The 57,671-nt window shown below is 32.6% G+C and carries 54 protein-coding genes and 2 tRNA genes (2 of these 56 cut by a window edge); 30 read left to right on the forward strand and 26 right to left on the reverse strand.

The window, feature by feature from the left end; all coding sequences use genetic code 11:
- Nucleotides 1–167, forward strand: partial view of a hypothetical protein gene (locus tag F1Z66_RS04460; protein WP_149862410.1) — the 3' portion only. 103 nt of this gene lie to the left of the window's left edge; only the last 167 of its 270 coding nucleotides appear in the window; its start codon lies off the left edge, out of view; its stop codon occupies nt 165–167.
- Between the two features lie 160 nt (nt 168–327).
- On the opposite strand, the gene F1Z66_RS16220 is transcribed toward F1Z66_RS04460, so the two are convergent.
- The 3 genes from F1Z66_RS16220 to F1Z66_RS04470 all read right to left on the reverse strand — a co-directional run bounded on the left by F1Z66_RS16220 (nt 328) and on the right by F1Z66_RS04470 (nt 5,201).
- Nucleotides 328–456, reverse strand: a complete 129-nt coding sequence (locus F1Z66_RS16220) for a hypothetical protein (RefSeq protein WP_255437890.1) — start codon at nt 454–456, stop codon at nt 328–330.
- A gap of 103 nt (nt 457–559) precedes the next feature.
- The gene (locus F1Z66_RS04465; protein WP_149862411.1) at nt 560–1,066 is read right to left on the reverse strand and encodes a CHRD domain-containing protein; all 507 of its coding nucleotides are present in this window, start codon (nt 1,064–1,066) and stop codon (nt 560–562) included.
- A gap of 1,906 nt (nt 1,067–2,972) precedes the next feature.
- Entirely contained in the window at nt 2,973–5,201 is a 2,229-nt protein-coding gene (locus F1Z66_RS04470; RefSeq protein WP_149862412.1) for a heavy metal translocating P-type ATPase, read from the reverse strand.
- 81 nt (nt 5,202–5,282) lie between these two features.
- On the opposite strand from F1Z66_RS04470, the gene F1Z66_RS04475 reads away from it, so the two are divergent.
- Nucleotides 5,283–5,825, forward strand: coding sequence for an AsnC family transcriptional regulator (locus F1Z66_RS04475; protein ID WP_230207449.1), 543 nt, complete (start codon nt 5,283–5,285; stop codon nt 5,823–5,825).
- 733 nt (nt 5,826–6,558) lie between these two features.
- The gene (locus F1Z66_RS15260; protein ID WP_154670485.1) at nt 6,559–6,735 is read left to right on the forward strand and encodes a hypothetical protein; all 177 of its coding nucleotides are present in this window, start codon (nt 6,559–6,561) and stop codon (nt 6,733–6,735) included.
- 546 nt (nt 6,736–7,281) lie between these two features.
- On the opposite strand, the gene F1Z66_RS04480 is transcribed toward F1Z66_RS15260, so the two are convergent.
- The gene (locus F1Z66_RS04480; protein WP_159357468.1) at nt 7,282–8,553 is read right to left on the reverse strand and encodes an Nramp family divalent metal transporter; all 1,272 of its coding nucleotides are present in this window, start codon (nt 8,551–8,553) and stop codon (nt 7,282–7,284) included.
- A gap of 599 nt (nt 8,554–9,152) precedes the next feature.
- The gene (locus tag F1Z66_RS04485) at nt 9,153–9,419 is read right to left on the reverse strand and encodes a hypothetical protein (protein WP_149862415.1); all 267 of its coding nucleotides are present in this window, start codon (nt 9,417–9,419) and stop codon (nt 9,153–9,155) included.
- A gap of 747 nt (nt 9,420–10,166) precedes the next feature.
- On the opposite strand from F1Z66_RS04485, the gene F1Z66_RS04490 reads away from it, so the two are divergent.
- A complete protein-coding gene (locus F1Z66_RS04490; RefSeq protein ID WP_149862416.1) occupies nt 10,167–10,730 on the forward strand; it encodes a hypothetical protein in 564 nt (187 codons plus the stop codon).
- A gap of 129 nt (nt 10,731–10,859) precedes the next feature.
- Here the strand turns inward: F1Z66_RS04490 and F1Z66_RS04495 are convergent, their stop codons facing one another.
- A complete protein-coding gene (locus F1Z66_RS04495) occupies nt 10,860–11,258 on the reverse strand; it encodes a histidine kinase dimerization/phospho-acceptor domain-containing protein (protein ID WP_149862417.1) in 399 nt (132 codons plus the stop codon).
- 628 nt (nt 11,259–11,886) lie between these two features.
- Here F1Z66_RS04495 and F1Z66_RS04500 point away from each other — a divergent pair.
- Nucleotides 11,887–12,936 (forward strand): ParB/RepB/Spo0J family partition protein, encoded by a 1,050-nt coding sequence (locus tag F1Z66_RS04500; RefSeq protein ID WP_149862418.1) that lies wholly within the window; start codon nt 11,887–11,889, stop codon nt 12,934–12,936.
- A gap of 1,801 nt (nt 12,937–14,737) precedes the next feature.
- Here the strand turns inward: F1Z66_RS04500 and F1Z66_RS04505 are convergent.
- Together F1Z66_RS04505 and F1Z66_RS04510 are read right to left on the reverse strand one after the other, a co-directional pair.
- On the reverse strand, nt 14,738–15,169 hold the full coding sequence (locus F1Z66_RS04505; RefSeq protein ID WP_149862419.1) for a hypothetical protein: 432 nt from the start codon (nt 15,167–15,169) through the stop codon (nt 14,738–14,740).
- Between the two features lie 338 nt (nt 15,170–15,507).
- Nucleotides 15,508–15,789, reverse strand: coding sequence for a DUF2283 domain-containing protein (locus F1Z66_RS04510; RefSeq protein ID WP_149862420.1), 282 nt, complete (start codon nt 15,787–15,789; stop codon nt 15,508–15,510).
- 990 nt (nt 15,790–16,779) lie between these two features.
- Between F1Z66_RS04510 and F1Z66_RS04515 the strand changes: the two genes are divergently transcribed.
- Together F1Z66_RS04515 and F1Z66_RS04520 are read left to right on the forward strand one after the other, a co-directional pair.
- Nucleotides 16,780–17,079: a putative quinol monooxygenase gene (locus tag F1Z66_RS04515; protein WP_149862421.1), complete on the forward strand. Its 300-nt coding sequence runs from the start codon at nt 16,780–16,782 to the stop codon at nt 17,077–17,079.
- 1,121 nt (nt 17,080–18,200) lie between these two features.
- Nucleotides 18,201–18,854: a DM13 domain-containing protein gene (locus tag F1Z66_RS04520; RefSeq protein ID WP_230207451.1), complete on the forward strand. Its 654-nt coding sequence runs from the start codon at nt 18,201–18,203 to the stop codon at nt 18,852–18,854.
- 151 nt (nt 18,855–19,005) lie between these two features.
- Here the strand turns inward: F1Z66_RS04520 and F1Z66_RS04525 are convergent, their stop codons facing one another.
- Entirely contained in the window at nt 19,006–20,082 is a 1,077-nt protein-coding gene (locus tag F1Z66_RS04525; protein WP_149862422.1) for a hypothetical protein, read from the reverse strand.
- Between the two features lie 165 nt (nt 20,083–20,247).
- On the opposite strand from F1Z66_RS04525, the gene F1Z66_RS04530 reads away from it, so the two are divergent.
- Both F1Z66_RS04530 and F1Z66_RS04535 read left to right on the forward strand, forming a co-directional pair.
- Nucleotides 20,248–20,811 carry a methane monooxygenase/ammonia monooxygenase subunit C gene (locus tag F1Z66_RS04530; protein WP_149862423.1) on the forward strand — a complete coding sequence of 188 codons (564 nt, stop codon included), beginning with the start codon at nt 20,248–20,250 and terminating at the stop codon, nt 20,809–20,811.
- 169 nt (nt 20,812–20,980) lie between these two features.
- A complete protein-coding gene (locus F1Z66_RS04535) occupies nt 20,981–21,853 on the forward strand; it encodes a ParB/RepB/Spo0J family partition protein (RefSeq protein ID WP_149862424.1) in 873 nt (290 codons plus the stop codon).
- Between the two features lie 399 nt (nt 21,854–22,252).
- On the opposite strand, the gene F1Z66_RS04540 is transcribed toward F1Z66_RS04535, so the two are convergent.
- On the reverse strand, nt 22,253–23,197 hold the full coding sequence (locus F1Z66_RS04540; protein WP_159357471.1) for a cupredoxin domain-containing protein: 945 nt from the start codon (nt 23,195–23,197) through the stop codon (nt 22,253–22,255).
- 884 nt (nt 23,198–24,081) lie between these two features.
- Here F1Z66_RS04540 and F1Z66_RS04545 point away from each other — a divergent pair.
- A complete protein-coding gene (locus F1Z66_RS04545) occupies nt 24,082–24,444 on the forward strand; it encodes a cupin domain-containing protein (protein WP_149862426.1) in 363 nt (120 codons plus the stop codon).
- A gap of 210 nt (nt 24,445–24,654) precedes the next feature.
- On the opposite strand, the gene F1Z66_RS04550 is transcribed toward F1Z66_RS04545, so the two are convergent.
- The 3 genes from F1Z66_RS04550 to F1Z66_RS04560 form a co-directional block, all read right to left on the reverse strand.
- A complete protein-coding gene (locus tag F1Z66_RS04550; protein ID WP_159357472.1) occupies nt 24,655–24,849 on the reverse strand; it encodes a DUF1059 domain-containing protein in 195 nt (64 codons plus the stop codon).
- A 566-nt stretch (nt 24,850–25,415) separates the two neighbouring features.
- The gene (locus F1Z66_RS04555; RefSeq protein WP_195907475.1) at nt 25,416–25,763 is read right to left on the reverse strand and encodes a response regulator; all 348 of its coding nucleotides are present in this window, start codon (nt 25,761–25,763) and stop codon (nt 25,416–25,418) included.
- 1,171 nt (nt 25,764–26,934) lie between these two features.
- Complete coding sequence (locus F1Z66_RS04560; protein WP_149862429.1) at nt 26,935–27,633, reverse strand: PIG-L deacetylase family protein; 699 nt, start codon at nt 27,631–27,633, stop codon at nt 26,935–26,937.
- A 149-nt stretch (nt 27,634–27,782) separates the two neighbouring features.
- On the opposite strand from F1Z66_RS04560, the gene F1Z66_RS04565 reads away from it, so the two are divergent.
- Nucleotides 27,783–29,498: a hypothetical protein gene (locus F1Z66_RS04565; protein ID WP_195907476.1), complete on the forward strand. Its 1,716-nt coding sequence runs from the start codon at nt 27,783–27,785 to the stop codon at nt 29,496–29,498.
- A 1,227-nt stretch (nt 29,499–30,725) separates the two neighbouring features.
- Here F1Z66_RS04565 and F1Z66_RS04570 read toward each other — a convergent pair.
- Entirely contained in the window at nt 30,726–31,010 is a 285-nt protein-coding gene (locus F1Z66_RS04570) for a hypothetical protein (RefSeq protein ID WP_149862431.1), read from the reverse strand.
- A 256-nt stretch (nt 31,011–31,266) separates the two neighbouring features.
- Between F1Z66_RS04570 and F1Z66_RS04575 the strand changes: the two genes are divergently transcribed.
- Nucleotides 31,267–32,547 (forward strand): MFS transporter, encoded by a 1,281-nt coding sequence (locus F1Z66_RS04575; protein ID WP_201448576.1) that lies wholly within the window; start codon nt 31,267–31,269, stop codon nt 32,545–32,547.
- 16 nt (nt 32,548–32,563) lie between these two features.
- Here the strand turns inward: F1Z66_RS04575 and F1Z66_RS04580 are convergent, their stop codons facing one another.
- From F1Z66_RS04580 to F1Z66_RS04590, 3 genes are read right to left on the reverse strand one after another with little or no spacing between them, the layout of a single operon-like run.
- Nucleotides 32,564–32,923, reverse strand: a complete 360-nt coding sequence (locus F1Z66_RS04580) for a YnfA family protein (protein ID WP_201448577.1) — start codon at nt 32,921–32,923, stop codon at nt 32,564–32,566.
- A complete protein-coding gene (locus F1Z66_RS04585) occupies nt 32,901–33,275 on the reverse strand; it encodes a YnfA family protein (protein ID WP_201448578.1) in 375 nt (124 codons plus the stop codon). Before F1Z66_RS04585 ends, F1Z66_RS04580 begins: the two co-directional genes overlap by 23 nt.
- Nucleotides 33,276–33,307: 32 nt before the next feature.
- A complete protein-coding gene (locus F1Z66_RS04590; protein ID WP_230207452.1) occupies nt 33,308–33,733 on the reverse strand; it encodes a winged helix-turn-helix transcriptional regulator in 426 nt (141 codons plus the stop codon).
- 57 nt (nt 33,734–33,790) lie between these two features.
- Between F1Z66_RS04590 and arsM (F1Z66_RS04595) the strand changes: the two genes are divergently transcribed.
- The 4 genes from arsM (F1Z66_RS04595) (at nt 33,791) to F1Z66_RS04610 (ending at nt 36,778) form a co-directional block, all read left to right on the forward strand.
- A complete protein-coding gene (gene arsM, locus F1Z66_RS04595; protein ID WP_149862432.1) occupies nt 33,791–34,600 on the forward strand; it encodes an arsenite methyltransferase in 810 nt (269 codons plus the stop codon).
- 149 nt (nt 34,601–34,749) lie between these two features.
- Nucleotides 34,750–35,550 carry an arsenite methyltransferase gene (gene arsM, locus F1Z66_RS04600; RefSeq protein WP_149862433.1) on the forward strand — a complete coding sequence of 267 codons (801 nt, stop codon included), beginning with the start codon at nt 34,750–34,752 and terminating at the stop codon, nt 35,548–35,550.
- Between the two features lie 30 nt (nt 35,551–35,580).
- On the forward strand, nt 35,581–36,033 hold the full coding sequence (locus F1Z66_RS04605) for an arsenate reductase ArsC (protein ID WP_149862434.1): 453 nt from the start codon (nt 35,581–35,583) through the stop codon (nt 36,031–36,033).
- Nucleotides 36,034–36,088: 55 nt separating this feature from the next.
- Nucleotides 36,089–36,778 (forward strand): MIP/aquaporin family protein, encoded by a 690-nt coding sequence (locus tag F1Z66_RS04610; protein ID WP_149862435.1) that lies wholly within the window; start codon nt 36,089–36,091, stop codon nt 36,776–36,778.
- A 580-nt stretch (nt 36,779–37,358) separates the two neighbouring features.
- Here F1Z66_RS04610 and F1Z66_RS04615 read toward each other — a convergent pair.
- From F1Z66_RS04615 to glnA, 6 genes are all read right to left on the reverse strand, one after another.
- Nucleotides 37,359–37,982, reverse strand: coding sequence for an MEDS domain-containing protein (locus F1Z66_RS04615; protein WP_159357474.1), 624 nt, complete (start codon nt 37,980–37,982; stop codon nt 37,359–37,361).
- 414 nt (nt 37,983–38,396) lie between these two features.
- Nucleotides 38,397–38,855, reverse strand: a complete 459-nt coding sequence (locus F1Z66_RS04620; protein WP_230207453.1) for a cation transporter — start codon at nt 38,853–38,855, stop codon at nt 38,397–38,399.
- Nucleotides 38,815–39,210, reverse strand: coding sequence for a cation transporter (locus F1Z66_RS04625; RefSeq protein WP_149862438.1), 396 nt, complete (start codon nt 39,208–39,210; stop codon nt 38,815–38,817). Before F1Z66_RS04625 ends, F1Z66_RS04620 begins: the two co-directional genes overlap by 41 nt.
- A 1,121-nt stretch (nt 39,211–40,331) precedes the next feature.
- Entirely contained in the window at nt 40,332–40,709 is a 378-nt protein-coding gene (locus tag F1Z66_RS04630; RefSeq protein ID WP_149862439.1) for a hypothetical protein, read from the reverse strand.
- A gap of 318 nt (nt 40,710–41,027) precedes the next feature.
- Nucleotides 41,028–41,102, reverse strand: a tRNA-Val gene (locus F1Z66_RS04635).
- Nucleotides 41,103–41,186: 84 nt separating this feature from the next.
- Nucleotides 41,187–42,593: a type I glutamate--ammonia ligase gene (glnA, locus tag F1Z66_RS04640; protein WP_195907481.1), complete on the reverse strand. Its 1,407-nt coding sequence runs from the start codon at nt 42,591–42,593 to the stop codon at nt 41,187–41,189.
- A gap of 133 nt (nt 42,594–42,726) precedes the next feature.
- Between glnA and F1Z66_RS04645 the strand changes: the two genes are divergently transcribed.
- The 7 genes from F1Z66_RS04645 (at nt 42,727) to F1Z66_RS04675 (ending at nt 49,758) form a co-directional block, all read left to right on the forward strand.
- On the forward strand, nt 42,727–43,350 hold the full coding sequence (locus F1Z66_RS04645; RefSeq protein WP_149862441.1) for a DNA replication complex subunit Gins51: 624 nt from the start codon (nt 42,727–42,729) through the stop codon (nt 43,348–43,350).
- A 317-nt stretch (nt 43,351–43,667) separates the two neighbouring features.
- On the forward strand, nt 43,668–44,231 hold the full coding sequence (locus F1Z66_RS04650; RefSeq protein ID WP_195907477.1) for a cupredoxin domain-containing protein: 564 nt from the start codon (nt 43,668–43,670) through the stop codon (nt 44,229–44,231).
- A 167-nt stretch (nt 44,232–44,398) separates the two neighbouring features.
- Complete coding sequence (sufC, locus tag F1Z66_RS04655; protein WP_149862443.1) at nt 44,399–45,181, forward strand: Fe-S cluster assembly ATPase SufC; 783 nt, start codon at nt 44,399–44,401, stop codon at nt 45,179–45,181.
- Between the two features lie 674 nt (nt 45,182–45,855).
- On the forward strand, nt 45,856–46,104 hold the full coding sequence (locus F1Z66_RS04660; RefSeq protein ID WP_149862444.1) for a hypothetical protein: 249 nt from the start codon (nt 45,856–45,858) through the stop codon (nt 46,102–46,104).
- A 143-nt stretch (nt 46,105–46,247) separates the two neighbouring features.
- The gene (locus F1Z66_RS04665; protein WP_230207454.1) at nt 46,248–47,138 is read left to right on the forward strand and encodes a chlorite dismutase family protein; all 891 of its coding nucleotides are present in this window, start codon (nt 46,248–46,250) and stop codon (nt 47,136–47,138) included.
- A gap of 749 nt (nt 47,139–47,887) precedes the next feature.
- Complete coding sequence (locus tag F1Z66_RS04670) at nt 47,888–48,766, forward strand: DUF1802 family protein (protein WP_149862445.1); 879 nt, start codon at nt 47,888–47,890, stop codon at nt 48,764–48,766.
- On the forward strand, nt 48,766–49,758 hold the full coding sequence (locus F1Z66_RS04675) for an aldo/keto reductase (RefSeq protein ID WP_149862446.1): 993 nt from the start codon (nt 48,766–48,768) through the stop codon (nt 49,756–49,758). Before F1Z66_RS04670 ends, F1Z66_RS04675 begins: the two co-directional genes overlap by 1 nt.
- 52 nt (nt 49,759–49,810) lie before the next feature.
- Here F1Z66_RS04675 and ahbA read toward each other — a convergent pair whose 3' ends face one another.
- A complete protein-coding gene (gene ahbA / locus F1Z66_RS04680) occupies nt 49,811–50,803 on the reverse strand; it encodes a siroheme decarboxylase subunit alpha (RefSeq protein WP_149862447.1) in 993 nt (330 codons plus the stop codon).
- A 545-nt stretch (nt 50,804–51,348) separates the two neighbouring features.
- Between ahbA and F1Z66_RS04685 the strand changes: the two genes are divergently transcribed.
- Both F1Z66_RS04685 and F1Z66_RS04690 read left to right on the forward strand, forming a co-directional pair.
- Nucleotides 51,349–51,439 (forward strand) — tRNA-Pro (locus F1Z66_RS04685).
- Between the two features lie 44 nt (nt 51,440–51,483).
- Nucleotides 51,484–52,770, forward strand: coding sequence for a hypothetical protein (locus F1Z66_RS04690; RefSeq protein WP_149862448.1), 1,287 nt, complete (start codon nt 51,484–51,486; stop codon nt 52,768–52,770).
- On the opposite strand, the gene F1Z66_RS04695 is transcribed toward F1Z66_RS04690, so the two are convergent.
- The gene (locus tag F1Z66_RS04695) at nt 52,753–53,148 is read right to left on the reverse strand and encodes a hypothetical protein (RefSeq protein WP_149862449.1); all 396 of its coding nucleotides are present in this window, start codon (nt 53,146–53,148) and stop codon (nt 52,753–52,755) included. The two genes, F1Z66_RS04690 and F1Z66_RS04695, sit on opposite strands and share 18 nt — an antisense overlap.
- Nucleotides 53,149–53,237: 89 nt before the next feature.
- Nucleotides 53,238–53,648, reverse strand: coding sequence for a hypothetical protein (locus F1Z66_RS04700; protein ID WP_149862450.1), 411 nt, complete (start codon nt 53,646–53,648; stop codon nt 53,238–53,240).
- Between the two features lie 58 nt (nt 53,649–53,706).
- On the opposite strand from F1Z66_RS04700, the gene F1Z66_RS04705 reads away from it, so the two are divergent.
- From F1Z66_RS04705 to F1Z66_RS04725, 5 genes are all read left to right on the forward strand, one after another.
- A complete protein-coding gene (locus F1Z66_RS04705; protein ID WP_149862451.1) occupies nt 53,707–53,898 on the forward strand; it encodes an AbrB/MazE/SpoVT family DNA-binding domain-containing protein in 192 nt (63 codons plus the stop codon).
- A gap of 14 nt (nt 53,899–53,912) precedes the next feature.
- A complete protein-coding gene (locus F1Z66_RS04710; protein ID WP_149862452.1) occupies nt 53,913–55,097 on the forward strand; it encodes a hypothetical protein in 1,185 nt (394 codons plus the stop codon).
- A 37-nt stretch (nt 55,098–55,134) separates the two neighbouring features.
- The gene (locus F1Z66_RS04715; RefSeq protein ID WP_149862453.1) at nt 55,135–57,012 is read left to right on the forward strand and encodes a hypothetical protein; all 1,878 of its coding nucleotides are present in this window, start codon (nt 55,135–55,137) and stop codon (nt 57,010–57,012) included.
- A 153-nt stretch (nt 57,013–57,165) separates the two neighbouring features.
- Complete coding sequence (locus F1Z66_RS04720) at nt 57,166–57,618, forward strand: HTH domain-containing protein (protein ID WP_149862454.1); 453 nt, start codon at nt 57,166–57,168, stop codon at nt 57,616–57,618.
- Nucleotides 57,605–57,671, forward strand: partial view of a hypothetical protein gene (locus F1Z66_RS04725; RefSeq protein WP_149862455.1) — the 5' portion only. Its footprint extends 566 nt past the window's final position; the window shows 67 of its 633 coding nt (coding positions 1–67); its start codon is at nt 57,605–57,607; the stop codon falls past the right edge of the window. Before F1Z66_RS04720 ends, F1Z66_RS04725 begins: the two co-directional genes overlap by 14 nt.

Below are 57,671 nucleotides of genomic sequence, written 5' to 3' on the forward strand. Positions count from 1 at the left end.
CCACTCTTAAGGACGAGGCAACAAAGTTATTGAGTGGAAATGATAACAGTCAAGGAACAGGTAACAATCTATCATCATCATCATCATCAGGAAATGATAATTCTACTTCTAGCGGATCATCTTTAAAAGATAAAGCTACTGGTGTAATCGGGGGATTGTTGAAATAAGTTATATACTCAATAATTATAATAAAAAATTCAATTTTTTTTAATATAAATGGTAACAATTGGTCGCGAATACAAATGTGTTAATAATAATTTCTAATAGCCTATTTTAAGCTAAATTTGGTGTCGTTTTGAGTATTGTTGTTAAAATAAACATGGATTATTAATAAGCATATGCTCCGTCAGCAGGTCTACATTGATTACATAAAGTAATATTTTCACCTCTATTGTCCTTCTTAATAGTCATCACTTCTACATTTTCCATTCCACATTCATCACATTTACCCCTCATATTGATTCATATGCATGAAACTTTAAATGAGTGATCTTTATTATGCAGAATCTCAATTCATCTCGAAATTTCATTAAAAAAAAGTTTTTAACATCTCTTTGTATTATGGCATGTCTACCAACTGTCCTCGTATTTCACCTTTGGGATTTTGTTCGGTGTGAACATTTACATACATGCTACCGTTCTCCATCGCTGCTATAAAATCAGGTATTGTTTTTCCCTTCATAGGCCCTTCCAGATTTGTAGCATTAATTATACCTTTTTGCAGGAACTCCTTCTGTGGGGAACTAGAGTTAAACAGAGTTACCACGACTGGACCATTCTGACCTTGAGCTCCGCTATGGATGTGACTTTGGGTAGCATTTTGAATTGCTGTGACATTTAGGAAATAGTGAATTGTTTGATTCAGGGGCAAATCTTGGACAAATATGGCTTGGCCTATTGCTTGTGTGTCAACCGGAGGTACCTCTTCTTTACCAGTCATATTGGCGACAAACTCATGGTTAGCGTAAACGTCTTGTGCATTTAAACTTGAAGTTGTTGCAACTCCAGCAATAGTTGTTGCATTAGACAACATGATAAATGTCAAAATATGGTTGTTGATTTTCATTGCTAAAAAAAGATAGTTCTAGTATATAATGTGTTTGTTAATTGAATATTAATCCAAATAAAATAACGGTACAATGAAATAATTAATTATCATTATTACGTAATCTTGTCTTGTCGATATGCGAAATAGTGCAGTTGAGATATTTATATATACTAATTTCCACAAGCAAGTTACTTACTCTTTCTGGTTATTGAATGCCTGTTATCTAAAGATCTTAGGATCTAAAAGCTATAATCGTACCAAAATAGACATTTAATTCTAATAAATATGCTTTATTTATGTGGCGTCTTGCTTTCTAAAAGTTTCATCATATCTATATAAGAAATTTCCACATATTTTTAAGCAGGAGACAACCCCTAGAGATATATGATCTACCTCACTGTCACAGGTAAAGGTAATTATGATTTTGTCCGATACCTGATCTTGATACACTGTCCTTAAAACAGGTTTTATCTTGATATCTGGGATTTTTTCTATGGAATAATTTCATTGAAAGTTATAACTTTTAAAACCTATGCCCAGGTAATGGTGGGAGCATAAAAGAAGTAGGGCTCCTGGATATAGTGGTCATAGTTGCATCCAGCTCTTCTATTTTAAATTCATATATTGTATGCTTTCAAACACTGTCTCAATTTTATCCGATTAATCTATGATAAGAGATTAAAATGTATCCTCTTAAAATGTTTCTATTTACAAATAAAATCGAATTATATTCTAATCATTTACCATAATTGTAACTCATTAAAATCTGTTTAAAACTATATTTTTATATTGTTCGAATATCATATAACAAAATCGTTAGTAATAATTATTATCGTTTGTGAACAAATCATCCTCTACATCTCAATTAGTCACAAAATAGAAAAATAAGTTTTCGTATGCTATATAGGTCATATTATATTATATCATATTATATTATATGCCAAATCCTGTTATAATACACTATATTGCTTCAGGACAGATCATTCGAAAAGAAAAAACAAATTATTTTGAGGTTTATCAAAAAACACGGAAAAGTTGATCATTCATTCATTTTGAATGAAGTTAATATTGATTATGACACATTGATGAAGATTATCGCTGATTTACGTAATGAAGGTCGATTGGATTAATATAAGAAACATGGAATTTAGAATTTTACTGAACAATAAAACTTGAAATTATCGGTAATGAAATAATAATTATGTCTTGGAAACATGATGACATTAATGTTGATCAATCTGAGTGTAATCTTTCTTTGTAATGAACTCTATGCTCACTACGAATTTCATAATATATTATGCTGCCTTTAAATTAAGATTCAAAATAGAGTTTGGCTCTGCTTCATACTTCAAATTAATAGTTGTTAGGCAGCTGTTTAGAAATTATTACTACAGATCATTGATATAAAGTTACCAAATTCTGGAAGGTGATTAATCAAAGTTTAATATCGTATTTAATGCTTTTTGATTTTGGTCGAGTTAAATCAAAGCCAAAGAGGCATTTTCAAAATTAAGTATAAATCTTCAAATTAAGATTTATAGACCAATATGTGACAAATACAAAACTAATTTGCATCTTAGAATTTGTCTAAATCTTGATTTAATTTTTACTTTAATTTGGGATCTGTAGAAGATGTATATGTTCAATACTATTAGCAAATCTTTTAAAATAAATTCTTGTGGGAATGCGAATGTCCGAGCACACTTTCGTCTTTGAATTGAAGTGATCATGTTCAAATTGTGGGTAAATGGGTTCAAGTTGTGGGATATCCAAAACCAGATAATGCCCATGAAATAAGGTCCTCCCAACAGAAAATAATAGAGATTCTTCCCAAAAGATAAATGTGTGAACTTTTTTGTAAAGTATATTACAAACTATTTTTATTTCCACATTTGATTATAGGGAGCAGATTAATCCCATGAATTTATTTAGGGGTGTATCTTCCGAGTAGTAGTGAATTTGTAACCACTGTTACAGAGCTCATTGCCATTGCTATACCTGCAAGGATTGGTAACCATCCAAATACTGAAAGTCCAAAAATAGGAACAAGCGCACCGGCTGCTACCGGGATTAATCCAGTATTATAAGCAAAAGCCCAAAACAAATTCTGTTTTATCTTTGAAACTGTTTTCTTTCCTAATTCCAGGGCAGTTATTACGTCTCGTAAATCATTCTTGATCAAGATTATGCCACCCGTTTCTTTGGCAACGTCTGTTCCAGAACCAATTGCAATTCCCAAATCTGCTCTAGCCAAAGCGGGTGCATCATTTATTCCATCACCGACCATTGCCACAATCCTGTTTTGTTTTACCTTTAAATCAGATATAGTTTCTTCTTTTTGATGTGGTAATACCTGTGCTATTACCCTGTCAATACCAATTTTGGAAGCAACAGTCTTCGCAGTCCTCTCATTATCTCCCGTGAGCATTATTGGTTCGATACTTTGACTTTTTAATTTCTCAATGACTTCTTTTGCTCCTTCTTTAATTGTATCAGCTATTCCAATTATTCCCGATAATCTATTATTTATCGAAACAATGACGGCAGTTTTACCCTCGTACTCCAATTGGGAAAGCCTTGAATCTATGGAAACATCAATTGGAATATTGTTTTCATGCATCATTTTTCTATTTCCTATTATTATCCTTTGGTTGGAGTATGTAGCCTGAAGACCATATCCTGCTACGGTTTCAAATGATTCGGGTGGGACTACTTTGACTCCTTCTTCTTTTGCCTTGGATAGGATAGCTTGTGCCAATGGATGTTCGGATGCAGATTCTGCCACTGCTACTAAACTTAGTAATTCAAGTTTATCCATTTGATCAAATGATATGATATCTGTAACAGAAGGTCTTCCTTCCGTTAATGTTCCTGTCTTGTCAAATACTATGGTATTAACTTTTCCTGCTATTTCTATATGTTCACCACCCTTGTACAAAATGCCATTTTCAGCACCTTTGCCCGACCCCATCATAAGAGCAGCTGGCGTGGCCAACCCCAAAGCACAGGGACATGCAATTATCATTACAGATACGAATGCCAATATGGAGTAGGTTAATCCTGCATTACCTACAAAATACCATCCAAGAAACACCCCGATTGCTATAATTATTATTGCAGGGACAAAATATTTGGCGACCTGGTCAACCATTTTTTCCAGTTTTGCTTTTCCAGTTTTGGCTTCTTCCACTAGAGTGATTATCTGTGAAAGAACTGTATCTTGACCAACCTTGGATGCCGTTACTTTCAATAAACCATTCTTATTGATAGTTGCCCCAATAACTTGATCGCCCTTGACTTTATCCACGGGAATACTTTCCCCTGTAATCGCAGATTCGTCCACCGAAGAAAAGCCATCTACTACAATACCGTCAGTAGGAACCCTTTCGCCAGGTTTTATGATCATTATATCTCCTTCAATTACCTCTTCGATTGGAATTTCTATTTCCTTAAATTCCTTTGTTACTAATTTTAATCGAGAGTCATCCAGAGCAATATTATTGTTATTCCTGGTACTTTCAAAGTCATTAGTATTTTTGTTCGAATTGTTTTTCTCCCTTATTTCAGGTCTTAATACACGAGCAGTTCGTGGCTTTAGGTCTAGGAGCTTCCTAACCGCATCAGACGCTTTTTCTTTTGTCTTTGTTTCAAGTAACCTTCCTATCAAAATAAGGGTAATAATGATGGCTGCAGTTTCAAAGTATACTGTGGTAAATGGAAAATATCCTGGAATTATTGTAACTATCGCGCTGTAGACATAGGCAGCGGTTGTACCTATGGCTATAAGGGTATCCATATTAGATGCCCTAGCTTTAATGCCATCCAAGAATCCTCTGTAAAAACGCCATCCAATCCAAAATTGGATTGGCGTTGCCAAGGCCAATAGTAGATAGTTAGTATAGTGCATCATATCCATAGGGAACATATGACCAAGTTGTGGAATCATGTGTGGTAAACTAAGAAAAACTATTGGTATAGTAAGAGCGATGCTTATCGTAACGTGGATCTTTAATTTTCTCAAAGCCTTCTCTGGCTCAAGAAATTCATTAAGACATTGGGAAGCACAAAAATAGTAAGTAATTCCGTCTTTTGTATGATGAATTGAATTTTCCTCTTCATCTACAAACATGCCGCATATAGGATCTTTTGCCATGCCAGTAATAACAATAAATGCATATATAATAACTAGACTTTACAAATGTAAAATATTATATAATTATTATTTTATTATAAAATGGATAGTAATTATATGCCGGTCAGTTTGGATGAAATCGACGTATCTATCATCAAATCAATATTAGAGGATGGTAGAAAACCTTTCAGACAGATCTCAAGGGAGACAGGAATAACAACTCCGACAGTAATAGCCAGATATGAAAGACTCGTAAATATTGGATTTATTAAAGGGGTTTTGCCAGTATTTGACTTTGAAAAACTGGGATCGGAAGATAATGATACTGATGCTCATATTCAATTAGAGAAGCAACTCGCAAAGAGTGTACAAAGTCGAAGTGCTATTACTACAAGAAATCCAAAGAGTAACTTAAAAGAGGAAATAAGCGAAGTTCAGAAAAAGATTACGACAGGTGTAGCAATAAAAGTTGTTTGTGATTTTTGTGATGGGCCGATATACGGCAAACCTAAAATCCTAAAGTTTGCCAATATTGAAAGATTCTTTTGTTGTGTTTCTTGTAAATCCGGTTACAGTCAAAAATATCACGGTAGGATAGAATCAATAAAAAGAAAATATGAAGGTAAATCTGAAATAGATGAATAAAAGTTAATTTTTTGCTATAATTAATTTTACATTAATATCCATATTTTGGTGGATTTTGCTCCATTATTATTTACAATTTGCTGAACATAGGTCAATTTTGTTACTGTTGCTGATTCCTGATACGTATTTTGCGGCTTTTTTATCTACATTCGTGTTACAAACTGGACCTTTGGCCATATATTATTATAGTATTGGTATCTTATGTAACTATAAAACTTTACAAATGTAAAAGATGTTTAGTAAATCTAGTTTTTACAATTTAGTTAACTAACTCTTCTGAATCGCAGAGTAAAATATGTAAAAGAAAATTCGATCAGATATCTTTTGACACATTCCTATTTATTAAAGGGTTCGTATGATCATAGTTGGCTTTATAATAATATTCAAAAATCATGTTGCAGAAATTAAATCATAAATCGGGTTGCATTATTTTTCGTCCAAGTATTTCTGATAAGCAAAAAGAATCGATCTCGTGACAAAAATTATCAACTACAAACTCCCTATAGGATAATGGGATGGTTTATTTAAATGTCGATTGTTAAGTTCCCTGGTGTGTTAAAAGGTAAGGTCTATTGTGCCTACAAAATGATATGTTAATTTACTGCCTACATTATCATTTGAGAAAATGGAGTTACCTTACTTAGCTTCAATACATTACCTTAATTTGAAATGGAAGAGCTTGTTCCTGATTGCATAGTACTTTTAGTCTCCCCTATAGGTATATCAAAGTAAGTTGCCGGGTTTTTTAATCCGGTCTCAGACTGTTGTTAATGATTGTTCAGGATTTGAGACTGGATCTTCTGCAGCGGATTTTGCAATCGCAACTTCTTTATCTTCTGTCATGAAAATTGCTACAATAAACATTAAAACAAAGAGGATCGAAAATATAGGTACCAGTTTTACTATTTGATTATATAAATAATATAATAATGGATAGATCTCAGAGTAGATAAGAGAAATTATCCTACATAATATAAAAATTATAAATACATAATGAGCCTGTGATAAAAATGGGTGAAATTGTTTTTATGGAAATTCTACATGATTTGGAGATTGATATTAATTGTATTAAGGTATATGAGTTCTAACCTGCTATTTAATTAATTTAAATAAAACCAAAAGTACCAAATCATTACATTGAAAGTTATTCTATCAAACAACATTTTTTAGTTGATATTTTGCTCTCTACATGCTATAGTAATAAATAATATAATTTAGGCCTCTATACATTTTATCTTAGTTTTGACATAAATTTCTGAATCCTACCAAGTCTAAGAAATTTTGGATTTTATGGTACACACATTGACAAATGAGCACTGCATTTGGAAGTAGTTGGAGAACTATTAAGAATCTATTTTGGTAACAGCATTAAGATTTTTCTCACAAAGGATTGAACTATTTTGTAGTCATTTAACAAAGACTGGAAAGTAACGTATTATTGTTTTAACTTTCTCTATTAATATACTTGAATATGAATAATAGTTGAAAGTAGTAAATAGGAATTAAACACCAGGATAATCCCAGCAAAAAGGATAGATATTACTGTAGTGATATTTTTATTTACAAATTCACCCATTGTTTTTTTACTTCCTGTAATTACTATGAGAGGTATGATTGGCAACGGGATCATCAAACTGAGTATAACCTGACTATAAACTAAGATACTAAGGGGATCCATACCCAGTAAAATTGCAATAGTGGTGGGAACAACGTTAATAAATCTAGTTATAATTCGCCTTGTCCATAAATTTACCTTTAAGCCTAGCAGTCCTTCCATTATCACCTGTCCGGCTAATGTGCCAACTACTGACGATGAAATCCCTGATGAGAGTAAAGTAATTATGAAAACTATTCCTGCGGCGGTACCAAACAAAGGGATTAGGATCATATACGCATCAGATATTGTTTGAACGCTTGAATAATCAGCACTAAAAGCTGCAGCAGACATGATCATTATTGCTGCGTTGACCATGGCAGCTACAGTAAGGACAATTACGTTTTCTAATAGATGTAATTTTCTTAATTTTTGCTTTTCTTCAATGGTGTGTTTGTCAAGCTTTTTACTAGTTAACCAAGAGTGCAAAAATAATGCATGGGGCATAACCGTGGCCCCTATAATCCCAACTGATAGTAAAATAGCGTCAGAACTAGCAAACATGGGGTTTATTGAGTGTATTAATATAGATGAAAAGTCCGGCTTGGCAATAAATAATTCATACAAAAAGCCAAAGCCAATTATGGAGACAAACAATACAAAAATCTGCTCTAAAATACGGAATTTATTTCTGATAGCTATTAGTATCAGTATAACATCTAAAGCGCCAAAAATAGCTGCATGCAGTAATGGTATTCCAAATAATAAATTAAGTGCAATAACTGTTCCTAAATATTCTGCCAAATCTGTTGCTAATGCAGCTGTTTCTGCTGCTAACCAATATGGTATTATAATGGTTTTCTTGTTTAATTTTTCTCTAATTATTTCTGGGAGAGATTTTCCCGTTGCTATACCTAACTTTCCTGATAAATATTGGAGCAACATTGCCATGCCGCTTGAAAGCCAAACTACCCAAAGTAAACTATAGCCCACAGATGCTCCTGCCTGTATTGCAGTACCAAAATTTCCTGGATCCATGTATGCAACGCTAACTATCAAAGCGGGTCCAGTATAGATGAAAAAATTTATCAGTCCTTTTTTACATTGGAAAAACAGTTTTACATCTTCAAACAAGGGGATTATTATTTCTTAAGAGCGATTCTTTATAACATACTTAGTGTTTTAGGACCACATTATACCTCGCTGCGAATACTTGTCTAATTGTATTATTATGTGTCGAGCGTTATCACGATATCAGAAATAATATGTATTCAATTTGCCTCTTGATTCGTTAGCAGAATTGGATAAACCAAAAAGAATTTGTTATTAAATTTAGACGTCTCTTTGTCCCTTTTTGATATCGTCAATTTCGTCTATGGATTTTTTTACTCTTTTTATCCATATTGATCTTTTGTCCGCACAACTCAATTCTAATTTCGACACTCCATATTGAATTCATCATTAAACCTTAACCGGGTATGTAAATCTTTCACTTCAGGGTGAATGTCTTTGGCATTCTTCTAGCATCATCAAGAAAGTCTCTATAGAATCATGATTCTTTATTTGATAATTCACTTTCTTGAACTACCATATGGCAGGAGAATATGATATAAAATAAAAGTTAAAAGTGAAAAGACATGCCTAATTTGCAGTATGACTCATATTGTTTCTTAATCTAGATGATAGTCTTTTAATTTATTCGGGTTACTCACTTATTGGTTTTATTTTATATGTTAAATGGTTTGGCCGGATTGGTATTCTTCTGTTGGTCTTAATACGTGGTGACCTCGTAACCAATTATGGACCTTTATATTAATAATGACATGGTTTTCCATGTGTATGTGATTTTCAAAGCCATCGATGGTTATGCCATCTTCCAATGTAAAGTCTGGTGTGGTTCCCCATAGACAAACATGTTTGTTTTTAATTTTCTCATGGCCCTGCATTGACCTGTTGTCGGTAAATTCATCAAGAAGACTAACATCGCCGAACAGTATCAATATCCCTCCTCTTTTTTCATATAGTGAAAGTTTGCCATTAAATTTCTTGTTTTTTCCAGGAAAAACCCAAACAGTGAATTTACGATAATCCAATTATTTTCAGTATGTAGTTATTACATGGACACATCTAAAAAATTTAAGTTAGTGATTTTACAGGTCAATTATATTATCATTTGGATAATCGTTAATTTACAATTAACCGAATTGTATGATTTTGACAAATAAAAACAATATGTAAATTTTACCCGGTAGGATACTTGATATGAATAATGGTTTAGGAGGTAAGCTGTCAACAGACAACCTATATTAAATAATAAATTTACGATAATCAAAATATTTCTGTTAGGTATTATCCTATTTGTAGCATGTAGTTTAATAATGTACAACAGGTATTTTTCATATGCCTATGGACATTCTAAACGTTATTCTCTATTCTATCTCCAAGTTAGATTTTTGAGCGGTCATTTAATTCCTTGCAACATAGTAATGACTTTTAGAGAATGACCTGAGCTTTAAAATATTAAGATAAAAGTAATGAATTTCAAAAATGAGCGAATTGATATCCATGACTTGAGATAGGGATTGATTTTTGGCTATTTGCTATAATCAATGTGGTTGGTTAAAGTTTTAGTGATTTGAGCATTATAAATAAAAATCATCAAAATTCAAAAAACTATTATTTTTCAGTAAAAAAATGAGTGGTATATAAACAATGGTATAATTGTATTTCTGTTCGGGGAAAAATATATGTATCATACTCATAATCTAAGTAAAGTAAATCAATTTCCATATACTACTGTAAAGGGAGTTGTATACGACCATGACCAAGATAGTTTAACTAAAAATACACAATTAAAATTTCAAAGTCTGGACCGACAGAATTCGTTAATAACAAATTCTAATCATATGCAACAATGTCTTGTACCCAAGGGATTATCTCAACAAAGGACATTGTTTGTAGAATCAGATGACCAAATATTGTCCCTTTTTAGAATATATTTTGATTTGTTAGGTTTAGAGTCAGATATAATTGATTGCAAAGATAGGAATATGTCAAAGTATATTCAAATCAGGAGGAATGGAAAGAATTATGCTATGGTAGTTTTAGATACTCATTCGGAAGGAGTTTTAGTAGATAATGTAAGAACAAAAATGTCTAAAGACCGTAATTCACAAATGATAATTTTGGTAACGACGATCAAAAAGCAATATTTGCCAAAAGAAATCTTAAATTTAAAATCTATCAAAGATAGAAATATTTTGACAATGCCATTTAAACTTTCAGATTTGGCTGAGAAGTTAATACACTAAGTTTGAATTTTACCTGTTATAGGGTAAGATAAAAGCATCGATTCTAATGTAAAAAACATGTTTAAGTAGGCCAGTTGCTTTGAATAAATAAAATAAATATGTTCGGTCGAATTAACCTGTGATACTAATTTAGAAGTTAATACTTTTGTTACTATTACTATTATTACCAGACTCAAACCTGGCTACATCCAAAAGATTATTTACTAAAGTATCCAGTCTCAAAGCGATTCGTGATATCCCTTCATGATGTTTGTAAAGTTGCCTTAGGAATCTTTCTAATTTCTTATCTAACAAAACATTATTATTCTTAAAAATGTCATCAAACAGTTCATCGTTCAGTTCTGAATATCCTGTTATTGCTTGAGTTGGGGTTTTAAGTTCGTGAGCAGCAGTATTAACAAACTCCCTTCCCATTTCTTCACTTTGAACGAGTTTTTCACTTGATAGTTTTAAATCTTGGAGATTCTTCAAAAACTGACTTGTTTTATCCTTGACTTCATGTTTAAGTTTTTTATTTATTGACAGCACAATGGCAATAAAACTATATTAAAGCTATAAATCCTTCTACCGTAGTTTTAGTAAATATTTCTTTAAATCATTTCCAGTCATTTTCATTTTCATTTTGAAATGCTTTTTCCTTCTGATAGTTTATCTTCCATTCGTATTCTGTTACTGCATTTATTCAATTTGTGTAAGCTAATTCTATCATTTTAGGGCCTTCAAGATCGTTATTAGAAAGAGGAATAGGAGAACCACTGATAAACATTATTGCGTCTACCATGCTGATGTACCTTTTTGCAAAAACAGAATCTATTTCTACCTATGGAGTGTCCGATTAAAGTGCATTTTACTACCCTTAGATACTTCGTCAGTTTATCCAGATCATCGATTGTGAAATTAAGTTTCTTGCCCTTTTTAGATCTCTATGATCATGAAGCTCGTAGGCTATGATTCTGTACCTACTCGTTTTATAGTGTGATATTTGTTCTTTTCATATCGGTATATTTCCACTTAAAGGATGAATCAAAATATTTGGATAAAGGCCTTCATTTCCACAAGTTTCATAGTAGATTCTGAGACTATTATTTAATAGCAGATAAGGCATGAGTTATCGAATTTATTTTGGTATAATAATCCATGACCCGAGGCTACCGTTATGTGCTTTATACCTATTTATCCCTTCTATTCCAAGGCAAATTCATTCACATTGAAGATTGTTAAAAGGGCTAACAAAAATTCATTTAGTGGACAATATATTGTCTATATTTATTTTTTGTTCTATATTATATTTTTACAGTTGACACTACATCCTCAAACATATAGTAGTCGGTTTGTAGGACAAATTGACAAGATATCTGTTAAAGATATTATATTGCCCGAATTTTGTCTACGAATGTCGTATTCATACTCAGATATCCAGGATATATTACTTTCAATAAAAACAGATGGTCTTTTGCAGCCTATTATTGTCAGACCTAAAGATAACGGTTTGTTTGAAATTGTCGCAGGTTGTAGAAGATACCTATCCTGTAAGTCATTAGGCTGGAAGAAGGTTACCTGCCATATTATGCACTTAAATGACAGACAGGCATATGAAATTGCCTTAATTGAGAATATAAAACGAAATTCAATCTCACCTTTGGAAGAAGCAGTTGCTTTTAGAAACTATGTTTATGATAATGGATGGGGTAGTATTACAGAATTGGCCAACAAAATGGGAACAAGCCCTAGTTATATATCAAAAAGAATCGCTCTTTTGGATTTACCCAATGACATTCATGAGAAAATAGAAAAGATGATCCTACCTCCAAGTTCTGCGGAAGAATTGCTTCAAATTAAAAATAGTGAAAAGCAGTCCGAATTGGCAAATTTGATTTCTAAGCGACATTTGTCTATCAAACAAATTCGAAAAAAGATAAAAGAAGATCCCTATTACTGTGAAAATTCTGAGATGATTGATGTAAGAAGCGAATTGCAGTCATTTAATAAAACTGTGGTAGCTTTAAGGATTGCTTTGAACAGAATTTCTGATATGATGAATGATGATGATAATAGTGATAAAGAAGATAAGGAAAATTTTTTGATTAATGAGATGTTATCATTTAATGCTCGAGTTTTACGCGATCAAATAGATTACGTTTTGAGAACAAAGAAAAAATATGCAAAAAATATTTTTAAATGCCACCGTTTAATGACTAAAAATTAAAATCTTAAAAGGAAATAGTGACAATATTAAAAATTGATGTTTGATTCGATAAATACCTTTATTTTATATAAATATAAATTAAATATATTATTAACTAAACAACATGTTAACTAACTAGGAACAGCTGGTTGTATTTTTTTATGTTTGTATAATATGTTAACAGACTCTTACAATATCATAATTAAGATCAATCTAAAAGAATTTTCTACATGTCTCCATATTGATTCTAGTGCATTGTTGATTCACCACTAATTCAAAGCAAATAGGTTTATTCCATCTCATCAATTAATAGTGCAGTATCTTATTATTACTTATAAGCAATGTTGACCAAGAAAGTCTGAGCAATACTAAAAGTGAATAAAATCAATGATTTGACTACAATATCTATGAATATGTTCTTGCCTTTCAATATTTTTTACTTGTGGAATACTCTTGGAATGACTGTATTATTCAAAGGATTCATGAGAAATACTTTTCATTAGATTGTAATAGTCATGATAATCGAGATTCTTTCTGATCCCTGTAATTCTACAAATGTAATACAATCTGATATACAACTTTAGCAATAAATTTTATAATCATCCGTAAAGATCAAAACAATTTTAGAAGTTGTGATATTAACAATAGAAATTAACATTTCTTTCATTGTCAAGACTAAATTCTTTCTTCCTTTACTCTAGTCTCACAGAACCAATAATTCTCATGCTTTGATGTGTCCTGTGGAATGTTCTTGGTAAATATTTTCCATAATGTCCTTTCTGAAGTTCAAGGAATTTTGACAGTCTCGACTTCATAGTTGCACATTGAATTTGAGCTCGAATTTACTCGTTAATCCGAGGATTATTGTGATTATTAGTAGGTCATTTTCCTATATACATATAAGATAATTTCAGAGTAATTATGATAGAAGTAGTAAGCAATTCTTTAACCAATCAACTATTGTGTTAAAATCTGATTCTCAGAAAAGAAAAGTTGCCAGCTCGATATTAACTATTTGATCAATTTCCTGATCTTCTTTATGTGAAGATATATTTTTGGCAAAAATGAATACAGTCGCCATACTGCCATATTTCCATGTATGTATTATTTATAGCATCAAAATAAGACTCTGATCATATCGTAATACAAAAAGGTCAGTAAATGGATGATAATAGTTAACAATCATAACTACTATCTATGCCTTCTCTGAATAAAACCTAATTTAGAAGCAACAAGGACATTAATTAACTCTTTGTTACCTCATTTTGGTTTTCGTCTCATGCTCTTGTAGTTATATGAAGTTCGTAATAACAATTACAATAATGATAGTTTAGCAGCAGCAACAACAATGGACAAGTAGTTTGCGACAGGTCTTAGCCAATATCATTGCTGAAAGCGCTATCAAATTGTCATTACTACTACTTTATTCACATGCAACATTCTTACATGAATTTTGCCTTTGTTGCTATTTCTATAGGCTATTTTATTTGTGCAAACAAGTTGATAAGTATAATACCATACTTTAGTAATATTAATAAAATTAACATAAATTGATGATTAAATAAAAGTATCAATATTTCTATTATTTATTAGACTCTGTTGGAAATGAGTCTAAATTTTGTTACTAATTAGTTAGATCTTTTTCATAATTTGGTGAATTGGTTTTGTTTTATTTTGATTGAACCTAAAATAGGGCTCCACAGAAAGCGATATGTCAAAAAGAATATTGCCATAATGATTCCAATTTTTAGTCGATTCAACATATGATATTAAATAATAATTAAAAAATCAGATAAAATGCTAAAAATATAGAGATATTTATCTAGCTCTGTGATGCTGCGTTGCTACCAGAGTTTTCCTGGTTTTGGACGTTGATGTAGTTACCAGAGCCTATTGTATCTCCACCAGAAACTACATTGCTTGTTTGGCTTGAGGATTGTGATTGGCTGATGCTTTGGTCTGCAAAGTTGCCGCCTTGACCACTTTGAGCTAATGCGTTGTTACCAGTATTTTTTTGATGTTGGAAGCTTAGATTATTGCATGAGAGAAATGTTGTTCCACCAGAGACACACCCAGCATTTTGACTTGATGACTGCGATTGTGATATAGACTGTTTTGCTTTATTTGCTTTCTTATGCGTTGCAAAGGCGTCATCGATAGCCACTAGGGGACTTGCTATCAAAGCTAATGCGACCACAATAGCGATTGATGCTGTAATTACGTATTTCTTGTTGTGAATATTTGTTTTATTCATATAATTGCTATAATAGAAAAAATATATTGAATTTGCTAACTAGGTGCAATACTCTAATATTCTAGCAGTTTTAGAATTAATCCATAAAACCTCCAATAACTAATTACTATTGGGTCCAGGTATACATTAGATATATGATTTTATTATTCATAATTGCACCAAAAAATTAACATTTTCTAGATTTAATGATTCTTTAAGTTATTAATTCTTTCATTTTATCACCTTTCACCTAATATATGCTACACTTATACAATCGATTTTAAAGATTCTTTCTTCTTATATCATAATAATATCTCATACTAGGAAAATAAACAAGTAATTATCCATTTCTGGTTTTGCTAAAACTTTCCAAACCTGTTCTTTAAATCAATTATATATTCATCAATAGCAAATTCTTTGAATCTGTCAGATCTTAAATTAGACAAGCTGTTTTCTATCTGTCTACCTACTATGTTATTCTTAATATTATTTCTCATACCAGAAATTTCTACTCCTACGGGCTTGTCGTTTTTATCCAGATCTACATAGATATTTTTGCTTATAGGTTCGGTTTTTACTATTTTGTTATCGGTGAATTTTACGTATCCTGCATCTAAATCATCATTATAATGAGTACTCATATTATATCACACTAAGCTGAACTAGATCGAATCCGACCAATAAAAACATGTCGGAATATTAATTAATTGATCTGTATGAGGTGTAGCTTCCCAATCCTAAAATCTAAACGATACATTACCTGTGTACTAATATTATTGGTTAACAATGAAGAATTTAGATTTACGGATTTATTGTTTGTTAAAGTCTTTACCTTTTCTTGCAATATTATTATCCCAAGACAATTATCTTGTATGTTTATATCTTTGTATCAAATTTTCTCATCTTGCTTTTCCATATCTTCTATCATCTTTATCATATTAGTTATGAAAATTGCAGTTTTTAATTTGTGGTGGGCTATGAGCATCAACAATGGTAAATATTCTATCATCTTCCTAGTTGACTACTTCAAGTGAATAAGATGGTCTGCTAAGGTTGGGTCTGACCTAGTCCATTGTTCTGCAGAATGGTGAAATAACTATAATCCCATTAAATTCTTTTGATTCAATTTATCATATTATTCGAGATCTTGATGTATAGATGACGATATCGTAAAAGAGGAATGACAAGGGTAGCTTTTTATGATCACTCGCATGCTGGCTCATAAAAGGTTAGGCAGCCAGTGACTATATCTACCACGTAATTAGACTCTGAACACAAAAACAATAAAATATTTTTTACTATAATAAATTTTGTTTGTAATTCTAGTTGTCTTATATTATACTAAATCAAAAATTTTATTCATAGCTAATGAAGATGATACCTTCATGGATAGAATGTCAGTTATCAGTCTTTTAATATTAGGCCTGTACTACATTATCAATCTAGATTTCTTATATGATTTCTACGAGTATCGGTACAATTGAGAGTAATAATTAATTAAGTTGCTTTCTCATTTTTATATTAAGAGTATTAGTTCTTGAGCACTCTTTATCAGAATACTTTTAAATATCATTTTGATTCTAGTTGCACAAACAAACTTTAAAACATTGTATTTAGAGGATAGATATTATATGGTTAAAGTAGGATTGTACGTTCAATTAGAAGCAAAAGCCGGTAAGGAAGACGAAGTAGAGCAATTTCTCAAGAGCGGGTTATCAATCGTTCAAGGGGAGCCAAATACAGTAGCGTGGTTTGCAATTCGATTAGGGCCAACCACATTTGGTATATTTGATGCATTTCCAGATGAGAATGGTCGACAGCAGCATCTTTCAGGACAAGTTGCTGCTGCGTTAATGGAAAAGTCTGCAGAATTATTTGGTAGTTCACCTATTATCAAGAAGGTAGATGTTATTGCATCTAAACTTCCTTAACTCACTTTACCTCAATTATATTAAATGAATCACAAGAAGGTAGATTAATTGTAGATCGGTTGGCAATCTATGATCTCGTCTATTAAAAAAATTCAAAATGGATTGTTTCGTAGTCACCTCTATGCAATTGTTGGCAATGGATCTTCGGGGCATAAAATTCAAAGATGGTGTGCAAATAACTCTGGATTTGCTAAGGTTTGTCAAATGCTCCACAACATATTCTTGTCTTAAACTTCCATTGTTATATAAAATATTTATGTCAATCAGCATGTCCGTTAATTAGATGAAAAATATCAGGAACTTTTGTATTTGTAATATTTTGAACTTTCATCCTATCCGCTTTGATTCATAGGGTTTTTTGAACTTTCATTTTGACCAATTATGTTTAGAAGCAATTCTGTGTCTGTCATTCCTATACCAAATAATAGCAATGATACGAATAAAATAGCAATTACCATATCAAATAAGGTTTATTTTTTCAACATGTCAATAGATTCAATATTGTAATGGTGCGAGAGTATGTTGCTAAAGTGTTTTTTTCTGAACTTAGATTTATACGGTCCTATTTAAGTTATATCAAGAATGTATTAATTAATTAGTATTATTTTTTGAATTTGAAATTTTATTGTGAATGAGAATTGTGATTTATTACAAAGATGTATTATAAGTTACATCTGCAGTTTAAGAAAAAAGCCAATGATTTATTGCAGCATACAAAATACTATATTGAGATTCTAACCAGAAATTAGGGCCATCCAAAATAGGCAATCTAAACTCGCTGACTCTTGAGTTTTTAGTTGTATCTTCCACTTCTTTTATTTTGATTTGATATACATGCGTATTTGAGATATCATAAACTACGAATTCAGGTCCATTATTGCACCAGGGAGAAATCACCAGAGAAAGAGTGAAAAAGGCAGAAAGAGAGGGAAATAGTGGAATTGTAATTAGCAATGTATAATATAGTAATACTAAACATTCCCACTGTATTATTTTGCATATAGTGTTATTTAAAAACCTCAAATAGATCTTGTTCATCCAATCTTTTCCAAAGTAATTTGGTATAAATCTGGAAACAATATGGAAAATCGCTTATAATATTCCAGGGTAGTCTACTTATTATGAACGATAAAAGGTCTTTTAGTCTTTATAAAAAAATTTCATGCCTCGCAATAGGTATAGTTGCTGCAATGGTGACATATTATCTGGCTTCACCATTGTTCATATCAACAGAACTAAATGAACCATTTCCACTCAATACTGCTACTTCAATCTCATATGACAAATTTAATAATATGGCTGAGGTTGAACGGGCCGAAGTTGCAGAAAATATGAGCAAAAGTGAGAAAACCCAGTTAATGATTCAATATGCCAACATTAGTAGTAGTAGTTCGAATAATAAAATTGATGAATTCATAAACGATACAGCTAGGACATCTGAAATGAATAATTCAATAATTTCAGGGTCTTTTATAGGTGTAAATGATGGAATCCACAATGCAGAAGGTATTGCAAAAATTATTCCAATTCAGGATGATGCAAATATACTTAGATTAGAAAACTTAAAGGTTACGAATGGGCCAGATCTTTATGTTTATTTGTCCACAGATAAAAGTGCAACTGACTTTGTTAATCTGGGAAAATTAAAAGCTAATAATGGCAATCAAAATTATAACATTCCTGTTGGTACTGACTTATCTAATTATAATACCGTTTTAATCTGGTGTAAAGCATTTTCAGTTCTATTTGGTAGTGCTGAACTCAAGGATACATAGGAAGATATTAAAAGTTATTGGGTACAGTAGAATGGGATTCATAGCCATTTAAACGAATAAGATCGTATAGTAGACTTGGTCTAACAATAAGAAAAAAATAATTTTTTTATAGATTTTCGTATTACCAATCTAAAATAAATTTATGAACTGGTTATTTTGCTCCTCCAACTCCTGTTGGCATGCTCATGTTCATATTTCCAGCCATGGACTTTGATCCATTTGTAGATGGAAGAAGAGAAAATGTCATCATCCCGTTAGGATCATTTGGATGGCTCTTGTTATATGCGTCGGCTATTTGCAAGGCTAGAGGTTTGGCAATCATATAATGTACTACGTCCTTAGATTGATTGTTTCCATCAACCATGATGCTGTTGGTTACATCTTTATTATTTGCATATGCGACATAACTACCAGGTTTGGTAAAGATACTAGGTTTCGGAACGTGAACTTCTTCGTGAATAAATACATTATTTTTAGGATCATTGAGTCTTTTGAGATCATAGTTGAAAGGCATTGTAAAGCTAATTGAATTATTGTTTGGATGGAATGTGGCGTTACCTACTTTATCATAATACGAAATTAACGTAACTGGCATAGGTTTGCCATCAACATTTAGGTTTACATTATTTGTCGCTCCAATACTCAGCCAACCGTCAAATACAGGTTGTTGGTCATCTGGAATAATGGTACGGGAAAAGTCTACCGTGACTATTCTAACATTAAAGTGATATAAACCACCGTCTAAGAATATTGGACCCGATGCCACGACCGGATTAGATTCACTGCTAGTATATGCATTAAGTATAGGATCTAGCTCGCCATTTACCCGAACTTGACTTTGATTTCTTGGTTGCATTTCTATCGTAAGATTGCCATCAGGGTTGAAAAACCAGTCAGACATTAGTGTTTTATCTCCCTTCTCAACTGTAATCAAATACGTTACTTCTTTAAAGTTTTGATCTGTTTTTGAATCAAATAATCGAAATTGTACTGTTGGTTTTTCACCCTGTTGCTGAATAGTTTGGGTTGTTACTACTGGAGGATTCATCTTTATCAGCAAATCTGCTTTACGATCACCTAATGATGCTGATAGTTGCTCCATGAATAAACCATCGCCGTATACCGTGTTTAAGGTAATTGTGTTACCAGTTACTATTGCAATTGTTAACAGTGTTGCAATCAACTGTGTACAATTGATTCTATTCACATTATTGATTGATTTTTTCAAGTATATAATATCTTTTATACCTCATTTTGTGCTAAACTAGATAATAATGGTGTAGTAGATTCTCAAGTTTAGAATTTGGTATAAGTATATAAAATTATTGTTACCTAAATATATATGAAAGGTTCCTCTTCTATATACTAGAATTTTGAAGAATAGATGATCACAATGGCACAAATGCCAGCATTAATTCCAAAGGAAGTAGAAATTCAAAGACTGAAAAAGATCTATATAATGGTCATAATGCTAGGATCTATTGCTGCGTCAGTAGAAGTTGATAACTTTGTTGATGGATCACTTCATCAGTCTTCCATCAGAGACAGTGCTTTCACACCATCTCACTGGTGGTTATACAGCCACTTTATCGCGTTACCCCTAGGTTGGGGCATGGTTGCAATGTACAGTAGACGGGTTCCTATTTTAAGAGGACCGAACAATTCAATGAACACAGGTCTGAAGATAACCATTATCGGTTATTTGGCAACCATGTTCACAATTGGTATCAACGAATTGTGGCACTTTTGGTTTGTAGAAGAAATATTCTCAGTACCTAACCACTGGATGTTTAACATGGGTGTAGTCGTAGCTTTCATGGGTGCGTTAGCCTTCGTTGTTAGAGTATACGCACGTTTGGTGGAGCTTGGTGCGGAAACGCCTGCAAGAAATCCATACGTAGCAGAATTGTACAAACTAGCATTAGAAGGAAAACTCTACAGCAGATCAGTTCCTTAATTTTTTTTTGTTTGTTTACTCTGTTTCTCTTTGTTTATATTGTATCTAGGAATTCTTCGGTTAAATAATTTTGATTAAATTTTATTTTCTAAATTCAAGAATTGTACGATGTAATGATGTGGTAATCGAACGTGCACAGTATATAATCATGTGATGTATATTGATAATTATGAACGCTGACATGAGAAATGGTAGTCGCTTGTCAGGCATAATAGAGGATATTCCTATCTCAGATTTGATAATTCCTTTAAATAATCTGCGAATTTCAAACAAACTAAATATCGATAAAATCTCTCAATCTATAAGGCAACATGGACTGATACATCCACTTACTGTAAGACCAAAAGATGGCGGCTTTGAAATTGTGGCAGGTTACAGAAGATATTTGGCATGTAAAAATTTAAAGTGGAAAAAAATCCCTTGTCATGTAGTTTATCTTGATGAACCGCAATCATTTGAATTAGCGTTAGTTGAAAATATTAGGAGAAAATCATTTACACCCTTAGAAGAAGCAACGGCCTTTAAATCTTATGTGTCTGACCATGGGTGGGGTAGTGTTGCTAAATTATCTCAGAAAATAGGCAGAAGTCCTAGTGCTATAGTAAGACGTATAGGTTTACTGGAGTTGCCAAATGAAGTATTAGAAGATATTAGGAATTCTGCTTTAAGCCCTAGCATTGCTGAAGAATTAATTCCAATAAAGGACCCGAAGCGACAATCAGAATTAGCCAGACTTGTGGCTAGACGACATTTAACGATTAAACGGTTGCGGAATATCATGAAAGATGACACGTTAACTACAAAAGAGTCAATGGATGTTGAGGACCGAAGTAAGATACAGTCTATTGACAAGTCTATTTCTGTACTAAAAATAGCTATGAGTAGGATAATAACTATAATTGAAGAGGATGCAGAAAAGAATAACGACTTTGCGATACAAGAATTGCTCTTTGAACAAAAGAACAAAATTCATGATCAAATTGATCTCTTATTAAACGCAAGGAAGAAATACTTTAAGAAATATTGCGGTACCGTAAGATAGTTTTAAGATGATAATAGCCTAATTGAAATTTTGTTGTTAGAACACAAAATATGTTTAGTGTAGTAGGCTGATTCGCTAATTAGACGTAAAAATCTTCATCTATTGTTAAACTGATTTAATAAGACATTATCCTTCATCAAATCAAGCGTTTCTCGTACATTTTATAACATTTTGATCACACTCAAAAGGATGATTTCATTAACAAAAGTTTTATATATGTGAATCGAAAAGCACTTGATAAGGGTACAATTGTCCTACCGCAGTTAGTAACATTCTCCATGTAGAGATCAAACATGATGGAGCAACTATATCCTAATAAATAAAATAATCAAAAGAAATTTAATCCATTAAAATTTGGATCATTGTTTTAAAGATTTAGTTTTTGTGACATTACCATTTTTATATTTTCTTTTTCCTATATAGTATTATTATTACGACTAGCGAAATTGGCAAAACAATGATTATTGCATACACAATGTATACTAAGGTTAATGGCGATAACAATACGAAGGAATTTGACACATTCTGAAATTCACTAGTAACATTATATGGATTTTCGTAAACATACGTACCAAATTGTACAAATGAACTCTTGTTATCGGCACTTTCAACCTTAATAATGGTTGGTCCAGTTGAACTGAAGGCAAAAGTCTTTGAAGATGATCCCACCTGAGATATGTCTGAAGTTCTAAAGACTTCGGTGTTGTTCTGCAAAATCACAAAATTATATGGCCATAAGTGCATTCTAGTGTTTTGAGGATATTCAAAAAAATCCATAATGAAATTTATAGGTACATTTGTTGTTATGGAGGAAGGCGTCCATGTAAGCCCTATCTCAACTTTACCGTCATCAGTGAAGTTATACAGTGGAAAATCATCAATTTTATTTTGGAACTCATCGACAGGATATGAAGGAACATTTGTATTATTGCCTTGAACATGTACTATGCCCTCCATCCAAGGATGTATTGTACAAAAATAGTGATATGTTCCTGATTGATTAAATTTTATTGTAGTAGTCTTATCAGGGCCAAATAATCCACTATCAAATGTACCATCTGGCTGCCCTTTGGAATTTGACAATAAACTGTTTATTCCACCACCAATACCACTTGTCACTGTATGAGGTTCTGTATCATTGTTAGTCCATTTTATGGTGTCGTTAACATTAATTGTGACTTCTTTTGGTGAGTACCATTGTTTAGGAGCCAAATTAGTTATATCGACTTCTGGATTGGCAGAGCCCTTTGGTATTGCAATAACCGTCTCATTTGAATTCCTTTCTTGAGCATAAATTGAATTTGATGATTCGATGAAATCATAAAACCAAAAGATACTAACCAATAATAGCAAAATGCAACTTGCTTTTAGAAGAATCATCAGTATAGTTATACTTTGAGATTTATATAATTAGCCATAACATAAAAATGGCAAAGTTGAAATTTATAATTTAACTTTTTTTGTATGCGTTAATTAGTACACTAATATATTATTTTAAATTCCAGATTGCAAATCTCATCAAAAATAATGATTAATACAAGTGCATATCTTAATAACTTGTCATTAGTTGACTCCATTAGTTTTAATCCATCTAATTTTAGCGTACTTAAATAAATTTAAATGATATTTTTAAAATATTATTGAACTAGATTCATGATACATATACACCGATTGCTCAAGGTAACAATTTTGTATATCTTGCTAGAAATATACTAGGTCATTATTGAAGAGGAAATGTAATCAATATCTGCAAATATATGGCTTTGGACTCATCTCTTCTAAAATGTTGACCTTAAAGATCTTGTCAGTTTCTTTGATAAATTGTTGAATCATTTGACTTGTAGGATATCTATCAAATAAGTCAAGTTTACATCGTTTCTAGCCCTCTTAGGGATGATTGAATAGTAGGTAAATGAATCATTTCTTAATACTTATTATCGCTGAGATTTATTGATGCTCATTACTCTCTATTGAAAGGATCAATGCCTTTGTGAGCTAATGTATGACAATTAGTCGGAACTTTAGATTTTTATAAATTGGTTATAAAGCACCATAAGATCTGTTTATGTCTGGCAATTGAATCTATATCTATCAATGAAAAATATGTATAAATTCACATTCTACAGTCAAGATTTTTGATTGGTTTGAAATCTGGTATTAATCTGGAACTGATCTGGAATAATATTTATTATCTAATTCTGGCAATCAACTTTTGATATAAATTGTCAATGAATGAGATTTTAGCAAAAAGCTTTAACAAACCTGACGAAGTAAGGACTTTTGAAAAGGGGAAGGTGGAGATAGTAAACCTAGGCAATATTATAATAGGTAAAGCAACACTTGAACCAGGATGGAGTTGGTCAAAATGCGTAAAACCATTGGTAAATACAGAGAGTTGTCAGGCCCCTCACACCTCCGTTATTATTTCAGGAAAAATGAAAGTAAGAATGGATGATGGAACAGAACTTGAAGGAGGACCAGGAGATTCTGCCATAATACCACCAGGCCATGATGCATGGGTAGTAGGTGATGAACCGTGTGTATCAATTGACTTTACTGGAATGGGAGACTATGCAAAGAAAACAGAGTAACTGATATTTGGATGATAATGAGAACAAAAACATTTTACTTTTATTTTTGTTTTCTGATAATTCGCTGTAAATTAAGTAAAGGTTGTATTCTTACACGGTTACTTATTTTAATTATGTTATCTTTTGTAAAAATATTTTGTTGCTAATCGTTGACCATTACTACACTCTGTCAAGGGTTTATTATATTATATTTCAAATTAGGCAAAAAAATTAAGAGGTTTTTATAAGTGTTCTAAAGTGATCAATGTTTTTGTTCATTTCTTCGTTGAATGATTCTTCGGTATAGCCATGTACTTCAATTCCATGCTTTTTCGCATTTTCAAATAACTCTTCCTCAGTTTCGCCATACATGGTATGGGTACAAACAGGATCTCCTGCATCTTTACAGTTTATGCTTAATGTCATTGATTCCAATCTTTTAATTAAGATATTAAGCATATCGCTTTTTATGGCTTAACTTGCGAGTCGTTACTATAGAATAACAAGAATTACATTTTTGTTTCTTATTCGATCATTATTTTATATCTGGTATTCTGTTATTTCAAGATCATTAGTTTGTCATGTTGTGTCTAATGATTCATTAATAAAATAATTACAATGTTTGTTTAGATTTGATGTAACCCAAATTTTGAAAGGTTTAGTAGCCTCACAATAAATATCTATAATACTTGTTGAATTACTATGTAGTTTTGATGTCCTCAATAATGATAAAGAAATAGGAAAGACGAATAAAGGTAAAAAGATGGAATCAAATTGGTTCGGAGGCTTTGAATTCATGAGGTATATGATAACTGGATTAAATACTTTTTACATTAACTGAACCATTTCGTCTGACAACAAAGAAAGAAAAAATTATAATGGATCCTATTGGTTTGGTAATAAATATTATGAGTCCAGTTTTTTAACTTTTTTAAAATAAATCATGTAGTAACTATTAGATAAGATGAAGATTATTGTTTGTTCTGGCCTCCTTACTTTCTCAAATACTCTTGTTTAATGGCCTCCAACTTTTCGAGAGAAATGGGCTTCAAACAAACCTCTTTTACACCTATTTCTAGAAATTTTTCTGCATCCTCATCTTTAAATACTGAAGCAGTAAATATGACAATATTTTTATTTTCTATACATTGTCTTTTTAATTCATTTAATATATCTAATCCTGAATACTCTGGAATTGCAATATCAAGTAAAATCAAATCATAATTATTATTTTGTATTTCTGTAAGGCCTTCTCGCCCATTATTTACCGAAATACATTCTATATTATCTAATTCAAAAAAGTCTTTTACCACTTCGGTCACGCTTTCATTATCATCCACAATTAATACCTTCATCAATAGCATATTCTTGGAAAATTTTGTTATTAATACTTATTTACAAAAATGCGAATCTAGTGAAAATTTGAATGACACACCATTCCGATAAGCCGGATCGATCCATATTTTTTTACAATGAAACTCTATTATCCATTTACAAAAGGCTTAACTTAAGCCTGATCTATCAATTTTTTTTAGCAAGCCAGTATCTTTCTGATAGAATTTTTTAAAAAGATTTTATCTCTTTTCTTCATTGATTACCACTTTGTTATCTTCTGTAGTAAAAATTTTTTATTAATATTCTTACCAATTTCATTACGATAAATAGTATTAGGTATTGATTCATTAATTCTTATTTTAATAATTTCATTCTCATTGAAAACATGATCTAGTATATTATTTACCAATTTATATTACACTTGACTAATTCGGACAGGATCATATGGAACTTTACCGTCCGGATTTATACTTAATTCAAAAGTAATATTTTTTCCTTTTTTGATGGATCTAATCCAGACTTATCTGTTTCAACTAGTTCATGTTCACAACAAAAACAGATGGATTTAATGATTCCGTTCATTATGATATAAATAGATATATGTGGTGCAATAGTTCTCCATTTGACGAAATATTATAGCTCGAAGGTATTTTATTCCATGTGTGTCTGCTAGAAATAAAACGCCTCCATAATATTTCTATCGGGGCCTGTATTTGTAATTTTCATGCCTATATCTTAGGCTTTGGAGAACCTCTGAGAGGCTATATTTCATAAAGCGAAACCATATTACCATTTGAAACTGGATGTAAAATATCATCCTCTAAGAATATTCACATAAAGTAAAAGGATTTCTGAATTCATCGTACTGGTGAAACCTTGATCAAGACTGGCTCAGAATACATAACGGTTTTGGATAACAATAGAGCCTAAAAAAGTAAGGAAATTCTCACACTCTTTTTTGCTAAAAATATCCAAGAAACTTCTTTGTTGCCCAAAGATTCATTGCTTGCGAGTTTAGTCAAAGTACATCAAAAGCATTATCCAGTTTTCATCGACGGTGAAAGAGTCTAACACCTAACAATGACCTGCAGGTTTTTGAATCGGAAACACCATATCTATTCTTTTATTGGCAAAGAAGAGAAGTTTCTTATAATTTATTAAAGAAGCCAGCAAACCTTACTGACTTTCAGAATTAAATTCAATAATTTTTCTAGATGGTATTCTATGATCTTTATTCATTCGAGTATGAAATAACGTAAAATCATGATTGATGGTCATCTTCATTACCTCAAAAGCCTCCATATGTGTAATTTTTGGGTCTAACCTTGTTTGAAATGCCCTGTATTCTGCCAAACCCATTACTGAATTAGAACTAAGGAATAATTTTGACTTTTGTGATCCATAAAGTTCGATTATTTTTACCTTTTCATCTATTACATTAGATATATCATTGAAAATTGCTGGTAGAAAATTTCTAGTTGTTGGGTTTTCATAACCCAAGATATTAGGAGCAAATCTGCCTGCTTCTACAGTTGCTTCAGCTATTGATCTGTGGTCATGATGATTATCTTTAAGTGGATGAGTAAAGATTATATCGGCATTCGACTTTTTTATAAAAAACTCGATTGAATTTATTAGTTCTTTAGTGAGGTATACAGCAGAGTCTTCGTAATCATCAATCCACAATGTTTTTGCACCTATATATTTTGCTGAATTTATAATTTCATTAGATCTTTTTACAACTGATCCTGCACTTGATCCTCTCGTAACTACATACATGAAAACATTTATACCCTGTCGGACTGCGTTAAGAAGAGTTCCTCCACATCCAAGTTCGATATCATCTGGGTGCGCGCCTACAGCTAATATATTCATCTACTTTTCTATTTTTATCCAATTAACATATATTTATTTAATTCTGTTCCATTTATGGTTACAGAAACAAGACAAAGTTAATTCGTGTAAGAAATTATGTTGGCAAAAATTAATCATTTAAATAAAAGTAGAATCAAAATTTATACTTCATGCAATATTCGGATGAATATAGTAAGTTTATTACACGATCTATTGATGAATGTTTTATTTTGCTTGATAATCCTTCATATGAAAATTATAAAAAACTACGCCATGAACTTGACCAGATTATTTCTTATTCTAAACTAGAGGATCATTCAAATATTCAAATTATTACAGATAAAATAACGTATATAGTTGACTCATTAGTAGCAGGACATTTAAGCTCATCGATAATTCTGGATATTCTTACCAGAAGTTTAAAAAAAATAAAAGATGACATAAGCTTTCAAAATCATGTATTGGATTTGGATTTGATTGAAGAAATCAAGATGAATTATAATATTATGAAAGCAGATGAAAAGGATTTTATTTATACAAAGAATTTAAAAGTCCTGTTAATATCCGCCGATGAATTTCTCTCTAACCTTATCTTAAAAAATGTCGATACTTCTATTGATTTAACTGTAATTCAAAATTACAACAAAGCTTTTGACATCATGCACACGACTATTTTTGATATTGTAGTTTGTGATATTTTGGAAGATAGTACATTAACTGAGGATTTTATTATGGGATACTCCAAAACCATTCCTATAGCAATTTTTTACAGAGCCGGTTATTTACATCTAGTTTTAAAAGCAGCCAAACTTGGGATAAAAAAAATAATATCATTAGATGAAATGGCGGTAAAATACTTGGTAAAAACACTACATCGAATATATGTGGACTGGACCAAGGAAAAAAAGAAAATTTTACTGAGACCTGTTTTGGAAAACCCAAATACGAGGGTAGTCCTAAGTGATATGCTGTTAACTGAATTACCAATTTTTCAAAGAGTAAGAAGTTTTTTTACAAATGAGATTGATATGAATCATGCAATTAAAGAATCTTATGATTTGAAGATCAATGAGTTGATAAAATCAAATTCAGATATGATAGATTCTTTGGTAAAGGAAAGATTTTTGATTAAACAAAAAGTCAAAAATGTTTTGGTTTGTCCTAATTGTGATTCTATTGATCTCGATCTGAATTATCAGTGCAATTCATGTGATAATCTGTTATTTACAAAGTACAATGAAGTATTTATTCATAGAAGTTGTAATTATGCGGGTCTTAAACATGTCTTCGCAGTAGGAAACAATTTTTATTGTCCTGGGTGTAATAAAAAAATTTCTATTTTGGATGACTGTATCAAAGAGCCCTCCTACCATTGTCAAAAGTGTTCTGCATTTTTTACGACTCCCTTTACAAATTATAGATGCAATTTCTGCGACTTCGGGCCATTTACATATATACAAGGAAAACTGAAAACGGTATATAGATATGATATTAATCCATTGTTTGAAATGGAATTCAAAAGGAATTTTTTTATCTTACAAAGATTAAGTGATTATCTCACCCAATCAGGTTACAATGTTTCTTATAATGAAAAATCAAACAAGAATGTCACAACAGAAACATTCTTTGATTTGGTAGCAAGAAAAGCAGATCAAACAATGATCTTTGTTATTCTGACATCACATTTAGAATATAATATAGAGTTGCTATATCATATCGAAACACTGCATAGTGGATCTGAGAATATTACTCCTATTGTAATTTCCTTAAATGAGCCTGATCAGCTGATAATTAACTTGCTGTTGAAATTTGATATTTTCCTTATAGTTTCGGATAACGACAAAGAGATCCTCGCTAAAACAAAGGAATATCTAACAACAATTTAGTGCAGTCCATTCAATAGGATCGGCTCTGTTAACCTAATAAAATGATATAGCTTGAAGATATTTTATTCCATGTTTGCTCACCAGAAATAAAACGCCTCCAGAATATGTCTATTTGGGCAGTTTTTGTATTTTTCAGGACTATATCTTAGGCTTGGGAGAACCTCTGAGAGACTATCTTATTTCATAAAGCAAAACCATGTTTTATTTGCCAAAAAGTGGAACTAGATATAAAATACCATCCTCTAAAAATATCCACATAAAGTAAAAGGATTTCTAAATTCATTGTATAGATGAAACCTTGATCAAGACTGACTCAGAATACATATTGGCTTTGGATAGCAATAGAGCCTAAAAAAAGTAAGGAAATTCTCGCACTCTTTTTTGCTAACAATGTCCAAGAAAAGAAACATGTTTGTTGTCCAAAGATTCCTTGCTTGCTGGTTTAGTCAGAGTACATCGAAAGCATTATCCAGTTTTCACCGACGGTGAAAGAGCCTGGCACCCAAAAATGATTTGCAGGGTTTTGAATCTGAAACACTATATCTATTCTTTTTTTGGCAAATAAGAGAAGAGCCCAGGGGATAAAAAGAAAAAGATGCAGTACATAAAGGACAGAACTGAAAGTTTCGATGACTACTTTCCTTACAGAGTAAAGAATTTCAAACTAAATCGTGTGATAAATTGGTTGAATCTATTTGTATGTAAACACAATAATGATATAATAGCTTAGTTAGAGCCCTCATTTGTATTTTTTTGAATTTATTAACTACAAATGCTTTAAAAATGGATTTGTAATAAGGTAAAGATTCGGCAATTATTAGATTAATACTTTTCTCTAACTCCTTTATTTGCTTGTCATTATCAGAAGTGACAGCGATAGTGTAAGTGGTAGTATTCAGCATTTACTAATTTATTAAATTAAAAAACTCTGCGTCACTACTAATGACTACCACGTAGGGGATGGGATTTCAATCCGTTTCTTGCATTCACGGGTTTATACTTAATTAGGCAGAAACAAAATTTAAGAAAATGGCTCGATCTTGTTATTATTTACAAATAACTAAGTCTATGAGTTCTATTAATCAATTTATGACATATCAATCAACAGAGCATATAGGTCATTGAATAAATCACAAAAGAATTAAGATGATGTAGTATTCACCGTTTAAATCTGAGTTTGGCTAGAGTCTGTCGAAAATTCCAGATGTTTTTCAGACGGCTTGGCAATTATTCATATATAGAAGAATGATTTCTTTGCGAAGGATTATTGAATTTTAGACCTTTGGAACTTTCCTTTCTAACATCCTCATTTGTTAATACCTTTTTCTTCTTATGAATTTTATTCTGATTATCTACATCTGTCGCTCCAGTATTATCTTCTGCTTTCTTACTGTTTAGATAGGTTTTTGCATTTTGAATAGAAGACAAACCGATATCATTTGTTACGAATGTATAACTATCATCACTTTTCTGGTTATCTTTTAATACCCTAATTTTTGATTTCTTTTTCATTATTTTCATCTTTCCGAACAATTTTAGAGTTTCTTAGAATTTGTTTAGCTGTAGGCAATCAAATTGGAAATAAACCCACTGAAGTTTAATTAACAATGACAATTAGATCACGAACTAAAAAAAATACTAAACAGAAAAATTCAAGGAAGAAAGTCTAGCAAATTATTCTAAATTGTAATAAATCCAAATATATTTAAAATTTGCTATTTCTTTTTAGATTATACTTTGCTAAAGTTTAAGGTTAGGTAAATATTGATTGACTAGCGATGAGTATACGGATAACAACGACAAACCGATTAAACTTGGTTTACGTCCAAACATCAAGCAGTTCTTAGTTCTCGTGTTGGTCAATGCTTTCGTTGGGTCTATGATTGGATTAGAACAAACCGTGGTTCCTCTCATTGGAGCAAAGGAATTCGATATTCAATCAAACGCTCTGATAGTGTCTTTTATCGCAAGCTTTGGACTAGTAAAGGCAATTCTGAATCTTTTTGCGGGTAAAATCTCTGACAAATGGGGTAGGAAAAATGTGTTAATCCTTGGATGGCTGTTTGGAATACCTGTTCCTGTTTTATTATTGGCAGCACCGGATTGGAACTGGATAATAATAGCAAACATCTTTCTCGGTATCAATCAGGGCTTGGCTTGGTCTATGACTGTAAATATGAAGATAGATCTTGTAGGAAAAGAGAAAAGAGGATTTGCACTTGGATTCAATGAGTTTTCAGGATACTTTGCAGTAGCTATTGTAGGTTTTATAACCGGATATCTCGCCTCTATGTACGGGTTAAAACCCTATCCGTTTTATCTTGGATTTACTTTTGTTGTTCTCGGACTGTTGATTTCTTGGTTAATAGTGAAGGATACGAGAGAATTTACTTTTTTAGAAATGAAAACTCAAGATGAAAATAAGACCTTAGAAATCAATAATGGTAATGTAAACAGGAATTTGGGGTTTGTTAAAGTATTTTTACAAACTTCTTGGAAAAACCGTTCTTTGTTAGCAATTAGTCAAGCTGGACTAGTAAATAATTTGATATTTGGAGTTTCATGGGGTTTGTTTACTTTATATTTTTCATCATACGGACTAGGCACAAATGATATCGGATTATTGAAGGCACTGCATCCAGGAATTTGGGGTATAGTGCAACTTGCGACAGGATTTCTGTCGGACAAAGTAGGACGGAAAATTCTCGTATTTCCAGGACTGTTTATACAGAGCATAGGAATATGGACAATACTATATTCGCAAGAGTTCTTTGGCTGGGTTGTAGGAATGTCATTTTTAGGCTTAGGAACGGCTTTGGTGTATCCGACTTTACTGGCAGCAATTAGTGATATAGCACATCCTAACTGGAGAGCTACTTCCTTAGGAGTATACAGATTTTGGAGAGACATGGGATTTGTTATTGGAGCGATTGTAATCGGATTCATCTCTGATTTATTTGATATGTTTATTGCAATTCAAATAGTTGCATGGATTGGAGTAGCGTCCGGTATTGTTGTTATATTATTAATGAAGGAAATCAAAACATGAGATTTTAAATATTTCACTATCTAGGGGCATAAAAAATTATTGCAGTACCTATTAGCACAATTGTTCCTCCAATAATCTCATATCTATCGGGTCTTTTCTTATCTATAAGCAAACCCCAAGCAATTGCCATAACCACAAATATTCCACCATATGCTGCATATACTCTACCAAAATTAGATGGTTGAAGTGTTGGAATTATTCCATAAATAAAGAGAAAGACACCTCCGATTAATCCAAAACTGATTCTTTTTCTCTCTTTTAACCAAAGCCATACAAGATATCCCCCACCTATTTCCAACAATGCAGCAAATACAAAAAGACCTACTGTGGAAAGAATTAATGTGAAGCTATGATCAATTGGAGGAATCGATACCAATTTTTTCTTTCTCTTTACGTGGATAATAGAATATGATAATTACACCTATCACAGCAACTATAATTCCAATTATATCGTACATATCAGGAATTATTCTTTCAAAAAAATAACCCCAACTAATAGCCATTATGATAAAAATTCCTCCGTATGTTGCATAGGTTCTATGAAAATGAGTTTTTTGAAAGGTCGGAATCACTCCGTACATAAACAATACAAATCCTCCTAGTACACCAAAAATCCAACTATAACTTTCTCTTAACCACAACCATACAAGATATCCTCCACCAATTTCACATAACCCTGCAATAAAGAAGAAGAATAAAGAGTACAGGATATCTTTAAACCTAATCAATAAACTCAGTTAGTTTTTCAATTTAATGATTATTATTTGTTTGACCATTTTCTCATCCATTGAAGCAGGTTGATTATCGATCCAACAAGTTCTTGTCCCTTTGGAGTTAATCTATACTCTACTCGAGGTGGAATCTCATTAAAGGATTGTCTGTTTAGAATGCCACTCTTTTCTAGTTCTTTCAAACGTATTGTAAGAGTCTTACTACTGAAACCTTTCATTGATTTTCTAAATGTGACATATCTTACAGGATCAGTGGAACAACATAGTGGTATCAAGATTTCTAGAGTTCCTCTTTTAGTAATTATACTTCTCAATTGAGATGTTTCTTTCATTAAACTTTCAATATCATAACCATAGAAATTGCAAGGATTATTATCGTCCTCAAGTATTGGTAGCTTCGATAATTTTATGGTTGTTTTGGCATGTTCCTTTTCTTTTGGTTTCTGTGATTTCACTTACTTTACTCTTTTACTCTTACCAATTTATATAGTTTACCTAGTAAACTAAAGGTAATGAGTAAACAATCAAATATAAAAAACAAGATTAAGGAGCAATATGGAACAATAGCATTAGCAGATGGTTCGCTAACATGTCGTTCTTCATCTTCTGGATGTTGCGGCACCAGTGAGACAGCGGTAGTTTCACCAATAGAATCATCAAAAATAGTCGGGTACAATCAGAACGATTTGAATTCCATTCCTAAGTCGTCTATCCTAGGTTTGGGTTGTGGTAATCCATCCACCTTCGCTCATCTTAAAGATGGTGATATAGTAGTCGACTTAGGTTCTGGAGCAGGTATTGATGTATTTTTAGCCGCAAATATCGTCAAAGAAAAAGGAAAGGTCATCGGTATCGATTTAACAGACGCTATGTTAGAGAAGGCAAGAAAAAACGCCCAAATTCACGGATACCAGAACGTAGAGTTTAGGAAGGGTGATATAGAGGAAAAAATTCCAGTAGAGGATAATTCTGTCGATGTAGTTATTAGCAATTGTGTTATCAACTTAACAGAAGATAAGGTCAACACATTCAAAGAAATTCATAGAATCTTAAAACCAAATGGAGTAGGAAAATTGATAATCTCAGATGTAGTGACCTCCAGAGAAGTAGAAAAGGCGTTAATCAACGAGGCTAATTGGTGTGGCTGCATTGACGGAGCTTTAACAAAAGATAATTATTTGGACAGTATTAAGAAAGCGGGTTTTACTAGCATCGAGATCTTAGAGGAGAGACTAGGTAACGTAGTTGAGGATCTAAATGAGGACATTGAAAAGAAGACTAGGAATATAACAAGTATTACTGTAAAGGCATTTAAAAATTGAATAAGCGGATACGAACTTCTTGCACAAATTAAATGAATAATTTCAAATAAACCCTTTTTTAGACATCCTTCTTTTAGTTTCTGTAACTTCACTTAGTTTACCCCATTTCTCTTACCAACTTAAATAGTTTTTCTAGTAAACCTATATCTATGGGTAAACCATTACAATTAAAAGATAAAATCAAAGAGCAATATGGAAAAATTGCTTTGGATGGTAATTCTAATTCATGTTGTATGCCCTGTAGTGATTGCTGTGGTACTCCGTCTGAAATTTTCTTAACTCCGTTTGAATCATCAAAGGCTGTTGGATATGATCCTGACAAATTGAAGCTCATTCCCGAATCCTCAGTATTAGGAGTAGGTTGTGGAAACCCTACTATATTTGCAGATATTGACGAAGGTGATACCGTAGTTGACTTAGGTTCTGGAGCAGGTATTGATGTATTTCTTGCAGCCAATCTTGTGAAAGAAAGTGGAAAGGTTATTGGAATCGATATGACAGAAAATATGCTCCAAAAAGCAAGAGAAAACGCTGATAAATATGGATATAAAAAGGTCGAATTTAGATATGGTGATATTGAGAAAAGAATACCGGTTGAAGATAATTCTGTGGATTTAGTTATAAGTAACTGTGTTATTAATCTGACAACCAATAAGGAATGTACTTTTAGAGAAATTTACCGAATCCTTAAACCTGAAGGAAAAGGAAAAATGGTCATATCAGATTTGGTCACCTCCAAAGAAATTGATGGAGATTCTGTAAATACAGACAATTGGTGTAATTGTATCGATGGTGCACTAACAAAGGAACACTATATTGATAGTATTAAAAAAGCGGGTTTTACCAACATTGAGATATTAGATAAAAAATTATACATGGAATTAGAAGACAAAGAGGATCAAGAAAAAAGACAAATCACTAGTATTTCTATCAAGGCAGTTAAAGAGTAAAAAGATTAGCGAGACAAAGGAGTGATTTAGATGACATTTTCATTTGGAAAACGAGATCATGACAAAGATGTAAAAACTGTCCTTTTTGTATGTGTTCAAAATGCTGGAAGAAGTCAGATGTCTGAAGGTTTTTTTAGAAAATATGCTCCAAAAGGCTACGAGCCTATTAGTGCAGGTACGGTTCCTACTTCTCAAATTAATCAAATTGCAGTAGAGGTAATGGAGGAAGTTGGAATAGACGTTAGCAAACAAAAACCTAAGGATCTGACAGAAGATATGATGGGAAATGCAACAGCTATTATCAATATGGGCTGTATGGATGACAAGTTCTGTCCTGCTTTATATGTTCCAAAAGTTATAGATTGGGGTATTGAAGACCCACAAGATAGACCAATAGAGAAAGTGAGAGAAATAAGAGATGAAATTGAAAGAAGAGTATTGGAAGTAATTGAATCTGCCCGAAATAATAAGATTCCAATTTAAAATATGTCTATCCAAATCAGTTAAAGTCATACCCAAACGTAACTAACGAATAGTCATGTCAAAGCAATCTATTTTTGAATCTGTAGTTGACAGACTGACTGTTAACCAAAAAAGATTTCTTGCAGAACTCACGGGAACGTTTATAGTTGTGGTTTTAGCTACAAGTTCAGTAGTTATCGATGCAAAATTAAATGGTATTCTTGGACTACCTTTTATTGCATTTGCTCCTTTTGTAGGTGTTGCAATAGGGGTTTATCTTTTTGGAAAAATTTCTATGGCTCATTTTAACCCTGCCGTATCTGTAGGGTTTTGGATATCAAAACATATCACAAAAAAACTACTAGGTTTTTACCTTTTAGCTGAGATTGTTGGTGCCTTCCTTGCAAGTCTTTTTGTGAGTATCATAATAGGTCATGAGGCAAATTTGGGTGCTAATGCACCAAATTATTCATATCCTTTACCACTAATATTTGGAATTGAAGTTGTAGCTTCAGCTCTTTTGATGGCAGTAATACTGACAGTAGTTTACACAAAAGGCTTGAAAGGATTTGGAGGTGTCGCTATTGGAGGTATTGTTGGATTAGACATATTTTTTTTTGCTTTTATTTCAGGAGCATCTATGAATCCTGCTCGTTCACTTGCTCCGGCATTATTATCTGGAATATGGACTAATCTATGGTTGTACTGGACTGCAACATTTGTGGGTACCTCTGTTATTGCATCAATATATAGAAAAAAGGTTTGAATGAATAACAAATATTATCCACTAGTAGTCATATCCAGAATCTGGTCCTCTCATTCAACACGTTCTTTCATATAGATAATATTTGAAGTACATGTAATAAGATGAATATTAAATATTAGAGTTGATTAAGATTATTCTGCAATATATTACTTTAACTGTCTTTCTAAAATGGCGAGAGATTAATTGATAAAAATTACAACACATATTAATAAAGAGGAACTCGAATCTGCGTCTTTCAAGCATAATCCACATATATTGATATTCTATTGTCAAGGAATTATATACAAAAAGGAAGGGATGAGATTTGTTCACGTGTCAGGCAATCATGGGTTTGACTTTTTCATGTTATTAACCGTTCGATTAAGAATTTGAGATCTTCTCCTGCTCGAATACCGTGTATTGTCTCGCTTTCTTTAGGAAAATAAGATTAGTGTATCACTCTCTCAAATTGTGACATTGTGATTTCCATTCACTCCAAACCTTGTTGATCGTAACTGTGTTATCAAGAGCCGTAATTTCATTAGTCAAATCGTTTACTCTATATTTTAGGATTTTAGTTCTGATGCATATGTAACGTATCTTAAATTTTAATTGCGATTTTATGGTGATCTATAATCTTTTTTTTCTGATCTACAGATAATCTGTCAAAATCTTTCTGGTGGTATAAACATATTCCCCTAAGATTTGCGTCAAATTCAGCAGGGAGAGAAGATTCGTAATCAATCAGACTTTGTATATGATCTTTAAACAAAAATGCACCAGCATCACCTAAAATAGACACTCCTTTTTTGTTCAAAGAATTGGCATACTCTACTAATTCATTATTAGCCTTCAATAAGGACTTTAAATCCAATACATGATTGGAATTTGCATTGTAATATTTTTCTAAAGAGTCAACAAGTATCAACGACTTTTCTTCCTTTTCGTATTTTGCTACATCGATTGACACTTCTCCTCCAGATAAGGAATTTCTTACAGAATCAATTGTATCATAGAATGGTGCAACACAAACCAATTCATTTTTTTCCTCAATACTTTTCTTTGCGTACAAGGACCACAAATCTTTTAATTTCGACCTGTCTGAATAAACAACTAATGCATGTAGTCCAGATAAAGAATCTAAAATAGAATTTATAGCATTATCTACGGTAGTTGAGATAATATTGGAATTAGAATCATAATAACCAGACTTGTTGACACCCAACTTTAATCCTTGTATAAAAAACTATAATAACTTCATAATTTTGCCATATATTGAGATCTACTTTAAAAAATGACTTTTTTTGTTGAGATTATTTACAAATTCATTGAATTTAATGCAATAGATAAAAAAACACAAAATAGCAAACCAAAGTTTTTGAATTAACACCGTGCTGGAACAGTGGATCAGATAATTTTGTATTTCTAGATGGTAATATCTGTAAAAACAAACTATTCAGACCTTTTATATTGCGTAGAAGAATAAATCCGTTTCTCATATTAAAATGTTAGAGTTACCAATTTAGAAAAACAAAAATAATAGTGATTTATTTTACCTCCACGCATAACCATAGTGTATTTCTGAATTTAAGATGAAGGGATGACGGGAATTACAATTACCTCTTTTATATTGAATTTCTCAGAAACAGACTTCTTCATCAGTAATCCGTAATGTATTGTCAAGCGTCAATGTGGGATCTATTTTGACATATACTTGGGATTCTATCAAATGTCCTAGAGGTCTGATTCTAACATCAGAACTGTATAATTGGAATTTTTCATGGACATATTTTATAATTTCAGTACTTAGCGTGGGATTGTTAACTGCATCAAGTAAAACCAATGTGGATTCCCTTAATGCAACGTAAGCCATAAAGAAAATATATCCTGCGATAATTAGTCCACCAACAGCATCCATGTATGGAATCCCAAAGTATCCTGCTAATACACTTCCAAATCCAACGAATGATGCTGATCCGTCTTTAATCGAGTTCTTTGCATCAAGATTTAAAGATATAAGATTGTATTTTTTTGCAATGCTTCTGACCCTAAAGGCTCTATGAAGTGATATGGCACCTGCTGCAAGTAATGTAATCATAGTGATTTCTGGATTTATAGATTCTACCGGATGAAGTATTCTTTCGTAAGCATGATAAGCAAATAAAGATACCTAAAATTATAACGATTATTGCTGCGATAAACGCTGCAAAACTTTCTATTTTCCCATACCCATAATGAAACAGTTTTGATTTGGGTTTTTGGATCATAGTTATCCCAAACCAGACTATGAATGAAACTAGAGAATCAGCTAGAGAATCAAGACCATCAGCTAGTAAGGTTAAACTACCTGTAGTTGTAGATATTACAACTTCGGCAACACCAATACCTAATAAAGTCCAAATAGATGACCAAGCAGCCTTTTTTCCTTCTTCAAAGGCCAAATATTTGCTCAAAAGTTGATCCTTTTAAGTGGTCTCGATCTTATAATCCTTATGTGTGAAAAATTTACAAAAACTTCATCAAAATATTATCAAGTAGTAACTTAGTTTTGTAATTATTCTATTTATTAGAAAACTTAATTCATTTGGATTTTAATAAAACTATCCTGATATATTTGGCTATAAAAAGTGCACAGAGATTACATTCGTTCACAATATAAAGCATTATTATGTATATAAGAATTTTTTATGAATATCTTAAATAGATTCCGAGATTAATTACAATAAAAAATGAAAAAATTGCATAGAGGCTGTTTTGGTATATATAAATTCTGAGTATTTTATATAACTTCATTTCTAAAAACATTTCAAATGCCTACCGAAGAGATCAGAAAAAAATTGTCACCTGGTATAAAAAAATTACTCAAGAACACTACTTCTTTACCACAATAGAGAAAAATCTGGATAAAATTTACTCGACAAATCTGTTTGATTTGCCCGATGAAGAATTCGCACAGATTTCACTTAGTATTAAAAAACCTGAGGATAACAAATATCACTTAGCCGCTAATCCATTTACTGCCATATTTCTTGGAGCAACTTGCAAAACAGTATAGATGTAATATCAAATAATTTAAAATCTATAGTGTCTGATTGAATTCAAACAGAATTTGACAATAGAATGAACAGTAAATGCCTAGATTGTGAAGCCTTAGACTTTAATTATGCAAAATAATTCAATAAATGTGGAAAAGTATTAAGATCTGTCGAGTAAGCAAAGTATCAAGGAAAGTTATAACAAAATAATAAATATTCATATATTGAAAATATTGCTATTGCTTTTGTATACCAAACTGCGTTAGGGCGAGCCAGGTAAGTATACCTGATATCTAGAAGAACTTCATTATAGGGCGGATTGTCAACTGAATCCTACTTTGAGAGATGAGTTGTCAGTTTGCTCTATTTTATTTACAAGGTCGAGTAAAAAATGATCTCTTACATTACTCTAGTTTATTAATCATTATACTAAATAAAATCGAATCAAATTAAAACTGCAGAATCAATAATGCGACTTGAAAAACAAAATATAATATAATATAATATAATATAATATAATAAATTGTAATTTGGTCGGTCTAACCAAATACGTTAGTGATTGGATGATCTATCTTGCTCTGGGACGCGTGGGTTGCAAATGAATTAATCGATGCTTGTTCTGACACGGTAAATCCTTCTTGTCCTGTAGCCTTAATCTTTGCAATTAGCGCATCTTGGACATCATGTAGATATGCCCAGGTACCACCACCCCAGGCTGTTACTCTGCCCTCGTAATAATATACCTTGCTAATCAAACCCTCAGCTAATCCAGTTTTAAATAAATTGGTGTTTGCTATCTCGGCTTTTAGCACATCTCCATCATTTTTTAACTGAGTGACTAGTTCATCCATCCCACTCTGAGCACTAACTGTCGAAATAAGAGAGGAGGTTGTTATTAGAAATCCTAACGATAACACAATTGTCAACATAGGTGTTTTTGAGGTATATTGTATCGTTTTGAAAATGTGATCATTTATTAATATATTTTTAGTGTAGATTTTCCTATTCGATTTTCCACTTTGTATAATTTTTTATCTCTGCGTATAAGGCAGTTTATTGGACAAAGTTGTTTGAGTTAGAGTAAGCTCAACAATGTGAGAACTACTACAATTATTGCTATTGAAATTGTGTATAGATCGACCTTTATATTTTTCTTCTATTGACATTCTTGAGATGACTGACAAAAACTTTGCTTTTTTAAGATAAAAATATTATGTGTAAACCCGTGAATGGAATGGAGGGGATGGGATTTGAACCCATGACCACCTGCGTGTAAGGCAGGTATCCTAACCAGTCTAGACAACCCCTCCGAAAAATTATTTAGAACTGTATTAAGCCAGTGTTATTAACCTTTGTTTTAACTTGACAATCGGCCCTTTTTGTCAAGTATATATTTAAACATCAGCATAAATGGAGAATTCGTGAGGATGAGGTCGTATAGTAACTTCTTGATGGTCTTTTGCCTCTTGTAAAATTATAGAATCAATGATTTCATCATCAAATATTGGCTTTAGAAATTCTCTATCTATATTTAGCTCTTCATATGCTTCTCTAAGAGATGGTGGTAATTGTCTGATTCCAAGTTCTCGTCTGCGTTGAGGTGACATCTTGAATATATCTTCATCTATTGGGTCAGGAATAGCTGTCTTTTTCTTTATTCCGTCCAAACCAGCTGAAATTATGGCTGAAAATGCCAAATATGGATTACAAGACGGGTCAGGAGCTCTGAATTCTATTCTCTTCATATGCGCAAATCTTTCTCCTTTATAATGTGCAGGATTTCTAATTATTGCAGACCTATTGCCAGTACTCCATGCTATGTAAACGGGAGCTTCGTATCCTGGTACCAGCCTTCTATAAGAATTGGTGGTTGGTGCAACAATTGCAGCCAAGGCCGATGCATGATTTAAAATTCCAGCAGCAAAGTATCTGGCCAACTGCGACATTTCCGCATAAGAGTCGTTAATATCGTAAAAGAGATTTTTCTGATCATCCCACAAACTAACATTTACATGCATACCTGAACCATTGTCAAGTGCAATTGGTTTGGGCATCATAGTAGCTATTTTGCCCTGTTTTTTTGCAATGTTTTTTACAATGTATTTATAGCTTTGTACAGAGTCAGCAGCATTTACCAAAGTATCAAATCTGATATCGATTTCACACTGTCCAGCCGTAGCAACTTCATGATGATGTGCATCACAAATAATTCCAAAATTGTTACTCAAAACATCAACACATTGGTTGCGATACTGCATTAAGGTATCGCCTGGGGCACTGGGCAAATAACCTTCCTTTAGTCTCAATGCATAGCCTACGCCTTCTGTGGACCATGGGGCCTCCTTGGAGCTTATGCTATAACTTTGTGATCTATAAGGTGTCATTGTATTTACTTCTAACTTGTCAAAAACAAAAAATTCTACCTCTGGACCCCAAAACGAATTGTGGAATCCCTGTGCTTTAACATATTCTTCGGCTCTTCGAGCAATACCTCTCGGATCCTTTTTGAACTGGGTTCTATTTTCGCCGCCTCCCAATATATCGCAAATCAGTCTTGCAGTTTTGTATTCTTCTATCCAAGGAATAATCGCGTAAGTTGAGGGATCAGGTCTTATTATCAGATCGGATTCATGGATTTCAGTAAAACCTCTAATTGAAGAACCATCTAACTTTGGCAATCCGTACTCGAAATCTTCTTTTTTAAACATATTTGCGGCCATTGTCGTGTGATGGAACCTACCAGTCAAACCTGTAAATTGTAAATCTAGAAATTTAATTTCCTCATCCTTTAATCTCATCATAATTTGTTCTGCGGTAAAATTTAATGATTCTATTTTACCATCTATGACTTTATAAGGCAAATGAAATAATCGATATAGTAAAATAAAAACCTCTAATTAAGCTTATCATGTATAGATAACTAAGGTGAAGCTGATGGACCAAGATGAGACACAAAATCTGATAACCATAGATGAAATTCATAATATTTTAAAAAAGGAAATTCAGCTTCCCAATGGACCCCAACCTATTCCTCAGAATCTTTATCAAAATATAGCCAAACTAATTTACTTGCTAAATGAACAAAGTGAAGTAGATTATCTAGAACTACCAGACGAGGATGATACCACCAAGGAAATATCTGCAGAAATTAAATCCAATTTGATAATTGTTCTTACCAAATTAACTACTTTGCTTTTTACTATAAGATGCAAGAAAATTTTTAACAGCTCCAATTCCTCATCAGATGTATTTGACTATTCCAACCTTACTGACGAAGAAAAATATGTATTCTTTGGCAATCGAGAAAGAGAAAAGCGAATTGAAGTTATTTTGAAAATGTTGCTTAAAGGTAAACCAAAAACTCTAGAAAGAATTGTTTCTTCGGTAAAGGAAAATTTCGTCCTTGTAAGGTTTCTTGATTCGATGGATAAATTTGTTGGAGTAAATATGAGTAATTATGGTCCATACAAAAAAGACGATGTGGCGATTTTGCCATTCGAAAATGCAAGATCTATGATAGAAAATAATAAAGCTAGAGAAATACGTAGAATGGTCTAGTAGGTGGTCAGATGAATACACAGATTTTAGTTGGCGTTTGCTTAGATTTTTTTGTCCTCTTGAGTTTTTCCTATATAATATTCAGCAATTTTTTTTGAATAACATTTGCTACATAAAACTCCTGAAACGTTCCATTGCTTCATTGGTTCATATTTGAAATCGCCTATCTTTTCATTGCATATGCTGCAATTGATCCGTTCCCTCCGACTAAGCATTATCTCGTAGGAATGAAAATATCAGGAATAAAAGTTATATCATTCGATTAGTTCCTTGATAATATATAATCAGAATCTTGTCAATAAACTGAATTTTTGACTTTGTACATAAAAGACATTAATAGGGGCGATCCAATACATTTTCTTGTCAAAATGGCTGATAAGACCGACAAGAGAGCATTTATTGCACTAATGGTGTTGGCAGTTATAACTGGGATAGTTACCTTTTATGCATTCGGAGCGGTTACTCCAAAATCCGGCGTTGTTGATTCTATTTACCGACAAGAATTACCACCTGAGGCCACGGCTTCTGAAGATGCTGCAGCAGGTGCAGCAGGTGCAGCAGTAGATGAGTCTGCATATGCCAATAAAGTTGAAATTAAAATCTTAAAGGGTTCTTCTACACAGGGTAATCCATCATACGATCCTAATCCTGGATCTGCTTCAAGTGATGCATTAGTTACATGGGTTAACGACGATACTGTCCCTCACACAGCAACTAGCGGAGCTGGACCCTCCGACCCTGAAAGCGGTAAATTATTCGATACAGGAATCATAATGGCAGGTGATAAGGCTAGTGTCCCGGCAGAAAAAATAGGTGCAGGCGAACACGATTATCATTGTACTGTTCACCCCTTCATGCAAGGAAAAATCACAATTACCTAATTTCTTTAAAAATTTAATTTCTTTGCATTTATTTTTTTAATAATTTCATAAAAATATCAGATTTATTATAATACATTTAATATTAATATATATGTCATATAAATTTTATAATTATAACAGCGTTATTCTGACGAATATTTATATAATGTATTCGTACATAAAATTTTATGTCTTTCTTAACGATAAAAGATCTAAATGTCAATATTGATGATAAAAAAATTCTAAACGGTGTTAATTTAGAAGTAAACAAAGGTGAAGTCCATGCCATTATGGGATTAAATGGCTCAGGAAAAAGTACCTTGGCAAATGTTTTGCTTGGACATCCACGGTATTCTGTAACTTCAGGTGATATACTTGTAAACGATGAAAGTATAGTCGACCTGAAGACAGACGAAAGGGCAAAGAAAGGGCTATTTCTAGGATTCCAATACCCTACCGAAGTTTCTGGTGTGGGTTACAGTCACTTTTTACGTAATGCATATAATTTACTAAGCAAATCCCTCGGTGAAGAGCAAAAAGATCGTGAGGTATTCATTACGGTAAAAGAGTTCCATGAGTATCTGAAACGAAATTTGGATAATGTTGGATTGGATCCAAGCTTTTTAAGTAGATATTTAAATGAAGGATTTTCAGGTGGAGAAAAGAAGAGGTCTGAAGTAATGCAGATGCTAGTTCTAAGACCCAATTTGGCAATACTGGATGAACCCGATTCGGGGTTAGATATTGATGCGGTAAAAGCTGTGGCTGAGGCCATAAATAAACTCATAGAAACGGGTGCAGGCGTAATAGTTATCACACACTATGCTAGGATCTTGCGATATCTCAATAAACTTGATAAGGTACATGTCATGTCAAAGGGAAAAATTATAAAAACAGCAGGCAAGGAACTTTCAGAAGAACTGGAATCTAAAGGCTATGCATGGTTAGGACTATCTGACGATACCAAGTAATTTCCTTCTTTTCTTTGAGCATTAGAAGTTCGAGTAAGGCCAAAAGATAAGGATCTGCCAGTCTTAATTTCATTTCTTGTTTGTCAACCAATACATGCAAAATGATATGTTGCTTGCGTAGAGCGCCATAAATAAGGATGATGAGAAATCAATAACCAATACAGGATAAAGAGACAGAATATTCTAAACTGTCTTAACTAAATACTCTTGTATCCGTAAAATATGTTTGTATATAAGAATTTTGTCAAGATTGCGAAATTTCCGGTCTATTTTAATAGTTTGGTATCTTATATCTTATATCTTATATCTTATATCTTATATCTTATATCTTATATCTTATATCTTATATCTTATATCTTGCATTTTTACATTTTTTTCTAAAACCTGTATTGTTATGATCGTCAGCAATTGAAACAATAACAATAACAATAACAATAGCAGTAAAAAACTGACAACTCCCTACCTCCTAATCCAAATAATCTATCTGCTTTGACTGGACTTTCAATGTGTTCTGTCAAAGCTCAGACTCACAGAGCTAGATATTACAACAAGGCATCTACCCGAATCATAATATTTATTTCTTGTATTGTATTATAAGCACACAAACTCGTACCATTGATGTATAGGAAAGGACTAAACAAGCGGGTAGTGTTTGATTTGAAAATTGAGTTGAAATGATAAAGAAAATTAGAATACTAAAAAATGATAAAAAAGTGGGTTATGGAACCTTTCTAAATGAGATGGATCCACAATCTATTCAAACAGTAAATGATCCCAAAAATAACTCTATTGAACAGATGAATGATGGTGAACCTAATGACAAGTATAAAAAGAAAAAAGTTATGAATAAAAATAATGTATCTAATAGGGGGTTAAAGTATTTGAATCCGTCACAAAGAAATCACTCCTCAGTTTATGAATAATTTGTAACCTTTAGATAAATAATAAATCATTTCAAATATCAAATAAACTATCTATTTTGAAATAACAATGACATCTTGGGAGGAAAATCTGTTCTCCAGTAGACATGTTAAACTATTTATTAATTTAAAATCCCAAGAAAATCATGAGAAAAAAGAACAAGGATTCGACAGAAACTAATGGTTTATCTAATGCTAATCAAAATAATAATACCCATAATTCTCTTCTTTCCTCTTCTGACAAAAACACCGATAACGAATCTATCCGCAATCCTTCTTCCAATCCTATATCTACTACAGTCACTGATAATGGTGCTCAACTTAATAATCACAGTCACTCTGTTGGTGAAACAAATATCAAAAAAAATGACAATCCTGAAGTTTTTTTCACATTTACATTTTATAAGGTCGATCCGAAATGGCGCTGGCTTAATGAGATGGGTAAAGATGAAGCATCACGTGAATTTTCTGAATTACTTGATGCAGCAAGTAAGAGAATGAAAATTAGAACGTATTCTACCTTGGGATTACGACATGAAAGTGAATTTATGATTTGGACCATTTCACAATCTCTAGAAAACATTCAGGTACTTGCTTCAAAGATTTATACTACGATCTTGGGAAAATACATCGAACCAACTTCTACCTATCTCTCTTTGACTCGAAAGTCCGTATATTCGAATCAAATCAAACGTGGATATGAACTAGATGGAGATCCGTTGCAATATGTAGTGGTGTATCCATTCATTAAATCTCGGGACTGGTATCTCTTGCCCTTTGAAAAAAGAAAAGAGATGATGGATGAGCACATCCAGGTTGGGAGAAAGTATCCTGGAATTTTGCTAAATACCACCTATTCATTCGGTATAGATGATCAAGACTTTATGTTAGCATTTGAAACAAACTCACTTTCAGAATTTCAAAACCTTATCATGGAACTACGGGAAACTGAAGTCAGTAGATATATAGTCAAAGATACTCCTATGATTCCTTGCGTTAGAAAGAATATAGATGACATTGTAAAGAGCTTGGGATAACAATCTTGTCTAAAGAATGAGAATGAAGGATACATGATTGAGTTTGCTGAATCATTTATCAGCAATAAATTAATTTTTTGAATTAATGTATTGTTTATAATTTGAATTGTATGACTCTGACTAATAGTATTTATCCACAATCTCAATATGCTTATATATAATTCGTTATATAGATATATTAAGGGTGATTAATTCTACTTTTGTGTCTCAAGTGACACAGGTATTTTACCCAGAAAAATTAAAACTGTGAAGCAATAATAATGACAATACTATTGATATATTATCTCTGATATACAATTTAATATATTAATATATTAATAAAAATACAACAAAACCAAAACAATGTATGATATATTGCGTAGTCTACTACCTATCGAATAAAACAAAAATTGTTTCTTGTTATCCGGTTTTACAAAATGTCGAATATTTTGCAGCCAATTACAAATAATGTAGTAAAATCTTAAATCCATGATAAGGTTTCACCTTATGTCGAAAATAATTTTTGATTATGATTATATATCCCGTGTGGATAAATTCCACACGGAATCAAACGATGCCCACACAGAGTTTCAGACGACAAAAAACCAAGTAAAACATTGGATATCGATTTAGGCAGGTTGGAATATGGGTAATACCAGTCAAAATTTACCGGGAAGCAAGATGAAAGGAAGGAAGCAGTCATTAGTAGTTCAAATAAAGTTAACAAAATTTATTTAGAATCAAAGTGAACTGTAAATACAGGTGCTTGTATGGTTTCTAATTCTCTATTAGGTGATGTCATGAACAATTTTGATTACATCGGGAGATCCTTATTGTCAATGCATAATAATACCGTCCATTCTGAAAGTTTGCCTTCGACATCTTCTAACGCTTCTAGTAGTCCATCCTCCTCCTCACCCCATTCCCACAATGACAGGATATACCATAACTTAAGCAATGGCAGTAGTGCAGGTAAACAATCGTCATTGCAGCCAGAAAATGATTTCTTTGGTGCCCTAAAGGAATGGGCTATTGTTTGTAAGGCCATCGAGGAAGGAGATCAGGTTTTGTTATTTAGAAAGGGTGGGATAATGGAATTCCGAAAGGGTTTTGAGCTAAAATTCAAGAATTTTTTCTTATTCCCTACATTTGAGCATCAAACCAAAGAGTCTGTTCGACCAGAGTATCAGACCGCACTGGATCAATTGGAAAGAGAAAATAATGCTTCTAATAATAATGCTGACGTATCAAACAGCAGCAGCAACAATATTACCGAAATTTCTTCATTTGTTGAAATAACTTATTTTAAAGAAGTTCCGAGTTTAGATAGTCTAAAGGAATTAGAGCAGTTTCAAATTTGGACCGAAGATTATCTTAAAATGCGCTTTAACTATAATCCAAAAAAACCCCTATACATGCTATTGCTTAGAGCATACAAATTGAACAAACCCATTCAAATGGTAAATAAACCCCAGTGGGTTGGCTGCAAATCTTGGATTCAAATTGATTCACATGACCAGGACCTAAGTGCATATTTTGAACATAACCTGCCCAATAATCCATTTGATTATCTAAGGTCCATTAGTAAACCTTGTATAGACGACGATAAATTCAATAGATTATCTGAAAAAGTGAGGAGTGTAATTTAATGAAATATCGCAATTTGGGAAATACCGGGATGAAGGTAAGTGAAATTGGTTTTGGCACTTGGACATTGGCTTTAGATTGGTGGGGGAAAAAATTAGAGGAAGATGAGTCAATAAAGATGCTAAAACATGCATATGACTTGGGCATCAACTTTTTTGAAACTGCAGACATGTATGGCAAAGGAAAAAGTGAGAAACTTTTGGCAAAGGCCTTTAAAGATATGCGTAATGAGGTTATCTATTCCACGAAATGGGGATACGATATGTATGGCGAACGACAAGTAGGTCACGGTGAGATTCCTCAAAAACATAATACCGAATTTCTAGAATACGCATTATCTGAGAGTCTAAAGAGATTGGAAACTGATTTTGTCGATGTTTATAGTTTACATAATCCTAAGATGGATGCAATTGAAAATGATGCCTTATTTAACAGATTAGACGAATTTGTAAAAACCGGTGAGATCAAGAGTCATGGGGTTGCACTAGGTCCTGCAATTGGATGGGAAAAGGAAGGACTGTATGCAATAGAAAATAGAAATATTGTATGCTTGCAGACAGTTTACAATATTTTAGAACAGGATCCAGGTAGAGTATTTTTTAATGCAGTTAATAAGAAGCATAATTCGGTGGGCATTATGGTTAGAGTACCGGATGCTTCTGGTGTTTTAACAGGCAAAGTCAACGAGAAGACGGTTTTTGATAAAAATGATCATAGAAACAACAGGAAAAGAGAGTGGATTGTACAGGCAATGAAGAAAATAGAAAAGCTCAAACCTATAGCTGATGCACACGGATGGAATATTACCGAGATCTCTATGAAATATATCTTATCTCAAAAAGAAATCTCTGTGCTTTTACCCACAGTGACGAGTCTTGAAGAGATTGATCTTTTTGCTCAGATATCTGATGGAAACTATTTGAGTGAAAATGAGAAAAACCAAATAGAAAAAATGTATGAAAATAACTTTGATGAGCCAAAATTGGTGGCATAACTAATTATTTTTATTTTCAAAACTGCTAACAAAAAAAGTAGTAGTAGATTTTTTATTCGAAATACTTTACTCTGTCCTTTTTAAATTCTCTAGAGCTAAATAATATTCTGTATTTGTCTATCTTGATTATTTCTGAAATTTCTTTTGCAATTTTTTCTGCAGCATCTATCGATCTTGCATGAATCATACTAAACACATTAAACTGCCAGTCAGGGTATATCGGACGTCTGTAACAATGACTGACCTGCGGAAACGATGCAATCTTTAATCCGACTTCATCTATGTTTTCTTCTGGGATATTCCAAACGATCATACCGTTTGCAGTAAATCCTGCTTGCCTGTGCCTCAAAATAGCGGCAAATCTTCTCATTATCCCAATGTCTTGGTATTCTTTTACTTTGCTAAATAGTTCTTCAAGAGTTATTCCAAGATTATCAGTCATTGACTTGAATGGTTCTTTGACAATTTCAATGTCTTTTTGTAGCTGTCTGATGTAATCTTTATCTGTCTCTGATATTTTTTCTGCTTTTCCCTCCAGTTTCTTTACGCTGTCTGTTGGTGTTGGTTTTTCGGCATCCGCGTTTACCATATCTAGTTTAACGCCAATCTTGTACATCTTCAGCGTAGGAAGTACTCTGTATTTTATGACTCCATCCAAAGCAGCCATTTTATCTAGGTCTGCTTTCATATCAGCATCGGGTGAAACTGCCAAGGTAAACCAAATGTTGTACTCATGATTTCTTTCATAATTATGGCTTACACCTGGATGTTTGTTTATCTCATTAGCGACATAATCTATCTTGTTGTTTTCAACTGAAAATGCTACTAGAGCGCTTTTGTAGCCGAGTTTACGGGTATCAAATATCGCACTTATCTGTCTAATTATACCAATATCCTTTAGTCTTTGGGTTCTGTTAAGCACTTCGGTCTCGGTTAGATTGTATTTGTTTGCCATCTCAAGGAAGGGTCTTTCGACCAAGGGAAATGACCACTGAATATCGTTTAATATCTGCTTATCTATGACGTCTAGTTCATTAACCAGCATAAGTGATGTGCTATAGAGTAATGTTTAATTATTAAAGTGTATCCTTCAACGATTATTTTATCAGACATAACTGTTTATCTACAGTTAATGCTAATTGTGATCGAATATCCCCTCGACATTTTACTCGTTGATATCCTAAATGACAGAAAAATAAAATCACAGTCACGATTTGCTAGCCGAATGTTTTAATCAGTAATTTCTTATTATTCAAAATACAGGGAAAAATTCTTGCAATTTTGAAAACATAAAAGGCGAATCTCCATCAAATAAGTTTTTTGTCGCGTAGTCCCATAAGTAATGCTACACAATTGTCATTTATGCAATTTCGACATGAGTTTCCCATAAAATATAACTCTGGTAGTGCCAAGAAAAAGATATCCCAGTAGATATGCCTAATACGTATTAACCATGCAAAATCAGGTATTTTAACAAGATTACCTCCATAAAATTTTTTATGCTTATAAGTAAAACTGACCCGAATAGGCAGAAAACGTAACTTGCTATTTCCTTAGGTTTAAAAATGAGGCATATTCTAGATAAAACGAGGGGCTATCGTCTAGCTTGGCAGGATACCATCCATTTTTGGGTATAAGCCCGGGGCGCTGGCGGTCGAGGGTTCGAATCCCTCTGGCCCCACATCAATATTGTCGCTTTAATAGGCACCGCTTTCTATAGAGGATATGTCAAATTCCACCGTTGAACTAAATTCTTTGACGGGTAGTGAAGGCAACAATTATTTGACAAGTGCATACAGAATGTTTGTATTTTCAATCAGATCTGAAGTCACTAGGAAATATTATGAAAGACGACTTAGACATTTCTTTAATCATATCAATTTTGACTTGGAAAATAATACCAATATGGAATTAAGATGCAATAATTTTTCCAATAAAGGAAAAAATGATGCTAATTGGGCTGTTGCACAGGTGATAATATTTTTACAATTTCAAAAAGAAAGAGTCCAGAACGGAGAAATAACTGCGTCTACATTAAGGAACTTTATTAAGGCAATAAAATTATTCTGTGATTCCTCAGACCTTAATATCCCTTGGAGGAAACTGATGAAAGGCCTTCCACGCGCAGTACAAGCTGCAAATGACAGAGCACCCACAATAGAAGAAATCCAAAAACTTGTTGAATATCCCGATAGAAGGATTAAACCTATTGTTTATACTATGGTATCATCAGGAATACGATTAGGCGCTTGGGATTATCTCAAATGGAAACATGTAACTCCTATCTACGACCATGATGATAAAACAGTAGTAGTAGCGGCCAAACTAAAGGTTTACGAAGGTGATGTTGAAGAATATTTTTCTTTTATTACTCATGAAGCCTATAAGGCATTAAAGGATTGGATGGATTTCCGTGCCTCATATGGAGAGGACATAAATGGCGAGAGTTGGCTAATGAGAGATCTCTGGCAAACAACTAATGTAAGATATGGTGCTAGATGGGGACTTGCTACCATACCTAAAAAAATTAAGAATACTGGTATAAAGAGACTATTAGAACGAGCACTATGGGATCAAGGTATACGAAATAAACTCAAAGATGGAACAAAAAGACATGAATTTAAAGCAGCACATGGTTTTAGGAAGTTTTATAAATCAAGAGCAGAGCAAGTTATGCGACCTATTAATGTAGAGATTACCATGGGTCATAATATTGGTTTGTCTGATTGTTACTATAGACCTACAGAAAGAGAAGTCTCAGATGATTATCTAAAGGCTGTTGATTTGCTTACGGTAAATTCAGATGGTATTACTTTAAAGAAAGAAGTTCAACAGCTTAGAGAAGAAAATCAAAATAATGAATACGTAATAAAAGGAAAACTTCGGGAAAAAGACGAGGAAATACGGATATTAAAGGAGCAAAACTTACAAAATAATGATACTCTGTTAATGCTATCTGACAAAGTCCAGATATTGATGGATAAGATGAGTAAATCAGATAAACTTCCCTAAATGCTCTTTTCTTCTGGATAGTCTCTTTTCTTCTGATAAATTTAATAAAATATTTTTCTTATTGCTTCCTTCATCCCATGATTCTTCATAGAACTGTTGTAATTGATTGTAAATTACTGGATACAAATTTTTAAAAGCTTCCTTTGTTATTACTTTCTTTTTATCTGATTTAGTAAGATGCAAACTGTTTTTCTCAATATGTTTCATAACTTCTTTCTCTTGGTTGTCTTTCAAATCATGTAACAAAACTGATTTTAAAAATTTGTCATATGTTTCTAATGTTTTTTCGTTAAGGGCCGCCTTTAACCACTCTATTCCTTCGCTTTTCAAAGGCCTGTATATGTCATCTTTTTCATGATAATTCTCAAAAGTTTTCAAGAAAACAAAAATACTATAAGAGCCGATCTGATTAACAAATTCAAAAATAATCCTTTCTAGGAAACTCTTAAACTGAGGGTTTATAAATTTTAAGTATCTTTATCCACTATTCTCTCCGAATATTCTATCTGTGCTTTTTCGGTATTAGTCTTTCCTGTATATAGCATTTGAGAAGTATAGGCAGAAGTAAACGTAACCGATGAAGCAGATCCTAATAGTTTATTTACAAATAGTGACTTTAAGCCATTCCCTTTAATAATTTCGTCATTAGATATTTCTGGTAAGATATAATAATTTCCTCTCTCGCCGTATCTTTTTACTATGTCATAGTTTTGTAATGACTTTATATGTCTTCGAAGAGTATCCCTATCTATTTTCAACTTCTTTGCTAGTTTGAAATGCGCGATCCCCACTGTTCCGGTAATCTCTATTTCTTTCAGAATTCTATTGTCTAACTTTTGGATTTTGCCTTCAAGAAGTAACTTATCGTAATTGGCCATGGCGTAACAAGGCGTATAATCCTTCTCTACTATATATCTTAATTATGGTTTGTATCTTATGGAAAATAGCGAGTCTATCTCTGAGAATCCGCCTCGTGAGATAGCATATAGAAAAATACAAGGATTAGTAGGAGACTACTCATTTTCTTTAGTTCTCCCAAAATCATACGCAGTTAACCTGGGCATTGGCAAGGGAGACTTTGTAAAAGTATTCCAAGAAAATAACAAGATTATCATAGAAAAAGCTTAAGTGAGATGAAAAACTTGGAAAAAGAAATTTCTAACAATAACAACAATAATCCTTCAAAGAATAACCCTTTCACCGATCCTATTGCTTTTAAAATCAACAAGAATACATTTGGGTTCGCTGTTAATGATACATTACGAAATATACTCATTCATTCTCTTACCATAACTACATATCATATCATCATTGAGACTGGTGAAGGAAAAATTGAAATTGAATTAAGTGATTGTGAAAATGCTTTTGATTTTATCAAGCAGGTTGAAATTGGATTAATAAATAATGATCAGTTCATACGACCTGAGGTTGTTCATACGATAACCGAGTATCTTAACAAATATCCTAAATCCATCGAGAAAGTTTTGTCATATTTCAAACGGAAGGGTATCAATCCTGAGAATGATAACGACGAAAGTAAAGCAGTTGACGAAGTATTAAATATTGAGATACAAAATAGAAATCAATGTGAAAATAATCAATCAAAAGGCTTTTCCATTTTTAAGCAGCAGAACGAGCAAAAAATAGCGTCTTTATGCAATCATATACTTACCTACGGTACTAGAATAAATAAGAAAGGAAATAGGGTAATAAATACAAAGCTCATTTATCCTAACAGGCTTCCAGGTTCTGGAAAAATAGATGAGGATAACTTTAAAGCATTCGTTAATCATTCTCTCTTTAAAGCCTGCCCTTCATTATTAGAAATGTTACTTGCATTTCCAGTTTATGAGAGGTCTGAGATAATTCGTATGGCCCTTGAGAATGCTGTTGCTCATAATATAAATTACAAAGTCGAAGTTGACCTAGAAGGTATTCCCTTTTTCTTAATAGACGATGCGGTAAAGAAAACCTACCAATATGATATAGAAAAAGATGACTTAATTTGCTCTGCTTTGAATTATATTCATAGATTTGGTATAAAAACGGATAAGAAGGGCAATCGCATTTTGGATTCTAATCATATAGTCACAGACAACTCACAGATACTGATTAACCCTTCATTTTTTGAAAAAGATGTCTCTCTCTTATCCGCCTTAGAAAAATTGCCAAAAGAAACTAGAGAAATCTTTTTTCAATTGGTCCTTGATGCATTATTTTGTGATGGTGTAAAACCAAAGAAAGACCCGGTTTTTACAAAAAACGATTCAGACAATAACGACGGCAAGTCATCATCGCAGGACAAAGACGGGAGCGATAGCGATTAGACAAGAATTCTGAGAATTACATACGGGGCAGATACTGATGAATCATGACTCAAACGATAAAAAAACCAGTTCAGAGTTATTAATGGAAGTAGCATTAGAGAAAATTGAAACCTTGTTTAAGGATCAATTTGGTGAAGGTCATGTTAGAGTATTTGTAAATAATGATCACCTTGAAATAATTCCTATAAACAGCAACAAATTCACCAGATTTATCTCAAAGTCGTTTTATGATACTTATGGCCATGTATTAAGCAGAGAAACGATAAAGGATGTGTCTCAGATACTTCAAGCCAAAGCCGAATTCGGAGGTACAAAATACGACTTGTTCCTAAAGGTGGCAAAATACAATGATGATTTGTATTATGACCTGACCAATGATAAACATCAATCTATCAGAATATTTAAAAATAAAGAGAAAGGCATAGCTGAATGGGAGATATTAGATAAAACTCCAGTTCCCTTATTCAGAAGGTATAATCAAATCCCTCAAGTGTTACCAGTTGTTGCTAATGATTTAGACACTTATCAAGAACATGTTTATGAACATTCGCAGGACAAAAACAAGAAAGATGCTTTAGACATTTTCTTAGATAATTTGACCAATATCAAAAATAAAGAATCAAAATTATTGGTAAAAATATCTTTGATATCGTACTTTGTTCCGGATATTCCACACATTGTCATGCTAGTTCATGGAAGCAAGGGAAGTGCAAAGTCAACCTTTCAGTATATGATAAAAAGCATTGTAGAACCAGCAAAACCATCTCTTTTAACCCTGCATAATAATTCAGGCGAGTTTATCCAGCAATTATCTCACTACTATTTACCAGCATATGATAATCTAAAATACAATCCAAAGTGGCTATCTGACGAAGTATGTAAGGCAGTAACAGGTGTGGGTCAAACAAAAAGAGCCCTTTATACCAATGATGAGGACAAAATATATGAATACAAACATTGTTTTATTTTTAACGGAATCAACGTCGCCTTTTCAGAACCCGATGTATTAGACAGAAGTATTATAATCAAGCTTGAAGAAATAGACAACAAGAACAGAAAAACAGAAGAAGATATACTTAACGAGTTTAACAATTTAAAACCCTGGATTCTCAAAGTCATTTTTGACACTTTGGCAAAAGCCATGACTATCAATTACGATGTCAAGTATAGGCTGAAAAGAAAGGGAATACTACCAAGGATGTCAGACTATGCTGTTTGGTGTGAGGCCGTATCTCAATCTCTTGGAAATAAAGAAGGACAGTTTCTAGACATATATTATGAGAATTTAAATCTGCAACTTGAAGAAATAATAGAATCGTCTGTAGTTGCTAAAGTCCTAATTGAATTCATGGAGGGTAAAGCTGAATGGAATGGATCAGCAACCGAACTGCATTCTACATTGACATCTGCTTTAAGCGACAAAGACGAAAGACTTGCAAGAAGCAAATCATGGCCAAATTCTTCTAATTCGCTTTCAAGAAAAATCAACGAACTATCGTCCACTCTGAAAAATAGAGGTATTGAAATTTCTCATGGCTATGATAACAAAACAAAAAGTCGGGTTATCCGAATTACAAATACAGAAAAAATACCGTCGTTATCGTCGTATCGTAGTAGTGACCGTGAGTCTGGTAAAACAATAACTGAAATGAACGTTTTTAATTTCACAAATTCAGAGAACATAGAAATAGAACGAAAGTCCGAATTAAGACATAGAGGCCCAAACTCTGATAATAAAATTCCCGATGTCCATGACAATGACGACAAGAATATCAACAGAGTAATCAACATATATCAAATCGCTGATAGAATTCATGAACATAGCGATATTTGGAAATGCAAACGCTGTGATCATAGAGGAGACAAATGGGATCTGTTAAGTCACTATCCTAATTGCAGGAATAATAACAATTAATAAATTCTAGATAGATAACCTCAAATAATTACGACGATACTACGGTTACTACGATATATTTCCTATTATTTAGAAATTTAGATGACCACCGTTTCAGACCATGCAATATCTTTATAGCTTTGAACTTGATTAAATGCAATATCTGCAATCACTATGTCAGCCAATAATAACACAAACAACAAGTTAATTGTTGAAAGAAGAGAAAAAGTTATGGTCTTGGTGACAAAAGGGCTTAAGGGATATCAGATAGCTCAGCAGCTGAATATCGACCCCTCAACTGTAAGTCGTGATATTCAATACTTGTCAAAAGAATCTAATAATGCTCTTAATTCTCTTGCAAAGGAAACCTTACCATTTATGTATCAAAGTTCAATAGAAGGAATAAGAAGTATTCTAAAAGAGTCTTGGAAAATATATAATAATGAAGAGAAAGATCTGGAATTAACCTGGTCCCATAGACTGAAAGCATTGGAGATAACAAAGTCTTGCTATGAGTCTATGTTCAAACTGGTATCAGAAGGTCCATCGTTGGTTTACATGAAGGCGCTGGAAGAGAGAGTAGAAAAAATATCTTCTGCTTTTGCTAACGAAGATGAAAATCGATAGATATCTAGACAAATTCAATAAGAAATTAGGTAAAATAGAAAAAGATAGAAAAG

Source organism: Candidatus Nitrosocosmicus agrestis (genome assembly GCF_008389435.1).
Lineage (GTDB): Archaea > Thermoproteota > Nitrososphaeria > Nitrososphaerales > Nitrososphaeraceae > Nitrosocosmicus > Nitrosocosmicus agrestis.

Coding starts and splice junctions, on each gene's coding strand:
- F1Z66_RS04475 (WP_230207449.1), top strand. CDS start 5,283: ATGGATAGTAATTATATGCCGGTCAGTTTGGATGAAATCGACGTATCT.
- F1Z66_RS04690 (WP_149862448.1), top strand. CDS start 51,484: ATGTCAAATTCCACCGTTGAACTAAATTCTTTGACGGGTAGTGAAGGC.
- F1Z66_RS04470 (WP_149862412.1), bottom strand. CDS start 5,201: ATGGCAAAAGATCCTATATGCGGCATGTTTGTAGATGAAGAGGAAAAT.
- ahbA (WP_149862447.1), bottom strand. CDS start 50,803: ATGCTGGTTAATGAACTAGACGTCATAGATAAGCAGATATTAAACGAT.
- F1Z66_RS04465 (WP_149862411.1), bottom strand. CDS start 1,066: ATGAAAATCAACAACCATATTTTGACATTTATCATGTTGTCTAATGCA.
- F1Z66_RS04620 (WP_230207453.1), bottom strand. CDS start 38,855: ATGATTACATTACTTGCAGCAGGTGCCATATCACTTCATAGAGCCTTT.
- F1Z66_RS16220 (WP_255437890.1), bottom strand. CDS start 456: ATGAGGGGTAAATGTGATGAATGTGGAATGGAAAATGTAGAAGTGATG.
- F1Z66_RS04560 (WP_149862429.1), bottom strand. CDS start 27,633: ATGAATATATTAGCTGTAGGCGCGCACCCAGATGATATCGAACTTGGA.
- F1Z66_RS04500 (WP_149862418.1), top strand. CDS start 11,887: ATGTGCTTTATACCTATTTATCCCTTCTATTCCAAGGCAAATTCATTC.
- F1Z66_RS04675 (WP_149862446.1), top strand. CDS start 48,766: ATGAAATATCGCAATTTGGGAAATACCGGGATGAAGGTAAGTGAAATT.
- F1Z66_RS04665 (WP_230207454.1), top strand. CDS start 46,248: ATGAGAAAAAAGAACAAGGATTCGACAGAAACTAATGGTTTATCTAAT.
- F1Z66_RS04720 (WP_149862454.1), top strand. CDS start 57,166: ATGTCAGCCAATAATAACACAAACAACAAGTTAATTGTTGAAAGAAGA.
- F1Z66_RS04700 (WP_149862450.1), bottom strand. CDS start 53,648: ATGGCCAATTACGATAAGTTACTTCTTGAAGGCAAAATCCAAAAGTTA.
- F1Z66_RS04530 (WP_149862423.1), top strand. CDS start 20,248: ATGGCACAAATGCCAGCATTAATTCCAAAGGAAGTAGAAATTCAAAGA.
- F1Z66_RS04670 (WP_149862445.1), top strand. CDS start 47,888: ATGGTTTCTAATTCTCTATTAGGTGATGTCATGAACAATTTTGATTAC.
- F1Z66_RS04610 (WP_149862435.1), top strand. CDS start 36,089: ATGTCAAAGCAATCTATTTTTGAATCTGTAGTTGACAGACTGACTGTT.
- arsM (WP_149862433.1), top strand. CDS start 34,750: ATGGGTAAACCATTACAATTAAAAGATAAAATCAAAGAGCAATATGGA.
- arsM (WP_149862432.1), top strand. CDS start 33,791: ATGAGTAAACAATCAAATATAAAAAACAAGATTAAGGAGCAATATGGA.
- F1Z66_RS04565 (WP_195907476.1), top strand. CDS start 27,783: ATGCAATATTCGGATGAATATAGTAAGTTTATTACACGATCTATTGAT.
- F1Z66_RS04605 (WP_149862434.1), top strand. CDS start 35,581: ATGACATTTTCATTTGGAAAACGAGATCATGACAAAGATGTAAAAACT.
- F1Z66_RS04570 (WP_149862431.1), bottom strand. CDS start 31,010: ATGAAAAAGAAATCAAAAATTAGGGTATTAAAAGATAACCAGAAAAGT.
- F1Z66_RS04660 (WP_149862444.1), top strand. CDS start 45,856: ATGATAAAGAAAATTAGAATACTAAAAAATGATAAAAAAGTGGGTTAT.
- F1Z66_RS04515 (WP_149862421.1), top strand. CDS start 16,780: ATGGTTAAAGTAGGATTGTACGTTCAATTAGAAGCAAAAGCCGGTAAG.
- F1Z66_RS04490 (WP_149862416.1), top strand. CDS start 10,167: ATGTATCATACTCATAATCTAAGTAAAGTAAATCAATTTCCATATACT.
- F1Z66_RS04520 (WP_230207451.1), top strand. CDS start 18,201: ATGAACGATAAAAGGTCTTTTAGTCTTTATAAAAAAATTTCATGCCTC.
- glnA (WP_195907481.1), bottom strand. CDS start 42,593: ATGATGAGATTAAAGGATGAGGAAATTAAATTTCTAGATTTACAATTT.
- F1Z66_RS04545 (WP_149862426.1), top strand. CDS start 24,082: ATGAATGAGATTTTAGCAAAAAGCTTTAACAAACCTGACGAAGTAAGG.
- sufC (WP_149862443.1), top strand. CDS start 44,399: ATGTCTTTCTTAACGATAAAAGATCTAAATGTCAATATTGATGATAAA.
- F1Z66_RS04645 (WP_149862441.1), top strand. CDS start 42,727: ATGGACCAAGATGAGACACAAAATCTGATAACCATAGATGAAATTCAT.
- F1Z66_RS04715 (WP_149862453.1), top strand. CDS start 55,135: ATGAATCATGACTCAAACGATAAAAAAACCAGTTCAGAGTTATTAATG.
- F1Z66_RS04705 (WP_149862451.1), top strand. CDS start 53,707: ATGGAAAATAGCGAGTCTATCTCTGAGAATCCGCCTCGTGAGATAGCA.
- F1Z66_RS04510 (WP_149862420.1), bottom strand. CDS start 15,789: ATGAGTACTCATTATAATGATGATTTAGATGCAGGATACGTAAAATTC.
- F1Z66_RS04535 (WP_149862424.1), top strand. CDS start 20,981: ATGAACGCTGACATGAGAAATGGTAGTCGCTTGTCAGGCATAATAGAG.
- F1Z66_RS04505 (WP_149862419.1), bottom strand. CDS start 15,169: ATGAATAAAACAAATATTCACAACAAGAAATACGTAATTACAGCATCA.
- F1Z66_RS04550 (WP_159357472.1), bottom strand. CDS start 24,849: ATGACATTAAGCATAAACTGTAAAGATGCAGGAGATCCTGTTTGTACC.